General features: G+C 41.3%; 61 protein-coding genes, 6 tRNA genes, 1 riboswitch and 1 other annotated feature (1 of these 69 running past the window's edge). Of the genes, 46 read left to right on the top strand and 21 right to left on the bottom strand.

Annotation, left to right across the window (positions count from 1 at the left end; genetic code table 11):
• Nucleotide 1: 1 nt before the first annotated feature.
• From ACTJJQ_RS10445 to ACTJJQ_RS10470, 6 genes are all read left to right on the top strand, one after another.
• Nucleotides 2-77, top strand: a tRNA-His gene (locus ACTJJQ_RS10445).
• An 11-nt stretch (nt 78-88) separates the two neighbouring features.
• A tRNA-Gly gene (locus ACTJJQ_RS10450) sits at nt 89-162 on the top strand.
• Between the two features lie 16 nt (nt 163-178).
• Nucleotides 179-255, top strand: a tRNA-Ile gene (locus tag ACTJJQ_RS10455).
• Between the two features lie 6 nt (nt 256-261).
• Nucleotides 262-336, top strand: a tRNA-Asn gene (locus tag ACTJJQ_RS10460).
• A 3-nt stretch (nt 337-339) separates the two neighbouring features.
• A tRNA-Ser gene (locus tag ACTJJQ_RS10465) sits at nt 340-430 on the top strand.
• Nucleotides 431-437: 7 nt separating this feature from the next.
• Nucleotides 438-509 (top strand) — tRNA-Glu (locus tag ACTJJQ_RS10470).
• 76 nt (nt 510-585) lie between these two features.
• On the opposite strand, the gene ACTJJQ_RS10475 is transcribed toward ACTJJQ_RS10470, so the two are convergent.
• The 3 genes from ACTJJQ_RS10475 to ACTJJQ_RS10485 form a co-directional block, all read right to left on the bottom strand.
• On the bottom strand, nt 586-1062 hold the full coding sequence (locus ACTJJQ_RS10475; RefSeq protein WP_041093344.1) for a TspO/MBR family protein: 477 nt from the start codon (nt 1060-1062) through the stop codon (nt 586-588).
• Between the two features lie 87 nt (nt 1063-1149).
• A complete protein-coding gene (locus ACTJJQ_RS10480) occupies nt 1150-1884 on the bottom strand; it encodes a TraR/DksA C4-type zinc finger protein (protein ID WP_017367914.1) in 735 nt (244 codons plus the stop codon).
• 117 nt (nt 1885-2001) lie between these two features.
• Nucleotides 2002-2940, bottom strand: a complete 939-nt coding sequence (locus ACTJJQ_RS10485) for a 1,4-dihydroxy-2-naphthoate polyprenyltransferase (protein ID WP_242730966.1) — start codon at nt 2938-2940, stop codon at nt 2002-2004.
• A 383-nt stretch (nt 2941-3323) separates the two neighbouring features.
• Between ACTJJQ_RS10485 and ACTJJQ_RS10490 the strand changes: the two genes are divergently transcribed.
• From ACTJJQ_RS10490 to menC, 6 genes are all read left to right on the top strand, one after another.
• The gene (locus ACTJJQ_RS10490) at nt 3324-4742 is read left to right on the top strand and encodes an isochorismate synthase (RefSeq protein WP_017358381.1); all 1419 of its coding nucleotides are present in this window, start codon (nt 3324-3326) and stop codon (nt 4740-4742) included.
• On the top strand, nt 4735-6477 hold the full coding sequence (gene menD, locus ACTJJQ_RS10495; RefSeq protein ID WP_440600188.1) for a 2-succinyl-5-enolpyruvyl-6-hydroxy-3-cyclohexene-1-carboxylic-acid synthase: 1743 nt from the start codon (nt 4735-4737) through the stop codon (nt 6475-6477). The genes ACTJJQ_RS10490 and menD overlap by 8 nt, the downstream gene beginning before the upstream one ends.
• Nucleotides 6462-7292 (top strand): 2-succinyl-6-hydroxy-2,4-cyclohexadiene-1-carboxylate synthase, encoded by an 831-nt coding sequence (gene menH, locus ACTJJQ_RS10500; RefSeq protein WP_047945221.1) that lies wholly within the window; start codon nt 6462-6464, stop codon nt 7290-7292. The genes menD and menH overlap by 16 nt, the downstream gene beginning before the upstream one ends.
• Before the next feature lie 14 nt (nt 7293-7306).
• Nucleotides 7307-8125, top strand: coding sequence for a 1,4-dihydroxy-2-naphthoyl-CoA synthase (menB, locus tag ACTJJQ_RS10505; RefSeq protein ID WP_039168312.1), 819 nt, complete (start codon nt 7307-7309; stop codon nt 8123-8125).
• Between the two features lie 70 nt (nt 8126-8195).
• A complete protein-coding gene (locus tag ACTJJQ_RS10510; protein WP_440600189.1) occupies nt 8196-9656 on the top strand; it encodes an o-succinylbenzoate--CoA ligase in 1461 nt (486 codons plus the stop codon).
• A complete protein-coding gene (gene menC, locus ACTJJQ_RS10515) occupies nt 9643-10767 on the top strand; it encodes an o-succinylbenzoate synthase (protein WP_349924998.1) in 1125 nt (374 codons plus the stop codon). The genes ACTJJQ_RS10510 and menC overlap by 14 nt, the downstream gene beginning before the upstream one ends.
• A gap of 105 nt (nt 10768-10872) precedes the next feature.
• Here menC and ACTJJQ_RS10520 read toward each other — a convergent pair whose 3' ends face one another.
• The 4 genes from ACTJJQ_RS10520 to ACTJJQ_RS10535 all read right to left on the bottom strand — a co-directional run bounded on the left by ACTJJQ_RS10520 (nt 10873) and on the right by ACTJJQ_RS10535 (nt 13717).
• Nucleotides 10873-11064, bottom strand: coding sequence for a hypothetical protein (locus ACTJJQ_RS10520; RefSeq protein ID WP_017358376.1), 192 nt, complete (start codon nt 11062-11064; stop codon nt 10873-10875).
• Between the two features lie 25 nt (nt 11065-11089).
• Entirely contained in the window at nt 11090-11248 is a 159-nt protein-coding gene (locus ACTJJQ_RS10525; protein WP_008360682.1) for a DUF1540 domain-containing protein, read from the bottom strand.
• Between the two features lie 68 nt (nt 11249-11316).
• Nucleotides 11317-12363 carry a cytochrome d ubiquinol oxidase subunit II gene (locus tag ACTJJQ_RS10530; RefSeq protein ID WP_169476099.1) on the bottom strand — a complete coding sequence of 349 codons (1047 nt, stop codon included), beginning with the start codon at nt 12361-12363 and terminating at the stop codon, nt 11317-11319.
• Between the two features lie 22 nt (nt 12364-12385).
• Complete coding sequence (locus ACTJJQ_RS10535; protein ID WP_017358375.1) at nt 12386-13717, bottom strand: cytochrome ubiquinol oxidase subunit I; 1332 nt, start codon at nt 13715-13717, stop codon at nt 12386-12388.
• Nucleotides 13718-13892: 175 nt separating this feature from the next.
• On the opposite strand from ACTJJQ_RS10535, the gene ACTJJQ_RS10540 reads away from it, so the two are divergent.
• On the top strand, nt 13893-14135 hold the full coding sequence (locus tag ACTJJQ_RS10540; protein ID WP_017358374.1) for a type B 50S ribosomal protein L31: 243 nt from the start codon (nt 13893-13895) through the stop codon (nt 14133-14135).
• A 77-nt stretch (nt 14136-14212) separates the two neighbouring features.
• Here ACTJJQ_RS10540 and ACTJJQ_RS10545 read toward each other — a convergent pair whose 3' ends face one another.
• Nucleotides 14213-15205, bottom strand: a complete 993-nt coding sequence (locus ACTJJQ_RS10545; RefSeq protein ID WP_025207846.1) for a metal ABC transporter solute-binding protein, Zn/Mn family — start codon at nt 15203-15205, stop codon at nt 14213-14215.
• A 213-nt stretch (nt 15206-15418) separates the two neighbouring features.
• On the opposite strand from ACTJJQ_RS10545, the gene ACTJJQ_RS10550 reads away from it, so the two are divergent.
• The gene (locus ACTJJQ_RS10550; protein ID WP_019743673.1) at nt 15419-15985 is read left to right on the top strand and encodes a beta-class carbonic anhydrase; all 567 of its coding nucleotides are present in this window, start codon (nt 15419-15421) and stop codon (nt 15983-15985) included.
• Between the two features lies 1 nt (nt 15986).
• On the opposite strand, the gene yidD is transcribed toward ACTJJQ_RS10550, so the two are convergent.
• Complete coding sequence (yidD, locus tag ACTJJQ_RS10555) at nt 15987-16211, bottom strand: membrane protein insertion efficiency factor YidD (RefSeq protein WP_008342933.1); 225 nt, start codon at nt 16209-16211, stop codon at nt 15987-15989.
• A gap of 128 nt (nt 16212-16339) precedes the next feature.
• Here yidD and ACTJJQ_RS10560 point away from each other — a divergent pair, with 128 nt between their 5' ends.
• Both ACTJJQ_RS10560 and ACTJJQ_RS10565 read left to right on the top strand, forming a co-directional pair.
• On the top strand, nt 16340-16813 hold the full coding sequence (locus ACTJJQ_RS10560; protein WP_008342935.1) for an S-ribosylhomocysteine lyase: 474 nt from the start codon (nt 16340-16342) through the stop codon (nt 16811-16813).
• A 125-nt stretch (nt 16814-16938) separates the two neighbouring features.
• Nucleotides 16939-17376 (top strand): FixH family protein, encoded by a 438-nt coding sequence (locus ACTJJQ_RS10565; RefSeq protein ID WP_008342936.1) that lies wholly within the window; start codon nt 16939-16941, stop codon nt 17374-17376.
• 8 nt (nt 17377-17384) lie between these two features.
• Here the strand turns inward: ACTJJQ_RS10565 and ytzI are convergent, their stop codons facing one another.
• The gene (gene ytzI / locus ACTJJQ_RS10570) at nt 17385-17531 is read right to left on the bottom strand and encodes a YtzI protein (RefSeq protein ID WP_017358370.1); all 147 of its coding nucleotides are present in this window, start codon (nt 17529-17531) and stop codon (nt 17385-17387) included.
• A 131-nt stretch (nt 17532-17662) separates the two neighbouring features.
• Between ytzI and ACTJJQ_RS10575 the strand changes: the two genes are divergently transcribed.
• From ACTJJQ_RS10575 to ACTJJQ_RS10590, 4 genes are all read left to right on the top strand, one after another.
• Entirely contained in the window at nt 17663-18100 is a 438-nt protein-coding gene (locus ACTJJQ_RS10575; protein WP_025207844.1) for a Dps family protein, read from the top strand.
• Nucleotides 18101-18224: 124 nt separating this feature from the next.
• A complete protein-coding gene (locus tag ACTJJQ_RS10580; protein WP_008342942.1) occupies nt 18225-18416 on the top strand; it encodes a hypothetical protein in 192 nt (63 codons plus the stop codon).
• A 157-nt stretch (nt 18417-18573) separates the two neighbouring features.
• Nucleotides 18574-18978 (top strand): phage holin family protein, encoded by a 405-nt coding sequence (locus ACTJJQ_RS10585; protein ID WP_058213939.1) that lies wholly within the window; start codon nt 18574-18576, stop codon nt 18976-18978.
• A gap of 43 nt (nt 18979-19021) precedes the next feature.
• Entirely contained in the window at nt 19022-19330 is a 309-nt protein-coding gene (locus ACTJJQ_RS10590; RefSeq protein ID WP_008342945.1) for a hypothetical protein, read from the top strand.
• 193 nt (nt 19331-19523) lie between these two features.
• Here the strand turns inward: ACTJJQ_RS10590 and ACTJJQ_RS10595 are convergent, their stop codons facing one another.
• Both ACTJJQ_RS10595 and ACTJJQ_RS10600 read right to left on the bottom strand, forming a co-directional pair.
• Nucleotides 19524-20306, bottom strand: coding sequence for an AIM24 family protein (locus tag ACTJJQ_RS10595; RefSeq protein ID WP_440600190.1), 783 nt, complete (start codon nt 20304-20306; stop codon nt 19524-19526).
• Between the two features lie 22 nt (nt 20307-20328).
• The gene (locus tag ACTJJQ_RS10600; protein WP_440600191.1) at nt 20329-20982 is read right to left on the bottom strand and encodes a TerD family protein; all 654 of its coding nucleotides are present in this window, start codon (nt 20980-20982) and stop codon (nt 20329-20331) included.
• Nucleotides 20983-21228: 246 nt separating this feature from the next.
• Between ACTJJQ_RS10600 and ytkD the strand changes: the two genes are divergently transcribed.
• Entirely contained in the window at nt 21229-21705 is a 477-nt protein-coding gene (ytkD, locus tag ACTJJQ_RS10605; RefSeq protein ID WP_008342951.1) for an RNA deprotection pyrophosphohydrolase, read from the top strand.
• A 30-nt stretch (nt 21706-21735) separates the two neighbouring features.
• On the opposite strand, the gene ACTJJQ_RS10610 is transcribed toward ytkD, so the two are convergent.
• The 3 genes from ACTJJQ_RS10610 to ACTJJQ_RS10620 are packed head-to-tail and all read right to left on the bottom strand — an operon-like array spanning nt 21736 to nt 24304.
• Complete coding sequence (locus tag ACTJJQ_RS10610; protein ID WP_370529235.1) at nt 21736-22482, bottom strand: ABC transporter permease; 747 nt, start codon at nt 22480-22482, stop codon at nt 21736-21738.
• Nucleotides 22483-22516: 34 nt separating this feature from the next.
• Nucleotides 22517-23287 carry an ABC transporter ATP-binding protein gene (locus tag ACTJJQ_RS10615; protein WP_048001453.1) on the bottom strand — a complete coding sequence of 257 codons (771 nt, stop codon included), beginning with the start codon at nt 23285-23287 and terminating at the stop codon, nt 22517-22519.
• Between the two features lie 15 nt (nt 23288-23302).
• Entirely contained in the window at nt 23303-24304 is a 1002-nt protein-coding gene (locus tag ACTJJQ_RS10620) for an ABC transporter substrate-binding protein (RefSeq protein WP_046527566.1), read from the bottom strand.
• A gap of 173 nt (nt 24305-24477) precedes the next feature.
• Here ACTJJQ_RS10620 and ACTJJQ_RS10625 point away from each other — a divergent pair, with 173 nt between their 5' ends.
• From ACTJJQ_RS10625 to ACTJJQ_RS10650, 6 genes are read left to right on the top strand one after another with little or no spacing between them, the layout of a single operon-like run.
• Nucleotides 24478-25206 carry a carotenoid biosynthesis protein gene (locus tag ACTJJQ_RS10625; RefSeq protein ID WP_017358367.1) on the top strand — a complete coding sequence of 243 codons (729 nt, stop codon included), beginning with the start codon at nt 24478-24480 and terminating at the stop codon, nt 25204-25206.
• Nucleotides 25175-25921 (top strand): lysophospholipid acyltransferase family protein, encoded by a 747-nt coding sequence (locus ACTJJQ_RS10630; protein ID WP_440600192.1) that lies wholly within the window; start codon nt 25175-25177, stop codon nt 25919-25921. Before ACTJJQ_RS10625 ends, ACTJJQ_RS10630 begins: the two co-directional genes overlap by 32 nt.
• The gene (locus ACTJJQ_RS10635) at nt 25906-27033 is read left to right on the top strand and encodes a glycosyltransferase (protein ID WP_440600193.1); all 1128 of its coding nucleotides are present in this window, start codon (nt 25906-25908) and stop codon (nt 27031-27033) included. The genes ACTJJQ_RS10630 and ACTJJQ_RS10635 overlap by 16 nt, the downstream gene beginning before the upstream one ends.
• Nucleotides 27030-28511, top strand: coding sequence for a phytoene desaturase family protein (locus tag ACTJJQ_RS10640; protein ID WP_440600194.1), 1482 nt, complete (start codon nt 27030-27032; stop codon nt 28509-28511). Before ACTJJQ_RS10635 ends, ACTJJQ_RS10640 begins: the two co-directional genes overlap by 4 nt.
• A gap of 26 nt (nt 28512-28537) precedes the next feature.
• Nucleotides 28538-29332: an alpha/beta hydrolase family protein gene (locus tag ACTJJQ_RS10645; protein WP_008342969.1), complete on the top strand. Its 795-nt coding sequence runs from the start codon at nt 28538-28540 to the stop codon at nt 29330-29332.
• Nucleotides 29333-29371: 39 nt separating this feature from the next.
• On the top strand, nt 29372-29614 hold the full coding sequence (locus ACTJJQ_RS10650; protein ID WP_440600195.1) for a DUF2584 domain-containing protein: 243 nt from the start codon (nt 29372-29374) through the stop codon (nt 29612-29614).
• A 40-nt stretch (nt 29615-29654) separates the two neighbouring features.
• On the opposite strand, the gene pckA is transcribed toward ACTJJQ_RS10650, so the two are convergent.
• Nucleotides 29655-31241 (bottom strand): phosphoenolpyruvate carboxykinase (ATP), encoded by a 1587-nt coding sequence (gene pckA / locus ACTJJQ_RS10655; protein WP_007501908.1) that lies wholly within the window; start codon nt 31239-31241, stop codon nt 29655-29657.
• Nucleotides 31242-31467: 226 nt separating this feature from the next.
• Nucleotides 31468-31602, top strand: a riboswitch (SAM riboswitch).
• A 195-nt stretch (nt 31603-31797) separates the two neighbouring features.
• Between pckA and metK the strand changes: the two genes are divergently transcribed.
• Both metK and asnB read left to right on the top strand, forming a co-directional pair.
• Entirely contained in the window at nt 31798-33000 is a 1203-nt protein-coding gene (gene metK / locus ACTJJQ_RS10660) for a methionine adenosyltransferase (RefSeq protein WP_440600196.1), read from the top strand.
• A gap of 148 nt (nt 33001-33148) precedes the next feature.
• Nucleotides 33149-35047, top strand: a complete 1899-nt coding sequence (gene asnB, locus ACTJJQ_RS10665) for an asparagine synthase (glutamine-hydrolyzing) (RefSeq protein WP_008342976.1) — start codon at nt 33149-33151, stop codon at nt 35045-35047.
• A gap of 141 nt (nt 35048-35188) precedes the next feature.
• On the opposite strand, the gene ACTJJQ_RS10670 is transcribed toward asnB, so the two are convergent.
• Nucleotides 35189-35704 (bottom strand): gamma carbonic anhydrase, encoded by a 516-nt coding sequence (locus ACTJJQ_RS10670; protein WP_008342977.1) that lies wholly within the window; start codon nt 35702-35704, stop codon nt 35189-35191.
• A gap of 45 nt (nt 35705-35749) precedes the next feature.
• On the opposite strand from ACTJJQ_RS10670, the gene ACTJJQ_RS10675 reads away from it, so the two are divergent.
• The 3 genes from ACTJJQ_RS10675 (at nt 35750) to ACTJJQ_RS10685 (ending at nt 38680) form a co-directional block, all read left to right on the top strand.
• Nucleotides 35750-36529: an alpha/beta hydrolase gene (locus ACTJJQ_RS10675; protein ID WP_019743683.1), complete on the top strand. Its 780-nt coding sequence runs from the start codon at nt 35750-35752 to the stop codon at nt 36527-36529.
• Between the two features lie 29 nt (nt 36530-36558).
• Nucleotides 36559-37638 (top strand): tetraprenyl-beta-curcumene synthase family protein, encoded by a 1080-nt coding sequence (locus tag ACTJJQ_RS10680; protein WP_017358359.1) that lies wholly within the window; start codon nt 36559-36561, stop codon nt 37636-37638.
• Nucleotides 37639-37903: 265 nt separating this feature from the next.
• Nucleotides 37904-38680, top strand: a complete 777-nt coding sequence (locus ACTJJQ_RS10685; protein ID WP_242730945.1) for a sporulation protein — start codon at nt 37904-37906, stop codon at nt 38678-38680.
• A 20-nt stretch (nt 38681-38700) separates the two neighbouring features.
• Here the strand turns inward: ACTJJQ_RS10685 and ACTJJQ_RS10690 are convergent, their stop codons facing one another.
• Both ACTJJQ_RS10690 and ACTJJQ_RS10695 read right to left on the bottom strand, forming a co-directional pair.
• Entirely contained in the window at nt 38701-39279 is a 579-nt protein-coding gene (locus ACTJJQ_RS10690) for a tRNA (mnm(5)s(2)U34)-methyltransferase (protein WP_366963376.1), read from the bottom strand.
• Complete coding sequence (locus ACTJJQ_RS10695; protein ID WP_007501900.1) at nt 39276-40241, bottom strand: TIGR01212 family radical SAM protein; 966 nt, start codon at nt 40239-40241, stop codon at nt 39276-39278. Before ACTJJQ_RS10695 ends, ACTJJQ_RS10690 begins: the two co-directional genes overlap by 4 nt.
• 152 nt (nt 40242-40393) lie before the next feature.
• Here ACTJJQ_RS10695 and ACTJJQ_RS10700 point away from each other — a divergent pair, with 152 nt between their 5' ends.
• The 8 genes from ACTJJQ_RS10700 (at nt 40394) to ACTJJQ_RS10735 (ending at nt 45866) form a co-directional block, all read left to right on the top strand.
• Nucleotides 40394-40669, top strand: coding sequence for a YtzC family protein (locus ACTJJQ_RS10700; protein ID WP_019743687.1), 276 nt, complete (start codon nt 40394-40396; stop codon nt 40667-40669).
• A gap of 137 nt (nt 40670-40806) precedes the next feature.
• A complete protein-coding gene (locus tag ACTJJQ_RS10705; RefSeq protein ID WP_035391059.1) occupies nt 40807-41148 on the top strand; it encodes a hypothetical protein in 342 nt (113 codons plus the stop codon).
• Between the two features lie 260 nt (nt 41149-41408).
• Nucleotides 41409-41588 (top strand): hypothetical protein, encoded by a 180-nt coding sequence (locus ACTJJQ_RS10710; RefSeq protein ID WP_008342991.1) that lies wholly within the window; start codon nt 41409-41411, stop codon nt 41586-41588.
• 17 nt (nt 41589-41605) lie between these two features.
• The gene (locus ACTJJQ_RS10715) at nt 41606-41998 is read left to right on the top strand and encodes a GntR family transcriptional regulator (protein WP_017358353.1); all 393 of its coding nucleotides are present in this window, start codon (nt 41606-41608) and stop codon (nt 41996-41998) included.
• Complete coding sequence (locus tag ACTJJQ_RS10720) at nt 41991-42869, top strand: ATP-binding cassette domain-containing protein (protein ID WP_035391061.1); 879 nt, start codon at nt 41991-41993, stop codon at nt 42867-42869. Before ACTJJQ_RS10715 ends, ACTJJQ_RS10720 begins: the two co-directional genes overlap by 8 nt.
• Nucleotides 42863-43846, top strand: a complete 984-nt coding sequence (locus ACTJJQ_RS10725; RefSeq protein ID WP_242730938.1) for an ABC transporter ATP-binding protein — start codon at nt 42863-42865, stop codon at nt 43844-43846. Before ACTJJQ_RS10720 ends, ACTJJQ_RS10725 begins: the two co-directional genes overlap by 7 nt.
• A 21-nt stretch (nt 43847-43867) precedes the next feature.
• The gene (locus ACTJJQ_RS10730; RefSeq protein ID WP_017367892.1) at nt 43868-44566 is read left to right on the top strand and encodes an ABC transporter ATP-binding protein; all 699 of its coding nucleotides are present in this window, start codon (nt 43868-43870) and stop codon (nt 44564-44566) included.
• On the top strand, nt 44556-45866 hold the full coding sequence (locus ACTJJQ_RS10735; protein ID WP_017358351.1) for an ABC transporter permease: 1311 nt from the start codon (nt 44556-44558) through the stop codon (nt 45864-45866). The genes ACTJJQ_RS10730 and ACTJJQ_RS10735 overlap by 11 nt, the downstream gene beginning before the upstream one ends.
• Nucleotides 45867-45926: 60 nt before the next feature.
• Here the strand turns inward: ACTJJQ_RS10735 and ACTJJQ_RS10740 are convergent, their stop codons facing one another.
• Nucleotides 45927-46625, bottom strand: a complete 699-nt coding sequence (locus ACTJJQ_RS10740; RefSeq protein ID WP_048001445.1) for a sunset domain-containing protein — start codon at nt 46623-46625, stop codon at nt 45927-45929.
• 84 nt (nt 46626-46709) lie between these two features.
• Entirely contained in the window at nt 46710-47513 is an 804-nt protein-coding gene (locus ACTJJQ_RS10745; protein ID WP_007501884.1) for a PAS domain-containing protein, read from the bottom strand.
• A gap of 425 nt (nt 47514-47938) precedes the next feature.
• On the opposite strand from ACTJJQ_RS10745, the gene ACTJJQ_RS10750 reads away from it, so the two are divergent.
• The 6 genes from ACTJJQ_RS10750 to ACTJJQ_RS10775 form a co-directional block, all read left to right on the top strand.
• The gene (locus ACTJJQ_RS10750) at nt 47939-48268 is read left to right on the top strand and encodes a DUF4257 domain-containing protein (RefSeq protein WP_008343006.1); all 330 of its coding nucleotides are present in this window, start codon (nt 47939-47941) and stop codon (nt 48266-48268) included.
• A gap of 102 nt (nt 48269-48370) precedes the next feature.
• Nucleotides 48371-48592, top strand: a binding site (T-box leader).
• Nucleotides 48593-48689: 97 nt separating this feature from the next.
• Nucleotides 48690-51104 carry a leucine--tRNA ligase gene (gene leuS / locus ACTJJQ_RS10755; RefSeq protein WP_048001444.1) on the top strand — a complete coding sequence of 805 codons (2415 nt, stop codon included), beginning with the start codon at nt 48690-48692 and terminating at the stop codon, nt 51102-51104.
• Between the two features lie 130 nt (nt 51105-51234).
• Nucleotides 51235-52137: a dienelactone hydrolase family protein gene (locus ACTJJQ_RS10760; protein WP_017367887.1), complete on the top strand. Its 903-nt coding sequence runs from the start codon at nt 51235-51237 to the stop codon at nt 52135-52137.
• Between the two features lie 52 nt (nt 52138-52189).
• Nucleotides 52190-52942: an NAD-dependent epimerase/dehydratase family protein gene (locus ACTJJQ_RS10765; protein ID WP_272511814.1), complete on the top strand. Its 753-nt coding sequence runs from the start codon at nt 52190-52192 to the stop codon at nt 52940-52942.
• A gap of 218 nt (nt 52943-53160) precedes the next feature.
• Nucleotides 53161-54021 (top strand): carbohydrate ABC transporter permease, encoded by an 861-nt coding sequence (locus ACTJJQ_RS10770; RefSeq protein ID WP_098680761.1) that lies wholly within the window; start codon nt 53161-53163, stop codon nt 54019-54021.
• A 25-nt stretch (nt 54022-54046) separates the two neighbouring features.
• Nucleotides 54047-55319: the 5' portion of an extracellular solute-binding protein gene (locus ACTJJQ_RS10775; protein ID WP_008343015.1), read on the top strand. 227 nt of this gene lie beyond the right edge of the window; the window shows 1273 of its 1500 coding nt (coding positions 1-1273); it begins with the start codon at nt 54047-54049; the stop codon falls past the right edge of the window.

Below are 55319 nucleotides of genomic sequence, written 5' to 3' on the forward strand. Positions count from 1 at the left end.
GGCGGTTGTGGCGAAGTGGTTAACGCACCAGATTGTGGCTCTGGCACTCGTGGGTTCGATTCCCATCAATCGCCCCATACATATTTTTGCGGGTGTAGTTTAGTGGTAAAACCTCAGCCTTCCAAGCTGATGTCGTGGGTTCGATTCCCATCACCCGCTCCATTTGCATATCGTTCATGGGCCTGTAGCTCAGCTGGTTAGAGCGCACGCCTGATAAGCGTGAGGTCGGTGGTTCGAGTCCACTCAGGCCCACCATGACTTTCCGCAGTAGCTCAGTGGTAGAGCTATCGGCTGTTAACCGATCGGTCGTAGGTTCGAATCCTACCTGCGGAGCCAAATGGAGAAGTACTCAAGTGGCTGAAGAGGCGCCCCTGCTAAGGGTGTAGGTCGCGCAAGCGGCGCGAGGGTTCAAATCCCTCCTTCTCCGCCATTTTTCTGGCCCGTTGGTCAAGCGGTTAAGACACCGCCCTTTCACGGCGGTAACACGGGTTCGAATCCCGTACGGGTCATTTTTTAAAGAGGTCTAATAAAGATCTCTTTTTTATTTTCTGCAAAATGAAAGACCGCCATCATAGCGGTCTTTTTTTACATATTCATGGAATAGATCGTATAAGACAAGTATGTCGCAAAGAATCCCCATAAAACATAAGGAATCAATAAAATTGGGACAACATTGCTTAGTTTACGTGAGACGATGACAAGCGCAAGTGCTGTTAGTGCTACAAGCAGGCAGTCGATCGTAGCTGCAAATAAATCTTTTTGTGTAAATTGAAAAAAGCTAAAGGCTTGATTGAATACATAATTTAGAAGAAAAAGAATCCAAAATGGTAATGTGATTTTTTGAAAACCATACTTTGCATAAATGATGGCGGCAGATAACGAAATGAGGGCGAATAAGACAGCCCAGACCGCACCGATGACACCACCACTAGGTGTCCATTCAGGTTTATTTAGTGCGTCATACCATACTCTGTCGATAGGGAACAGGAACCCTGCAATAGAAAATAATGCGTATGTAATAAAGAAGACGATAACCGCCCAAATGATACTTTTTTTAGCCATTCAGAAATCTCCTCCCAATCAATTCACTCTTCAACTTATTTCCCAATTATTACATGATATAAACATCAAGCCCCCAATATGTGGGGACTAATGATTTTTTTTAGTATAAGGTTCTTCTTCGTACGGCTTCAAGTCACCAAACACCGTCATGACACCTTCTTCATCTAATGCTTCTTCATAAGCTTCGTGTGCTTTATTTGGATAGACCTTGCTTGCTTTACCTTCAATATCAGCAGCTGCAAATCCTTCGTAGTCTTCCACATAATCTTCATCTTCTGATTGTGTATACACATCATCGTAAGTCAATGGAGGAAATTCCATATCGGATGGGGTATCAGAGTTTCCATAGCGTTCTACATCTTGGTAGGCATCTTCGCCATCATATGCAGCACTTTCTTCATTTTCAAATTGCCCTGAGGGCGGACTTAATAAGTCCTCTTCAATGGGACGGTTTTGTGAAACAGTCTGTTCTTTGGAATGCTCTGTGCATGTGACAGCGGTGGGAAGGGCTTCTAAGCGCTCTTTAGGAATAGGGGCTTTACACACTTTACACAAACCATAAGAGCCGTCTGCCATTGCTTGGAGTGCTTCATTGATATCGGACAGGTGCTCATGTTCCAAACTGTTTAAGGCAATGTCTTTTCCGCGTTCGAATAGTTCTGTTCCTTGGTCGCCAGGGTGGTTATCATAGGCTGACAGTTCGCCCACTGAATCATAAGGAAATGATACTTTCTGTTCATCGTCATGGCTTTTGGCTTCAATTTCTTGTTTTTCATCGAGAAGTCGCTGCTTCAACTGATGTAATTCGTTTTTAGACAACAAAGCGATCACCCTTTCATATCAAACATATTGTTAGTATGAGCAAATTTTTATGTAAGACTTGTGCCAATTTGAAGCAATTCTTCAATAAAAAACGCCTGCGGCTGCAGGCGTTTCGTGTTATGCGAGATAGTATTGTAAGATCAATGCGATCGTTAACAGGAAACCAAAAAACGTATTGGTTTGTGCTGTCGACTTCATGGCATTCATTAATTCAATTGGTTTTTCTTTTTGCTTAAATTCTTTAATGGCTGTATAAGCTTTTGGCACACTGAGTAAGACAAGAAGACTCCAAAGACCCACGATATCCATAAAGATATAAATAAAAATGAGTACATATGAGATCACAAACATGGAAAGTAGGATGTTGACTGCCGCTTTACGTCCAGCTAGGATAGCAAGTGTCTTTCGTCCATTCTCTTTATCACCGTCTAAATCACGGATATTGTTCGACAGTAAGATGGCACCAACTAAAATAGAGATGGGTAATGAAATGAGCACAGCTTTTGATGTCAATGTTCCTGTTTGGATATAGAAACTAATTAAAATGATGCCTAGTCCCATAAAAGCACCTGATACAAGTTCTCCAAATGGTGTATAAGCAATTGGTACAGGGCCACCGGTATAAAAATAGCCTGCTGCCATACAAATTAGTCCTATGAGTGCAATCCACCAGCTAGACATCATGCAAATATAGATCCCAAGTAATAAAGAAAGCGCGAATAAGGCATAAGCGAGGCCTAAAACTGTTTTTGGTTTTACACCGTTTCTCACGATCGCTCCGCCGATACCGACAGATTTCTCATTGTCCAATCCGCGAACATAATCAAAGTACTCATTAAACATGTTTGTTGCAATTTGGATAAACATCGATGCAAATAGCATAGCTAAAAATAGCCCAACATGTATTTGACCACTCGGAAGTGCTAGGACAGTTCCTAAAGTAACGGGAATAAATGCCGCTGTTAATGTATGCGGTCGTAGTAAATTCCACCAAATCCGCCAGTTCTTATCAGGCTTAATTGGTGAAAGCTGATCTGATATCGATTGATGCTGCATAAAATATACTCCTTTAAATAAAAAAATACGTACACGTCCAAATTCCAGTTTAGCAAAGTTCAAAAAGGTGTCAATATATTGATGCGATGAAACAAGAAAAAGATGTTTGCTAATCGTTCCCATATAGAGAGAAAGCTTGATCTTCGAACAGGTCTTACCATTTTTTAAGAGATGTTCTCATTTCAATAAGCGGGAGCGAAAAAATCTTGAAAGCGTGATATAATAAGGATTCGAGGTTTTAAAAGCTGTTTTCTTTACTAAGTTCATCTGTTAAGGTTTATAATAGAAAAGCAGGTCATTCGACATACTCGAATGTTCATGTATTTTTTTACATGATGGTTTTATTTTTATATGTTATTTCATGGATTTTGGAGGAATGTATCATGGTGACAACAGTGCAAAGTACTTTCCGGCAGGAAGCGCTTGCGACATTAGAAGAAGCGAATAACGTCAACCATGCTGTTTTGATAAGCTACTCCAGAAGAGTTGACGATCTGGATCCTCTTGCCTTTTTCCAAAGCGGCGAAGCGGATTTTTTAGGAGAGCGGTTTTTTTGGTCTGATCCAGAAAGCCAAATGATATTTTCTGGACTTGGCAGAGCGGCCGTGATTAAATCATCAGAGCAAGGCAAAGAACGATTCAATATCGTCCATCAAGAATGGGAGCAGCTGAAACAGCATATGTTCCATTTTCATGATGAGAAGGAGTTAAAGCAAGCGGCAGTTGGTCCGCTTTTATTTGGAGGATTTTCATTTGATCCATACGAAGAAAAGGCGCGTCACTGGGAAGCATTTGGCGAGGCTCATTTTTTTGTGCCATCGATGATGCTGACTGTTTCAAAAGAAGGCACGTTTCTAACGATCAATGAATGGAACGAGGTGGACGGGAATGTTCATCAGCTCATTCAAGAGTTAGAACAGAAAGCTTCTAATTTTGATGCATTGCCTGTCAGAAATCATGGACAAGCTGAGCTTGTTCATATGGAAGAGTTAGATGTCCAGGAATGGATGAAAGCAATCCATGAAGCGACAGAACACATTCGTGTGAACGAATATGAAAAGGTTGTTTTAGCAAGAGAAGTCTTGCTTCACTATAAAAATCAAATAGAACTCGCTCCACTATTAGCAGAATTACTAAAACATCAAACAACGAGTTATGTATTTGCTATAGAGCAGGGAAGACAAGCATTTGTCGGGGCGACGCCTGAACGTTTAGTGAAAAAAAGCGGTGGTGAAGTGTTTTCATCGTGTTTGGCAGGTTCCATTGTACGTGGTCAAGATGAAGTAGAAGATCAGGCACTAGGTGAGGAACTGCTTCATGATGAGAAAAATTTGATTGAACATCAAATTGTCGTGAATATGATTGAGCAGGCATTTGAAGCAAACTGCCATCATGTGCATAAGCCAAATCAACCAAGTCTTTATAAAACGAAAAACATTCAGCATTTATTTACACCCATTGTGGGAGAAATTAAAAGCAGCTGTTCACTCTTTTCATTAATTGAACAGCTTCATCCAACACCAGCGCTTGGAGGATATCCTAAGGAAAAAGCGGTAGAGGTGATTCGTGAAATCGAACCGTTGAAACGTGGTTGGTATGCGGCGCCAGTGGGATGGATTGATTCTAAGGACAATGGAGAATTTGCTGTCGCCATTCGATCAGGTCTTATTGAGGAAGACCAAGTTCGTTTGTTTGCTGGATGTGGAATTGTAGAGGATTCCCTTGCAAAACAAGAGTATGAAGAAACGCAAGTGAAATTAAGACCAATGCTGTCTGCTCTTGGAGGTCGTCCTATTGAATAATCAAATCATGACAAGATATATTGGCAGATTAATGGATGAATTTGTGCAAAGTGGTGTGAATGAGGCAGTTGTTTGTCCTGGATCCCGTTCAACACCGCTTGCGATGCTCGCTCTTGCTCATCAAGAAATCAATGTCCATGTGTTAGTGGATGAACGGTCTGCTGCTTTTTATGCACTGGGTCTTGCGAAAGCGAGCCAAACACCAGTGCTACTCATTTGTACATCAGGTACGGCAGCAGCTAACTTTTACCCAGCTGTTGTCGAGGCACATTATTCCCGAGTACCATTGATTGTTTTAACTGCTGATCGGCCGCACGAATTGAGGGAGGTTGGGGCACCTCAAGCGATTGATCAGCAATTCTTATTCGGCAAGTTTGTTAAATGGTTCACAGACTTAGCCTTGCCAGAAGAAAGCCAAACGATGCTGCGGTATGTCCAAACTACTGCTGCTAGGGCAAGTCATGTGTCTATGCAGGAGCCAAAGGGACCAGTTCAGGTGAATGTGCCGCTGAGAGAACCATTGCTTCCTGACTTGTCTATTGATCCTTTTGATAGAGAAGAAGGAGCTGCGAATAAAGTTTTAGCAGCAGGTCAAGCTCGTCCGGATGATCGGGTTATGTCAGAATTAGTGTCTATCATGAACAAAGCGGCAAAAGGAATCATTGTTGCTGGTGAACTTCACTCGCCGGAAGAGCAGGCGTCAGTGTTACGTCTTGCAAAAGCTTTGCATCTGCCAATTTTAGCTGACCCGCTTTCTCTTTTGCGAAATGGACATGAAAGTGAAGAATACATCATAGATGCATACGATTCTTTGTTAAAAGATGAGGCATTGCAGCAGCATCTCTTGCCTGAAATGGTCATTCGTTTTGGACCGATGCCTGTGTCTAAGCCTTTATTTAAGTGGCTAGAAAAGCATGCGGAAGTGAAGCAGATTGTCGTCGATGCTGCGGGTGGTTATCGAGATCCTGGTTTAAGCGCATCATACATGATTGAAAGTCATGCAGCCTCTTTTGTAGAAGAAGTCTTGATGAGAGCGGAAAAGCGTCAGGATACATCTTATTTACGACGCTGGCAGAGTGTCAATTCTTCTTTTAGAATGCATGTAAATCAATACAATGATGAGGACCTGACATTTGAGGGAAATGTGTATCGTCAGCTGCAGCACCTTTTGCCAAAAGAGAGTGTGCTCTTTATCGGAAATAGTATGCCTATTCGAGATGTCGATACCTTTTTTGAAACGCAGTCAAAACCGTTTCGGATGATGGGGAATCGCGGAACAAATGGTATTGATGGTGTTGTGTCCACAGCTCTTGGAACATATGCAGCCTTGAAACAACCCATCACTTTAGTCATCGGCGATTTATCTTTTTACCATGATATGAACGGTCTTCTTGCAGCTAAGCTAATGGACATTCCGCTCACGGTTGTATTGTTAAACAATGATGGTGGAGGAATCTTTTCTTTCCTTCCGCAGGCATCCGATGAACCGTATTATGAAAAGCTCTTTGGTACGCCGACTGGGTTGAATTTTGAGTATGCATCAAAGCTATATGGGGGAACCTATTCGAAGCCAACAACGAAAGAAGAGTTAAAAGATGTGTACTTGGCGCATATCCAAGAACCAGGGCTTCATTTAATTGAGATTGAAACTGACCGGCATTCTCGCGTGGGCAAACATCGCCAAATGATGGACGAGATATTGAGGGAAGTGAAAAAAGAATGCCTTCACTCATAATACGAATGCACGATGGTGTGGCGTATGAGGTGATAGACCATAACCCATCTGCTGAAAATGCCACGTTATGTTTACATGGCTTTACAGGGAGTGCAGCTTCTTGGGCTTTTTTGAATACTTATACAGAAAAACATACGAGATTGATTCAGGTCAGCTTGCTTGGACATGGTCGCACAGACTCACCAAAGAGTATAAGAAGATATGCAATGTCCCAACAGCTGGCAGATCTTGCTGAGATTTTAGATCAATTAAAGCTTCACAAAGTGAACATTCTCGGATATTCTATGGGAGGGCGTATTGCTTTATCATTTGCCTCCCGTTATCCAGAACGTGTAAACAAACTGATTCTTGAGAGTACATCTCCAGGGCTGAACTCTTTTAAAGAGCGGATGGAGAGGCTGAATCATGATCATCAGCTAGCTCAAAAGATCAGACATGAAGGATTAGCGCAGTTTGTGGATTTTTGGGAGAACATTCCACTGTTTGCTTCGCAGAAATCCTTGCCAGCGGACAGGCTAACGCAACTGAGAGAGGGAAGGCTAAAAGCCGATCCTAACGGGCTGGCTCGCAGCTTAGAAGGTATAGGAACCGGTTCACAGCCGTCTATGTGGCAAGCATTAAAGCAGATAAAACAGCCTGTTTTACTCATTTGCGGAACACTTGATAAAAAGTTTTGTCACATCGCCAAACGTATGCAGCAGGCGCTTGAATACAGTCAATTCACAGTAGCAGAGCATGCCGGGCATACAGTTCATGTGGAACAACCACATTTTTTTGGTAAAATAGTAAGTGAGTTTATTTTATCGCAAGATTAGAGGAGGAAATATTGATGGCTATTGAATGGCAAACTGAGCGTCAGTATGACGAAATTTTATATGAAACATATAATGGGATTGCAAAAATCACCATTAACCGTCCGCACGTACATAATGCTTTTACACCAAAGACCGTAAGTGAATTAATTGATGCATTCTCACGTGCTCGTGACAATTCAGAAGTTGGTGTCATTGTCCTTGCAGGTGCTGGAGGTAAAGCATTCTGTTCTGGTGGAGACCAAAAAGTACGCGGGCATGGCGGCTATGTAGGAGACGATCAAATTCCACGTCTAAACGTCCTAGACTTACAGCGTTTAATTCGTGTCATTCCAAAACCAGTTATTGCGATGGTTGCGGGCTATGCGATTGGCGGCGGGCATGTGCTTCATGTCGTGTGTGACCTCACGATTGCAGCAGACAATGCGATTTTTGGACAAACTGGACCAAAAGTGGGCAGCTTTGATGCTGGTTATGGATCTGGCTATCTTGCACGTATTGTGGGCCATAAGAAAGCAAGAGAAATCTGGTACTTATGCCGTCAATACAATGCACAAGAAGCGCTTGATATGGGACTTGTCAACACAGTTGTACCATTAGAGCAGCTGGAAGAAGAAACAGTGAAGTGGTGTGAGGACATGCTAGAAAAGAGCCCGACTGCTTTACGATTCTTGAAAGCTGCATTTAATGCTGACACAGATGGATTAGCTGGTATTCAGCAATTTGCAGGAGATGCGACCCTTCTTTATTACACAACAGATGAAGCAAAAGAAGGACGCGATTCCTTTAAGGAAAAACGGAAGCCAGACTTCGGTCAGTTCCCTCGTTTCCCTTGATTCAATGATATGGATGAAAACAGCTTAGTGCATCAGACTGAGCTGTTTTCTTTTATGAAAAGGAGGTGTCATGATGAAGCAACCGAATTGGCTGCTGCACCGTGCGTATTTAACGCCAGACCGGGTCGCACTCATTTATCAAGACAAAGAGTGGACATTTCGTGATTTAGCGAATGATGTAGACAAACTTGCGAATCGACTGACACGTGCATCTTTTAAAAAAGGGGATACGGTTGCGATTTTAATGAACAACCATCCTCACATGGTCATGCTTGTTCACGCTTGTTTTTTATTAGGCTTCAAGATTGTGTTATTGAACAATAAGTTAACAAAAGCAGAGAGACGTTTTCAGCTGGAAGATGCGAAAGTCATGGCTTTATTAACAGAGCCTGCATATGCAAATGAGCATCATGGTGATTTACCTGTTTATACAATAGAGACTTTACCTGATGCAGATCATGATATGGAAAAGAAGGTCGTACATGATATTGATTTAAATGAGACGGCGACGATTATGTATACATCTGGAACGACAGGACGCCCTAAAGGGGTGGAGCAAACGTTTGGCAATCATTTTCATAGTGCTGTTTCCTCGGCATTGAATTTAGGGATCAGGGAGGACGACCGCTGGCTCATTGCCTTGCCTCTTTTTCATATAAGCGGTTTATCCGCTATATTTAAATCTGTCATATACGGTATGACTGTCGTGCTTCATCAAAAGTTTGATGTCGATGAAGTCAAGAATGCTATTGAACAGCATCGAGTGACGATGTTGTCAGTTGTTCAAACCATGCTGTCCCATTTATTAAGTGGACTTGAAGAGTGTCCGTCATCTTTGCGTTGCCTGCTGTTAGGCGGAGGCCCTGCGCCTTATGCGATGCTTCAAGAGAGTAAGGAGAAAGGATTTCCTGTGTTTCAATCGTATGGTATGACAGAGACCTGCTCGCAAATTGTGACACTTGCGCCAGAATTTAGTGTGGAAAAGCTTGGATCAGCGGGAAAACCCCTTTTTGGGTGTGAATTAAAGATTCAAGATGAGGACCGTCCGTGTCGTCCTTTTGAGCATGGTGAAATCATGGTAAAAGGTGCAAATGTCATGAAAGGCTACCTTCATCGTCAAGAGGCAACAGCTGCTGCATTTGAGCATGGCTGGCTGAAAACGGGTGATATTGGCTATGTAGATGAGGACGGATTCTTATTTGTGCTTGATCGGCGGTCAGACTTAATTATTTCTGGCGGAGAAAATATTTATCCAGCAGAAATTGAAGCAGTTCTTTTAACACATCCAAATGTAAAGGAAGCCGGAGTGACGGGTATGTATGATAAAAAATGGGGAGAGGTACCTGCTGCCTTCCTTGTGACAGATGAGCAGATTCCGGAGAATGAGCTCTATGCTTTATGTCAGTCGCAATTAGCCAAGTATAAATGGCCCGCCGCTTTTCACTTTGTGGATGAGCTGCCAAGGAATGCGTCGAATAAATTGCAGAGGCACAGACTCAAATCAAAGGGGTTTTTAGATGATTCAAATTGAACGTGTGATCTTATATCATGTCACGATGAAACTCAAACAGCCGTTTACAACGAGCCTTGGGACCATTTCAGAGCGTGAGTTTATTATTGTCGAGGTCAAAGATCAAACAGGATTAACTGGATGGGGAGAGGTATCTGCCTTCTCTTCTCCGTGGTATACAGAAGAAACCATCGAGACCTGCTATCACATGCTGAGGGCTTTCTTTATCCCGAACGTGCTGACCCGATCTTTTACACATCCTTCGGACATACCAGACAGCTTGTACCATTTTAAAGGCAATAGAATGGCCAAAGCGGGAATTGAGGCAGCTGTGTGGGATATTTATGCGAAGCGAGAAAATAAGTCCTTACGTGACGTCTTAGGCGGTACTAGAGATAGAATTCCATCTGGTGTCGTTGCGGGGTTAGGACCAATAGATAATATGATTCAGCAAATCGAGCAGTTTGTTGATCAAGGCTATCAGCGTGTGAAAGTGAAGATTAAGCCTGGACAAGATATTGGACTTCTACAAAAGATAAGAGAGTCTTTCCCTCACCTTCCGTTAATGGCGGATGCAAACTCTGCGTATGAATTAAAGGATATTAGCAAACTGAAGCAGCTCGACGATATTCGTTTATTAATGATTGAACAGCCTTTAGCTGCAGATGACATTGTCGATCATCGGCATTTGCAAAAGCATTTAAAAACACCAATCTGTTTGGATGAAAGTATTTGTTCTTTAGATGATGCGAGAAAAGCTGTAGAACTTGGAAGCTGTCAGATTATTAATGTGAAGCCTTCACGAGTTGGAGGGCTGACTGAAGCTCTTAAGATTCATGCGTTCTGCAAGGAGCAGCAGATTCCGTTATGGTGCGGGGGAATGATTGAAACAGGCATTTCTCGCGCGCAAAACGTGGCACTTGCATCACTTCCGCAATTTACGATTCCTGGGGATATTTCAGCATCGTCGAAATATTGGGAGCAGGATATCATTTTTCCTGAAATCAAAGTTGAAAATGGGTTTATTGAGGTGCCTCGTTCTCCAGGTATGGGCGTAGAAGTTGATTATCAAGCGCTTCGTTCTTTCTCAGATAAAATTGATGTGTTTACAAAACATGATTTTGTGAAATGAAAACGAATGAATCGCCATTTGCACCATCAATAGAACCACTGTATAGTTGAGGAAAGTTTTTCCTTCCTGTCTGAACAAAAAGAAAGAGCGGTCATCCGCTCTTTCTTACTCTTCTACAAGCCCGCTGTCGTAAGCAAGCTGTCCAATATACTGATGCATGTCATTGGGCATGTCGGAAACATGTCCGTATTCATAATCCCAAAGATTTAAAAAGGAGTGAGCTGCTTGATAAAATGCAGCCTCGTCCGCGTCCTGAATTTCTTCAAGAAACGTTTGAGCAAGCCGATCGTTTTTCAAAGCGAAGCGCCTCCTTTAATGAGACTTAAAGGTCTTGAGGTTTAAACGTTTTACAGTCAGTTTCTTCACTTTTCTCAGCCGTATTTCCTGTATGGCTGACGACATAAATTGCATCTGCACCACAACGATTTCCAGCATTCCAGTAGGAACAGTTGTTTACTTCACAAAGGATTTTTTGACTCATACAGATGACCTCCTTTTGAGTATGTCTTTCATCTATAATGTAACCGAAGTAAGGGGCGTTCATTCATGTTAATCTTCCTGACGAATATAACGCTTATCTTTCATAAACAATTTCCAGAAGAAGTAGAACCCAGGGAATAGGATGATAAACCCTACAATATACGTAATAAATAATGCCCTAAATGTGACGGGATCTGTAAACCCAGACATGATGGTAATATCAGGATAGGCCATATAGGGCAAATGCGCATGTCCATACACATAGCTTGCTAAGAAATATTGAATTGTAATGGCGATAACAGCTAAACGTGGTCTCCCTTTCCGATGTTTAAAGCGACTGTTTGGTAAAAATAGAGCCAAACCTGCAAGCAAAAACATGAGTAGAGAAACAAGAAGGATCGGGATGTTCTGCATCATTTTTGTGAACAGCCAATTGGCCTCACTTCTCAGTGTGAGCATGATAAAGAAAGCCATCATGAGAGAAAGTGGACCCGTAATCAGTGCTCCTCTTCTATAAATGTTATAAGCCTCATCTTCGTTTGCAACATTAGAAAAATCAGCTAAAAGCAAAGATGAGAGAAAAAGGGTACTGAAAATCGCAAAACCTACGAAAGAATAGACGTTTGCACTTGTAAAGACCAATCCTAAATCTAATGAGTAGACATTATTCTCCTGAAAGATGAATCCACCATGTGTAATGGGGAGAACCATGATGAGAATGGACGGAATAATAAAGCCGCTAATTCCTGAAATATATGTAACGGCTTTTCTATATTTTTTAGGCAGTGAATGAGAGAAGACGAGAAATCCGCTTCGCAGTGCAAGAAGCAACAAAATAATGCTTCCGGGTATTAATAGAACAGTGCCTAGCACAAATGTTGCACCTGGAAACAGGCTAAACAAGGCAACGACGATGGCTACAATGAACACGTTAGTTACTTCCCAAGTTGGAGAAAGATACTTATTTGCGATATTTGCGGCCTTTGTCTGCTCTTTGTTCATGTAAATCATTGACCAAAATCCTGCACCGAAATCCATTGATGCCATCACTGCATAGATAAACACGAATCCCCATAAGATGGTGATTGCAATGAGTGCATCAGTTGTTACATCCATTTGCATCAAGATCGCTCCCTTTTTAAGATTCTGTTAACCGTAAGTCTTCTTCAATTGAATGTTTTCTAAAGTAGTACGTCAGTACAATCACAGTTGCGATGCCTAAAATGAGATAGACAATGGCAAAAAGGATGAAAAGTGTACCGATAGATCCTGATGATGTGACGACTTCAGAGGTTTTGAGCATTCGATAAATCACCCATGGCTGACGGCCTGTACAGGCAAAGATCCAGCCAAATTCAATCGCCAAGAGACTAAGGGGCCCGCCAAATAAATAAAGGACAAGCAGCCATTTTGGATAATGATCGCGTTTTAAAATTTTGCGGTAAAACAGTGCTAACACAGCAAAGAAAATGAGCAATGAGCCGATAATGACCATTCCATTAAATAATGTGTGAATAAATAAAGGCGGCCACTCGTCCCTAGGAAAATCATTTAACCCTTTAACCACAGTATCAAAGCTATTTCCTGCAAGAAAACTAAGCGCCCAAGGGATTTCGATAGCTCCTTTGATTTCTTGCGTATTGGCATCAGTAAAACCGCCAATGGCAAGAGGCGCATGCGATTGCGTTTCAAATAAACCTTCAGCACCCGCTAATTTTTCAGGCTGATATTCATACAGAAGCTGAGCTGATTCGTGACCGTTTAAGGCTGTGAGAAAAGAGAAAAGTCCGCCTACAATCAGTCCAAGAAAAAGGGCTTTTCGATGAAAGGTATAGAGCTTTTCGTTTTTTCTTGTTTTCAACATTTTAAATGCAGCGACAGAAGCAATGACAAAAGCGCCTGTTGTAAAAGCAGACAGTACTACATGTGTAGCAGTGACAACAAAACTTGGATTGAAAAAGGCCTTCCAAGGTTCGATATTCGTTATTTCTCCATTGACCATTTGAAAGCCAGCGGGTGTTCCTTCAAAAGCATGTACGTTTGTAATGAGAATCGCTGAAGCTGCTGCACCAATGACAACGAAAATAACGGTAATGATGCGCATGGCTGGTGATAAACGATCTGCTGCGTACACATAAATAGACATAAATAATGCTTCAATAAAGAAAGCATAAATTTCTATTTGAAATGGCAGTGACATGACCTTTCCGATGACCTCCATAAAACCAGGCCATAGAAGGGCAAGCTGCGTACCAGCAATGGTACCGGTTGGAATGGCGACCCCTAACAGAACAGCCTGCGCTTTTGTCCATCGTTTGGCCATGATGGCATAATGCGGGTCCTTCGTTTTTTGAAAGATGAGTTCAGCTAACAAAATCATTAGCGGGATGCCTACGCCAAGCGAGGCATAAATAATATGGAAGCCCATTGTTGTGCCGAACAGACTTCTAGCTAAAACGAGATCAGTCAATTTTTTCTCCGCCTTTCTTATCGCATCTCTTTTTATGGTGTTTATTATTCTCCACCATTTTTAGATTATTCTTCCTGACTAAGAAAGCTTGTTTTTTGACAAGTTGTAAAAGAGGGAGTAGAATATAATTATAAAACGTAATCGTTACGTTTTAATGATGAAGGGAGTTTTGACATTGAAAAGAGATATTCATCCAACCTCACATGAAGTTGTATTTATGGACGTAAACAGCGGTTACCGCTTCTTAAGTAGATCAACAAAGACATCACATGAGACCGTAGAGTGGGAAGATGGGAAGACTTATCCTGTCATTAAAGTAGAGACAAGCTCTGATACGCATCCATTTTATACAGGACGCCAGAAATTCGGAGAAAAAGGCGGCAGAGCGGAGCAGTTTAAGAAAAAATATCAAATGTAACCAAAGAAACACACCTGATCATGGTGTGTTTTTTTGTGCAGTAAAAAACCCCGGCTGATCGCACGGGGTTCATGAATTCATTCAACATTTAAAGCTGTTTTTAATGTGTTTAAATTTTGTTTCATTAAGCTGACATAGCTTTCGCCATTTTTAGCATCATCTTCTGTAATGGATTCTAGATTTTTCAGTGTAAGGCTTTTTGCCCCAATTTCACTGCGAATCGTATCTGATACTTTACTGCTGACGTTATTTTCAAAAATGACATACTTGATGTGATGCTTTTCTGCCTGTTGTACGATATTTTCAAGCTGTTTTTGGGAAGGCTCTTCAGAAGCAGAGAGTCCTAGTACACTGATTTGCTCAATGCCATAGCGCTTTTCCCAGTAGCCGTATGCTGCGTGAGAAACAAGAATTTCTTTATGTTTTGCTTTAGATAACGTTGTTTTGAATTCCTGATCTAACGATTGTAATTCTTTTTTTAGTGATTCATAGTTTTTTGTGTATTCGTCTTTATGATCTGGATCTAGTGAAACAAGTGTGTCTTTAATGTTTTTTGCCATTTGCTGTGCATAAACAGGGTCTAGCCATGCATGGGGATCTTTATCTCCGTGGTCGTGTCCATCATGGTCATGATCTTCACCTTCATGATCGTGATCATGGTCCTCACCTTCTTCATGAGCATGTTCTTCTTGTGTTGATAATAGCTTGATGCCTTCGGCTGCTTTCACTGTTTTCACGCCTTGGTCTTTTAACGTAGAAGCCGTTTTATCAGCAAATGCTTCAGCACCTGTTCCGCTGTAAATAAAAGCATCTCCTTCAGCCATTTCAACCATCGTTTTTGAACTTGGTTCAAAGCTGTGTGCATCTGCATTGGCAGGGTACACACTTTGAGCATTTACGTGAGAGCCGCCAATTTTTTCAGTGAAATCTTGAATAGGGAAGATCGTCGTGTAAATGGTTAATTTCCCGTCTGCTTTTCCTTTTGAAGCATTTGTCCCCGCACTGCTTGAGCAAGCGGCAAGACCGACCGCTAATAAAGCAGCTGTTAAAATAAAAAAGATTTTTTTCATCTAAGAATGTCTCCTCTCAACCTATTAGATAGAAATGATTACGATTTAATGTCCTGAGTTATTGTATCGTAATAATTACGATTTGAAAAGAGGAAAATAAAAAATTTTCATCAGAAGATGTTTCCTCTAAAAAAATAGACGTCAAAACGTGACGAAATTTAAAACATTGTGCTATATTTATTTTTAAAAAAAGAAAAAGGAATGGACAAACTTATGAAACTTTTAGACGAAATCATCGAGTACAATCAACAATTTTGCGAAGAGAAGCGATATGAAGAGTTTACAACAACGAAGTTTCCACAGAAAAAAGCTGTCATTCTATCATGTATGGATACAAGACTTGTTGAACTGCTTCCGCGCGCCATGAACATGAAAAATGGCGATATTAAAATTGTCAAAAGTGCTGGCGCTCTTGTTTCTCACCCATTTGGAAGTATTATGCGAAGCATTTTAGTGGCTGTTTATGAATTGAATGCTGACGAAGTTTATGTGATCGGGCACCACGATTGCGGGATGAGTAAAATAGACAGCCAAACCCTATTAAATAAAGCCGTTGAGCGCGGTATTCCCGAAAAACGAATTGAAGTACTGGAATACTCAGGAATCGATTTTCAACAGTGGCTCAAAAGCTTTAGCTCAGTTGAAGATAGCGTGAAGGACAGTGTGTCTGTCGTTAAAAATCATCCGCTTCTTCCATCTGATGTGCCTGTGCATGGTCTAGTGATTGATCCTGGGACAGGTAAGCTTGACTTAGTTGTCAACGGTTATGAAGAAAAGTAAGTTATTTTTCCTTTTTAGGTGGGACTGGATCCATGCCTCCAGGATGCAGCGGGTGACATTTTAAAATTCGCTTGATTGTGAGCCAGCCGCCTTTTAAAGCGCCATGCGTTTTGATCGCCTCTAGCCCATAGTTTGAACAGGTGGGATAAAACCTGCAGCTCGGCGGTGTCAGAGGGGAAATGCATTTTTGATAAAAGCGAATGATGCCGATAAAAATTTGTTTCATAGAGGTTCCTCCTTGTCTGTCTTTTCACAGTATAAGAAAAAAGGACAAGGAAGGGAAGTTTTATAAACTAAACTGGTCGGAGCAATATGTTATAATATAGGAAATTGCAATTATAGGAGTGGTGATTAATGCCTTCAGTTGAAAGCTTTGAACTTGACCATAATGCTGTAAAAGCACCTTACGTTCGTCATTGCGGCGTTCATAAAGTGGGATCAGATGGGGAAGTGAACAAATTTGATATCCGTTTTTGTCAGCCGAACAAGCAGGCAATGAAACCTGATACGATTCATACATTAGAGCATTTACTTGCGTTTAATATTAGAACACACTCAGAGAAATACGATCATTTTGATATCATTGATATTTCTCCAATGGGTTGCCAGACTGGCTACTATTTAGTTGTCAGCGGTGCACCGACACCAAGAGAGATCGTTGAACTGCTTGATGCAACATTCAAAGATGCAGTGGAGGTAACAGAAATTCCTGCTGCAAATGAAGAGCAGTGCGGTCAAGCGAAGCTTCATGATCTTGAAGGAGCAAAACGTTTAATGCGTTTCTGGCTGTCTCAGGACCAAGAAGAGCTATTAAAAGTATTTGGATAATTAGCAAGATGATGATGAACCGGACATATTGAATGTCCGGTTTTTTACATGAAATGAAACGGGAGCTGTTAAAATAGGGGATATTTGTTAAAATGGACATGTCAGTAAAAAAGGGGGATACACGAATGCGGAAAATGGTAGGAATCATTTTGATGCTCGCATTACTTAGTGCATGTGGAAACTCGGCAGCGAGCAATGACAAGGGAGAAGTGCCTGAGTTATTAGAAGTCAAACTAACAGGGCCGGAGCAAGTGGAGAAAAATGAAAACGTTATCGTAAAAGCAGCTGTCACATATGGTGATACGCCTGTTGATGATGCAGATGATGTTGAATTTGAAGTGTGGAAAGATGGCGACAAGGATAACAGCAAGATGATTCAGCCAAAGAAAAAGGAGAAAGGTGTATATGAATTGCATACAGCTTTCAAACAAGATGGCCTTTATATCATACAAGTCCATGTGACAGCTAAACAGCAGCATAATATGCCGAAGACAAACATCCATGTAGGTGATGTGAAAAAAGAGAGTTCATCTACTGAAGAAGAAGATACCTCACATCATTGAAAGCGGTTTTATTTTGGGTTAGGACGTTGGTTTGGTTCAGCATCCTGTGGTGAATCGACTTTATGCTTGTAATCATAAGCCTTTGATGTCGTCCACAGTGATAAAAAGACAACGATTGAGATAATGATAAAGCTGATAATCCCAAGTAACAGCATCTAACTCCCTCCTTATTTCCATATTAACATATATTTCATGCGGTCAAAATAGAAGAAAATGATGGCAGGTTTCAGTATAATAAAAAAAGGGTAATCCCATACTAAACGCAACTACATAAGGAGGAATCAACATGTCTGAAAAATTATTAAACGTCGTCAATAAACAAGTAGCAGATTGGACTGTGCTTTACGTAAAATTACATAACTATCACTGGTATGTAAAGGGAAAAGACTTCTTTACACTCCATGAAAAATTCGAGGAATTATATACAGAAACAGCCACTTATATCGATGATTTGGCTGAGCGTATGCTCGCATTAAATGGACAACCTGTTGCGACAATGAAAGAGTGCTTAGAAATTTCTAGCATTCAAGAAGCGGAAGGCAATGAATCAGCCGAGCAAATGGTGAAAAATCTGTATGATGATTTCTCTAATATTGCAGAAGAACTTAAGCAAGGCATGGAGCTGGCTGCAGAAGTTGGCGATGAAACAACAGGTGATATGCTGCTTGCGATTCATCAATCCATTGAAAAACACAACTGGATGCTCAAAGCATACTTAGGATAAGCGAATGTGAAAGGAATGTCGATCATCAAACAGATCGGCATTCTTTTTTTGTGGATTTGTGACAGGCAGCCCATTGAATTGATGGGGCTTTTAGCCGAAGAGAAAAGGGAAGGGAGGGGAGAAGATGTCCTCAATTGCAGGAATGATGAGCCAGCAAGTGGCGAGTATTCAAAAAACACTTAATATCAGTTTATTGAATTCACAGCTTGCCACGAACACAGCCCAAGCCATGGTGATGCTCGATCAAGTGCAGCAGCAGCCTCAAGCTGTTCAGCCCAAAGATTCAGACGCTACGTTTATTGATGTCAGAGTTTAACCAAGAAAGCCGCCGTCACAGGCGGCTCTTTTTATGCGCTTCACGAGTTTTTTGAGCAGCTGACCATGCCTTTATTTTTTGTCGTCCAAGCTATTCATCAAATGCGGCATATACTATTGAGGTAAGAAGTTCCACTATGAAAGGATGTTGATGCCAAGTGAGCAAGGATTTAGGCATCTTTTCGTTGTTTACAGTCAGTTTGTCGGCAATGGGCTTTCTGTTTGGTGGAGCAGGATATTTACTCATGATATTAGTGACACTAATGGCTATTGAATTAATTTGTTCAAGCCTAAGAGAATCTGTGACTGGACAACTTACGATGAAGCGTTTTTTGACCCGGCTTGTTCGAAAGGTTGTGACGATTTCTTTAATATCCATGGCACACTTCTTCGATGTCATGCTGAAGACTGGGGGGACAATTAAGGATTTAGCGCTCATCTTTTATATTATTTATGAATCGTACCAGATTGTCTCAACAGCCAAAGCCCTCGGAATTCCCATTCCACAGTTGTTTATTGATGTGTTAGACATGATTAAAAATAAATTGCGCAAAAAGCCGTAATTTCTTCATATCTGGTCATACTAAAGGAAAAAGGATGAATCAGATGGCGAGACACACATACTATGTATCCGTTCAAGACGGATCGATCTCACAGCACAGAGATGCGGCTGCTTGGCAATTTCAGATAGAAGCAGATGATGACCAAATCTTGCAGTTAAGAGAGTATTTTGATGAACAGTATATGACAGATTGGAAAGGTTTCTTTCGGGCGCATGTTCCATTTCTTGAATATCATTATGATAGTCCAAACGACGAAATGGATAGGAAAAGAAAAGAAATTTACTCGATGATTCATGATCTCGGTAACGAAGAGACAAAGAACTTTATTGAGACCAATGGACTGATGAATTGAAAAAGCATGTAGACAAACCCTCGAATTCTTTGTCAGGTGCTCATGAATGTCAAATTCGCTCCGCGCCAGTACTCGTTTTTCCCAGACTGCAAAGGTTTTCTATCACGCTGAAAAGAAGACAAAAGGCTAAAAGAAAGTTCATTTTAGCCTTTTGTCAACGATCTGAAAGTATGTAGAGACATTCTACATGCTTTTATTTTCGAGGCTGTAAGATACCGCCGATTAGATCACTGATTCCGCCTCTATTTTCCTGCTGTGAGTTGGTGATTTCGTGTGAGGTACTCTGACTCTGGGGTTTGTACCGGTTATCATCTATCCCGACCCGCATTCCAGATGTTCGTTCAGATGGCTGGATAATCACAATTTGGTCCTGTTCATGAAATTCAAACAAGTAGGATTCGCCTGATGTTTGTCCAATGAACGTTTTCCAGTTCACATCTAATTTGACTTTCGGTGCTTTGCCCGTCCAAGCGACAATGGCGTCAGGATCTACACGGCAAGGTGCTTTTAAAATCAGCGGGTTTCCATTTGTTTTGATGGCAACCTGCGCCCCGTGACCTTGATACGAGAGCTTTGAAGTAAATAGCCCTTTCTGTGATAAAATCCCAACGCCTACCGGTGTCACGCCATAGTGACATTCTTCAGTAAAGGCAAGTAAATCTTCACTTTCCACGCTAACATGTTGCCAAGGACCGTTCGGCTCAAGATTGATGACGGTCACATGCTCGCTAGAAGCAGCCAAGTAGCAAGTGCCTTGTCCACTCACTTCCATCATCTCAAGGTTTTCACCGGTTAATTTTCTGCTAATATGATTAAATACTTGGCTGACCATATTCCCTTTATTCGTCCCAAGTAATCGTTTACGGTATTGAAATGTACCTTGATCGGCAATCATAGCGCCTTTTTTGGCAAAAAAGATCCCGTTGCCTTCTGCTTGTAAGGTCAGTTCTTCGATTGTGTTGAAATGAAATCCCATTTGTGCCAGCTCCTTTCCTTTGTCAAGATGTGAATCCGTAGATGCGGCATAGGTCGTTTAAATCAAGGGTCGTACCTTGTCCGGTTGCGGTGATTTTCCATTCGTTCTCAACTCTCGTTAGTTCAGCACAAATGATCGATGTAAAAAATGAATAATCTTCTGTTAACTGAAAGGTACAAATCTCCTGTTGTGTGATTTGATCGGAAAGGCGCAAGTAGGCATTGTTCACCTGTCCAAAATGATGTGCCCGCTCGTGTGCATCATGTATCGTGGCTGTTACGACGATTTTCTGAATATCGGGTGAGACTCTGCTCAGCTGCATAATGATGATCTCATTATCCCGATGGCCTCCGCCGACCTGATGATCACCTAGATGGCGAACAGCTCCATCTAAGCTTTGCTGCTGATGATAATAGATCAGGTGTTTTGGAGACAGAAGCTTGTCCTCTTCATTTAAGAGAAACACTTGCGTATCTAAATCAATTGGCTGACCAGATAAGTCCCAGCCAAGTCCGATATGAATTTGATCTACATTTGGATTGTCTTTTGTTAAATCTAACTTTTGTCCTTTCATGAGGTGTTTCTTCACTGCCTCAAGAGAAGCGTCTTCTTTCTCATGTTGCCTCATTGGCCATGCCTTGTTATTTTCTTGTTTTGATCCATTTGTGATGCTCATGCTGGTTTCCTCCTCGTCTGTGTAGGACAAACACTTATTGATTTACGTCATCATGGGCAAAAGGTTTCATGATTAAAATGGGATGAGGATGGAGATGATAAAAAGGTTTTAGCAAGAATACTTATTTTACATACAGACGAGATAGAAGTACTCGTTTGTTTCACTTTTCATAAAAATTCTTCAGAGAAATGTGATCTGTGGTATGATGTTTTACAAGAAGCAAGGACAGGATATGAGGGATTTCACATGCATGTATTTAAAGACTATTATCATAATACGGTCAAGCTCTCTTTTGAAGAGCAGCCTTTTTCAAGTCATCCTAAGCATGTTTGGGCTATTTGCCGCTATCAAGGAAAATGGCTACTTACTGAACATGAGGATCGAGGCTACGAGTTTCCAGGAGGGAAAGTAGAGCCAAATGAAGAAGCAGATCAAGCCGCTATACGAGAGATTCACGAAGAGACGGGTGCTGTTGTTCGTGAATTAACGTATATTGGTCAATATCAGGTGCTTGGCAGAGAGAAAGTCATTGTCAAAAATATTTATTTCGCTGATATTGAAAGGCTCGTCAAGCAGGACACGTATTTTGAAACGAAAGGACCCGTTCTTTTCGCAGACTTACCAAGATCCATCGCAAAAAATAAAAATTTCAGTTTTATTATGAAAGATGATGTCTTGAGACAAAGTCTTGCTTATTTAGAAAAGAACGGTTTGATTCGTTAAAAAAAGCGTAGGGAAATGACCCTGCGCTTTTTATTTTTGCAGAAAACGGCGTTCCAGCCATTCAACAAGCTGATACATGATGGTGGCGAAGACGGCGATAATGAAAAGACTTAAGAACACGAGTGTAAAGTTGAAGACTTGAAAGCCATAGATGATCATATAGCCGAGTCCTTTTGAGGAAACAAGGAATTCCCCCACAATGACCCCAACCCAAGAAAGACCAACATTGACCTTAATGGCAGAGATCATCGTTGGAATACTTGCTGGCAAAATGACCTCACGGAAGACCGTTCTTTTTTTCGCGCCAAAGGTTTTCATGACCTTTAAATAATTCTCATCGACTTCTTGAAAGGCTGTATAAATGACGATGGTGGTAATGATCACACTGATAATGGCACCCATCGCGACAATGCTGATCATGCCTGGTCCAAGGGCAACAATTAAAATGGGGGCGAGAGCAACTTTCGGCATCGCATTTAAAATAACCAAATAAGGATCAAGAACATTTGCAAGACGGGTGGACCACCATAAGGCGGCGGCTAATAAAATGCCGCAAAAAGTACCAAGTAGAAAGCCGAGCACTGTTTCAAATAGCGTAATGCTCATATGATTGATTAATGAACCATCTGATAATTTTTGTACAAACAATTGGCAGACGGCAGATGGTGAACTGAAAATGAGCGGGTCAATCAGTCTGAAATGGCTCGCAAGCTCCCAAAGCGAAAAGAAACTGGCGAAAATGATCAACTGGTAGACTCGCGTCATGCGTTTTTCCATTCGAACTTTTTTTCGATAGGCTTCATGTAAAAGGTCACTGTGTTTCAACTGTCTTCAGCTCCTTCCAAATCGTTTGAAAGAGCTCTTGGAAACTTGCTGTCTGTCTCGCTTCAAAAGGAGAGAGCGTCCTCAGATCATCTGGAACCGTAAACATTCGCTGGATAGAGCCGGGATGCTTTGAGAATAAGAAAATGCGATCACTCATCGCAATGGCTTCGCCGATGTCATGCGTGACAAGAACAGCCGTTTTTTGGTAGTTTTTTAATGTGTGAAAGACGAGGTCTTCTAATGTCAGTTTCGTCTGGTAATCTAGTGCTGAAAATGGCTCATCTAGCAGAAGCAGTCCGGGATCAACTGCAAGCGTTCGGGCGAGAGCCGCACGCTGCCTCATCCCGCCTGACAGCTCCTTCGGGTATTTATCTTCGACATCATTGAGTCCAAGCTTTGGCAGTAAGCTAAGGGCAGCTGAGGTGGCTTCATGTGAATCTTGTTTTGCAATTTTTAACCCGAGAATGACATTTTCCTTGATCGTTTTCCATGGGAACAAATAATCTTGCTGGAGCATATAACCGATTTGATGCTCCTGTTGATTCGGTTCTTTTCCTTCGATTAAAATTCGACCTTCAGAGGGTGGCGTAATGCCTGCGATGATGGAAAGCAAGGTTGTTTTCCCGCATCCGCTAGGACCAATAAATGAGATGAATTCACCTTGAGTGATCTCCATATTGATGTGCTGTATGGCCGTTGTTTTTTCTTTTAAAGAGAAGTACGTGTGGGTCACATGGTCAATTTGAAGGAAAGACATGTGCTACCTCCTGTTCTATTTGTGATCTGTGACCTTCCTTGCAATGGATGAATCGACAAGTTGTTTGTACGGGATAAATTCCGGTAGTTCACCACTTGCCTTCATGATTTCCTGTAATTTGTTCCATTCCTCTTCATTTAGAAGGGGATCTGTTGCATAGGAGTTCTGCTGTTTGTAGCGTTTGATAGCTGTTGATAAGACATCAAGGTCTGTATCAGGAAATTGAGATTGGATTGTCTCGGCAATCTCCTCTGGGCTCTTTGCTTTGACCCATTTTTGCGCTTTGTAAATGGCACGAGTAAAGGCTTCAGCTGTCTCTTTGTTTTCCTCTAAGTAACTCTTCTTTGCCATAAAGGTGGTATAAGGCACCTTGCCGGAAGCCTCACCAAAGGAGGCGGTAATGTACCCTTTGCCTTCTTTTTCAATTAAGGAAGCTGTCGGTTCGAATAACTGCACAAAATCTCCAGTTCCAGAGGAAAAAGCACCTGAAATGTTGGCAAAATCAATATTTTGAATCATGCGAAGATCCTGTTTCAAATCAATGCCTTCTTTTTTCAGGACATATTCACCGACCATTTGCGGCATGCCGCCTTTTCGTTGACCGAGAAAGTCCTTTCCTTTCAATTGATCCCAAGAGAATTGATTGATTTTTTCCCTTGAAACAAGAAATGTACCGTCTGTTTGTGTCAGCTGTGCAAAGTTCATGACAGAGTCTTTCGTGTCTTGTGCTTCCACATAAATAGAAGATTCAGATCCGGTCAGAGCGATATCAGCGCCGCCGGATAAGAGAGCTGTCATTGTTTTATCGCCGCCCCAAGTGGTTTTTAATTCAACCTCTAAGCCTTCATCTTTGAAAAATCCTTCGGATAGGGCGACATAAAGCGGTGCATAAAAGACCGAATGGGTCACCTCGGCTACTTGTACGGTCTGCTCTTGGTCTTTTTTACAGGCGACAAATGGAATAAAGAGCAGGACAACGAATATGAATGCCAGTCTGACTTTAATGGAACGATTCAAGAGTAATTCGCCTCCTTTGTTCTAGGTCACTAATTAAAGTATGTCAAAAGGGATTTTTGGTGAGTGCCTAGATGAAATAAGAAGCGCATTGTTTATTTATAGAACGTGTCTTTTTTTCTATACTAGAAGCATGAATGCTTTCTTGTATTTGGAAGAAATAAAGGAGCGGTTTCGTGTATAGATTGAGTTGGGTATTTGTTGGTTGGTATGTAGTAGGTCTTATTTTAATGGTCTTTTTTGAAGTGCCGGCATGGCTTCAGTTTGCGAATGGTATCTTTCTTGTGCTTTACGCCTGCTGCGTCATTGAGATTGGACGAAATATCTACGGGGCATGGAGCTTTGTGATCGTAAGAGCAGCCATTGTGGGTGTGTTGACGTTTACGGTTGAATGGGTGGGAATCACAACTGATTTTCCTTTTGGGGCCTATGATTATTATCCGACGCTAGGATTTCTTGTGGCGGGAGTGCCTTTGACGATCGCTTTTGCATGGGTTGGTGTGTTTTTAAATAGTCTTTTTTTATCAAGACAACAATCGAAGTGGAAACGAGCCGTCGAAACAGGTATATGGATTGTGCTGCTTGATCTCATATTAGATCCGGTAGCGGCTGAACGAAAGTTTTGGGTGTGGTATGACGGTGGAGGTTTCTTTGGTATCCCTTTTGAGAATTTTGTCAGCTGGGGTATCATTGGAGCAGGACTTTCATTTCTGTTCCCGCTCGTCTCCATTGATCAGCAGGCATTGCGCTGGAATGGACGTATTTATCAGGCCATGGTGTTCTTCTTTGGTCTTTTAGCATTAAAGGGCGGGCTGGATGTCATTTTTTATTTAGCACTGATCATTGTCATCTTGTGTGAAGGAAGGGTTCGATTTGAAAGAAAGCGACAAAAACCGATCGTTTAGACGACTCTTTTATTTTTATCTTAAACGATATTTACTGAACAAACATTTTCGCTGTGTCATGATGAAAGGTACGGTTGACCCAAAGGAGAAACATTCTGTTCTTTATCTTGCCAATCACAGTTCATGGTGGGATGGACTGATCATTTTTCTTTTAATAGAACAAATGTCTGAGCTGGATCATGCCATGATGATGGAAGAGAAGCAGTTGAAGCAATATGCTTTTTTTCAAAAACTTGGTGCATTTCCAGTTCATAAAGAGAAGCTGAAAAGTGTCAAGCAGGCATTAATGACCGCAAAGGAGAAGATGGAGGCTGGCGGGGCTGTGTGGCTCTTCCCACAGGGGAAAATTATGCACCAAGACACACGGCCGCTTGAACTGGAAGGCGGAGCTTCTTTTTTAGTCAGGCAATTTGAGCAGGTCGTCATCAAACCTGTGACGCTACATTATACATTTAATCAATTTCAAAAACCGACGGTATCGGTTGAGTTTGGAGAAGATGTCCTAGTAGCTGGCGGATCACTTCGCAGTAAGGAAGTAACAAGTTTACTCGGAGACCTGCTTGAAACACAGTTAAACGCACATCAAGCACAGGTTATTGCTGATCCAGATTTTTCAACAAACGAACAATTTAGGCAGGTGACAAGGACAAGCCGGTCAACTAGTGATGCGTTTGATTCCTTTAAAAAGTGGGTGAAAACATGGCGGTCTTCTTAATTGTCATCAGTGTTTTGCTGCTCTGCCAATTGATGTTTACGATTTGGAATATGAAGCAATTTCCTGTACTCAAGCCGGCATCTCTTTCACCTGATAAACCCATTTCATTATCGATCCTCATTCCAGCGAGAAATGAAGAAAAACGGCTGGAAGCCTGCCTTCAGTCGATTGTTGATCAGCATCTCCATCCGAAAGAGTTGATCGTACTGGATGATCACTCGACAGATCAGACGAGAATGATTGCAGAGGGCTTCGCAGAGACATATCCATGGATTCGCGTGCAGTCAGGTCAAGTATTGAAGCGCGGCTGGCTTGGAAAATCATATGCTTGTTCCCAGCTTGCTGAGGCAGCATCTTCTGATTGGCTGTTATTTTTAGATGCAGATGTCCGCTTAAAACAAGGAGCTATTGAAGCGGTGTACAAGCAGTTATGCATACAAAAAACGGGCATGCTTTCAGGTTTCCCAGAGCAAAAAACGGGAACGCCTTTTGAGCATCTTGTTGTTCCTATGATGATGTTTACGATTGGCTGTCATCTGCCAGTGAAGTGGGTCAAAACATCTCAACATCCTGCTTTTGCCGCAGCACATGGCGGCTTTATTGCCATTGAAAAGAACTGTTATCACGAAATAGGTGGTCATGAAGCGATCAAGGATTCTCTTGTGGATGATATGGCTTTGGCTAAACGAGTGAAAGCGAAGGGCTTTCCGTTCACACTGGCAAGTATTCATTCTTTTGTCTACATGAGAATGTATGAGAGTGGACAGGAAGTATGGGAAGGATATCGGAAAAATTTGTTCCCGGGAGTGAATCGAAACATTGCTTTGTTAAGCAGTGTCTTTTGTTTATACTCCGTCCTTTATGTAGTTCCTGTTCTTTGCTTTATGATCGCACTGATTCATTTTGATGTGGTCAATCTCTGTTTAGCCCTTCTTTGCTACGGGCTGGGTGTATCCATTAAAGCGGTCATTGATATCGAAAATGGAAGAACGTCTACGATGGCCTTTTTATTGCCTGTCAGTATCATGAGCCTGATTGCCATTGGTTTTGCTTCTATGAAAATTGGGCTGAAAAAAGAAGGCTATGAATGGAAAGGAAGAAGGTACGAATGAAAAAAGTGATCATTATTGGCGGCGGACTTGGCGGGTTATCGGCTGCGATTCGCTTACAGTCACGCGGTTTCCAGGTCACCATTTTAGAAAAAGAAGCTTCTTTAGGCGGGAAATTACAACGCCATCAAGCGTCTGGCTACTCTTTTGATTTAGGACCGAGTACCATTACAATGAAGGCGTATTTTGAGGAAGTATTTACCTCCTGTCATAGACGAATGGAGGATTATGTGACGTTTTATCCGATTTTTCCCCTTACTAAAAACGTTTTTTCAGATGGACATACGGTCGAGTTTACGCCAGATATTGAGCAAATGGAATCACAAATTGCAGTTTTTAGTCCAGAGGATGCAAAGCAATACCGGGCATTTTTACAGGAATCGAAGAAGCTTTTTCAAATGGCAGAGGATCAGTTTTTAAATCGTTTATTATTGACCTGGAAGGATAAAGCGGATGTCAAGCTAATGAAAGCCCTTCTTGCTGTCAAACCTTTTACATCTGTTCAGCGCTTGCTGCGTCAATATTTTCGTCATCCTCATACATTGGCGATGTTTGGCCGGTATGCGACTTACATTGGCTCTTCTCCATACGAGGCACCTGCTATTTTTAATATGATGGCTTATTTAGAAGGAGAAAAAGGCATTTATGGTATTAAGGGCGGTACGTATCGTTTAGTTGAGGCATTTGAGACACTGGCAAAGGAATTGGGTGTCCAAATTCATCTCAATGAACCAGTCAAAAAGATTCATGTAAAGAATAAGCGGATTCAAGGAGTTGAAACGGATCAGCAGTTATATGAGGCAGATCAAGTCATTGCGGGGGCAGATGCACTGACTGTTTATCGCCAATTAATTGATGAAGAAGACCGCCCGAGTTTTGGAAATCAAAAACTGGCAAACATTGAGCCATCGTTATCAGGTTTTGTTCTTTTGTTGGGCGTCCCTAAAGTCTATGAACAACTGTCTCATCACAACGTGTTTTTTCCAGAGAATTATGAACAAGAATTCAAGGATATTTTTCAGAAAAAACAGCTTCCTCATGATCCGACGCTTTACATCTGTTATTCAGGTCATTCAGAGCCAGCTTTAAGCGGAGGGCCAGGAAGAAGTAACTTGTTTGTATTGGCCAATGCGCCATATGTGACAAAAGAGCAAAATTGGGACATGCTAAAGGAGACATATGGCCAGCATATGAAAACAAAACTAAAGGAAAAGGGTCTCTTTGATCTTGACCAGCTTGTAGAATTTGAAGCGGTACAAACCCCGCTTGATTTACAGCAAAAAACGGGAGCGTATCATGGGGCCATTTATGGCATGTCGTCAAACTCGTTCAAGCAGGCATTTTTTCGCATCAATAATCAATCAAAGGATATTGAAGGACTTTGGTTTGTTGGGGGCACAAGTCATCCAGGCGGCGGCACTCCGATGGTGACAAAATCAGGACAGCTCGTCGCAGAGGCCATTATCAAGCATTTGACGTAACACCGAATGAAAAGGAGAGAATTCAAGTGATTGTGGAAAAGAGAAGGTTCCCGTCGCCACATCCGCATATTCACTTATATACAGTGACATATGAGGCCGATGGACTTCGAATGAAGGGGCTGCTCGCTGAACCGGCCGGAGAAGGTCTCTATGACGGTTTTTTATATTTACGCGGCGGCATTAAAAATGTGGGAATGGTTAGACCTGGCCGAATTGTGCAATTTGCTGCGCAAGGGTTTGTCGTCTTTGCGCCCTTCTACCGAGGGAATCAAGGAGGGGAAGGGAACGAGGATTTTGCCGGAGAAGATCGGAAAGATGCATTTGCTGCATTTCAGCTGTTGAAACATCATCAAAAGGTGAAGCAGGAGCGCATTCATATCTTTGGTTTTTCCCGTGGCGGAATTATGGGCATATGGACCGCTGTTGAAATGAAGCATGAGGCCGCTTCCTTTGTGACATGGGGAGGCGTAAGTGATATGAAGCTCACCTATGAAGAACGTGTGGATATGAGAAGAATGATGAAGCGTGTGATAGGAGGTCCTCCGCATAAGGTACCAGAGGCATATGAGGCTAGAACGCCTTTGAATGATGTGCACCAAATTGAAGCACCTGTCCTAATCATTCATGGGGAGCTGGATGAGAATGTATCCATTGAGCATGCGTATTTATTAGAAGATGCCCTGCGTCAGCATGGTAAGTCTGTGGAAACATGGTATTTTCACGGATATCATCATTATTTCCCGCCACAGCATAACCGGGAGATTGTCAGACGGCTGACGACATGGATGCACAGCCGAAAAGGCGGAAATGTGGTAAAATAAACGGTAGAAAGAAATATAGAAAGTAGGGGGATTTTCATTATGGGAATGCCTGTTGAATTTAATACAATGATTGTCACAAAAGGAATAGAGACAAGAATTGAAGAAAATGTGTTTGAGCTCATGAAGGAAGGGTACCGTATTTATCCATTAAATATTCCGCTTGAGGTGCGTAAAACGAAAGACGGAGAAAAAACAGGGACAGCACATGTTGAAAAGCTGGAGCTCACAGACAATGTCACGAAGGTGACGTACCGTCTTGTGTCATTACATTCAACGAACTAAAAAAGCTGAGGGATTCATTCCCTCAGCTTTTTCCTTTTGATTAGACGAGTGGTCCGCCTTTTGCTTCAATATCACTTGCTGCATGGCTGAATTTTTTAAAGTTCTTTTTAAATTCATTTGCAAGGAAGTTTGCTTTTTCTTTGTAAGCCTCTTGATCGTCCCATGTTTTAGCAGGCTGAAGCACTTCATCTGGCACTCCTGGAATATGAAGCGGGATGTGTAATCCGAAGATGTCGTCAGTGATCATTTCAGCGTTGTCAAGATCTCCTTCGATCGCTGCCTGCACCATTGCTCTTGTATGAGCAAGATTCATTCGTTTGCCCGTACCGTAGCCGCCGCCAGTCCAGCCTGTATTCACAAGGAATACTTTTGCGCCGTGCTCATCGATTTTTTTACCAAGCATTTCAGCATAGACATGAGCAGGAAGTGGCAAGAATGGTGAACCAAAGCAAGTAGAGAACGTTGTTTCTGGTGACGTCACGCCACGCTCAGTTCCCGCTAATTTACTTGTGTAACCACTCAAGAAGTGGTACATCGCCTGTTCTTTCGTTAAACGGCTGATTGGAGGTAAAACACCGAATGCATCAGCTGTTAAAAAGACGATGGCAGATGGGTGACCTGCAATACTTGGTTTCACGATGTTATCAATCATTTCGATTGGGTAAGCTGCACGTGTATTTTCAGTAAAGAATGTGTCATCATAATCTGCTTCACGTGTTTCTTCATCAAGTACTACATTTTCAAGCACTGATCCGAAGCTGATGGCTTTGTAAATTTGTGGTTCTTTTTCTTCACTTAAGTTTACGCATTTTGCATAGCATCCGCCTTCAATATTGAAGACACCTGTGTTAGACCAGCCGTGCTCATCGTCTCCAATCAGCTTGCGGCTTGCACTTGCAGAAAGCGTCGTTTTTCCAGTACCTGAAAGGCCGAAAAATAAAGCGACATCGCCTTCTTGACCGACGTTAGCAGAGCAGTGCATTGATAAAATATCTTGTTCAGGAAGTAGGTAGTTCATAACAGAGAAAATGGATTTTTTCATCTCTCCTGCATATTCTGTTCCACCGATCAGAATCGTACGTTTTTCAAAAGAAACGATAATAAACGTTTCAGAGTTTGTGCCATCTGTTTCAGGATCTGCTTTAAAGTGAGGTGCAGATAAGATGGTGAAAGGTTTTTCGTTTGATGATGGTGTTGATCCATCAGGTCTGATGAATAGCTGCTTTGCAAAGAGATTGTGCCAAGCGAATTCATTTACAACTGTAATTGGCATACGGTATTTTTCGTCAGCACCGGCAAAACCATCAAAGACAAATAGTTCATCACGTTCTTTTAAGTATGACACAACCTTTGTATATAAACGATCAAATGCCTCTTTCGAGATCGGCTGATTGACTTGACCCCAATCAATTTTATGTTCAGAGTTTTCTTCTTTTACGATGAATTTATCTTTAGGCGAACGTCCAGTGTAGGCACCCGTTGTGGCGCGTACAGCACCAGTTGAAGTTAAAACGCCTTCATTACGTGCCAGAATCTTTTCAACAAGTTTCGGAACAGATAAATTTTGGTGCGTATTTTCTAATGAGAGCAATGACTGCAAATCTTCTTTTAAATCCACTGAGTTCATAAAAAAACCCTTCCTTTACCGTTGAATTTGTTTGTTTTGATTAGTATAACACATTGATAATAATAGTCTATACTATTTAAACATTTTTGTGTGTGTTTTTTCATTTCTGCTATGAAAATATGCTTTTTGGTGATGCTAATGATGAGGTGAAAAAAAGGGGAGATAATTCCTATGAACCATTGACATGACGCAAGGGTTTAAGATAAGATATCTTATTGAACGGATACTCTTATCCCGAGTTGGTGGAGGGACAGGCCCGATGAAGCCCAGCAACCGGTTTCTTATGAAAAAGGCATGAACATGCTGAGAAACCAAGGTGCTAACCTGATGCAAGGTACAAGAACACCTTGAGCGATAAGAGTGAAAGGCATGCGATCTCAGACCCTTTCCTCGCAATGAAGGAAATGGTTTTTTTATTTTTGGGATATCATATGAACAAATTGCCAATAACATCTCTAATATAAACATGTTGAAATATAAGAGGGAACGAGTTCCGTATCATATTGGAGGCCTCATCTTGGGATGATGTGGTCTTGTACAGGAGGAAATAGCCATTATGAGTCAAAATCGTCGTTTATTTACTTCAGAATCAGTGACCGAAGGACATCCAGATAAAATCTGTGATCAAATTTCAGACAGCATTTTGGATGAAATTTTAAAGAAAGATCCAAATGCACGTGTTGCCTGTGAAACTTCTGTAACAACCGGTCTCGTATTAGTAAGCGGTGAGATTACAACGTCTACTTATGTCGACATTCCAAAGACGGTGCGTGACACGATTAAGGAAATTGGCTACACACGTGCGAAATATGGTTTTGATGCGGAAACATGTGCGGTTCTTACATCAATTGATGAACAGTCTGCTGATATTGCGCAAGGTGTAGACAAAGCGCTTGAAGCACGTGAAGGAACAATGACTGAAGAAGAAATTGATGCGATCGGTGCAGGTGACCAAGGTTTGATGTTTGGTTTTGCAAACAACGAAACTGAAGAGCTTATGCCACTGCCGATTTCTCTTGCACATAAATTATCTCGCCGTTTAACAGAAGTACGCAAGAATGAAACACTTGCATACCTTCGTCCAGACGGAAAAACTCAAGTAACAGTTGAATATGATGAACAAAACAAACCAGTTCGTATTGATACGGTGGTTATTTCTACACAGCATGCACCAGAAGTGACGCTTGAACAAATTCAAAGCGACTTAAAAGAGCATGTCATCCGCCCTGTCGTTCCAAGTGAACTGATCGATGAAGAAACAAAATACTTCATCAACCCAACAGGCCGCTTTGTTATCGGTGGACCTCAAGGGGATGCTGGTTTAACTGGACGTAAAATCATCGTTGATACTTATGGCGGGTATGCTCGTCACGGTGGCGGTGCTTTCTCTGGTAAGGATGCAACGAAGGTTGACCGTTCTGCAGCATATGCGGCTCGCTATGTAGCGAAAAACATCGTAGCAGCTGGTCTTGCAGATTCATGTGAAGTGCAGCTTGCTTATGCAATTGGTGTTGCACAGCCTGTCTCCATTTCAATTGATACATTTGGAACAGGCAAAGCCTCTGAAGAGAAATTAATTGAAGTGGTACGTGCAAACTTTGATCTTCGTCCAGCTGGCATTATTAAAATGCTTGACTTACGTCGTCCGATCTATAAACAAACCGCTGCATACGGTCACTTTGGCCGTCATGACTTGGATCTTCCATGGGAAAAAACGGATAAAGCCGACAAGCTTCGCAAGGAAGCATTAGGAGAATAACAACATACAAAACCGCTTATTTTAAGCGGTTTTCCTTTTGATTAAAAAAAATTCTACAAAAAGCGTAAAAATGTGAAACAAAATTGGACAAAATACTGTCTAATTATAGGTCTACTTTTAAGAAATAACATAACGTGGAGGCAATAATATGTGTGGGTTTGTTGGTGTATTTAATCACCGTCCATTGTCCGAAACTACTGAGCAGGAAGAGTTAATTAAGCAAATGAATCGTCTCATCGTTCATCGAGGTCCGGATGATGAGGGGTACTTTCATGATGAGCATGTAGGATTTGGATTTAGACGTTTAAGCATTATAGATGTTGAACACGGAAAGCAGCCGCTTTCTTATGAAGATGAAAAATATTGGATTATTTTCAACGGAGAAATTTATAACTATGTGGAGCTGAAAGAAGAGCTTGTGAAAAAAGGCTATACGTTCAGCACAGATTCTGATACGGAAGTCCTTCTTGCCACATATCGCCACTATAAAGAAGAAGCGGCATCGAAGCTTCGCGGGATGTTTGCCTTTTTAATTTGGGATAAAGAAGCGCAGTTATTATATGGCGCAAGAGATCCTTTCGGCATTAAACCGCTCTATTTTACACAAATGGATGACCAAGTGTACTTTGCTTCTGAACGCAAAAGCTTAATGGCTGTGAATGAGAACATTTTATTTGATGAGACTGCTTTGCAGCAGTACATGTCTTTTCAGTTCGTTCCTGAGCCAAATACACTTGATCAAAAAGTGCACAAAGTCGAGCCAGGTCATCAGTTTACACTGCGTCCAGGCCAAGACATTGCATTTAAGACTTACTGGAAAGTTCAATTCAAACCTGAACAAACACAAGAGCAGAAATTAGTAGAAGAAGTACGTGATGCTATCTATGATTCTGTAAAAGTCCACATGAGAAGTGATGTGCCTGTTGGTTCATTCCTATCAGGTGGGATCGATTCTTCTTTCATCGTGTCGGTCGCAAAGGAATTTCACCCTGAACTGAAGACATTCTCTGTTGGTTTCCAGCAGGATGGATTCAGTGAGGTAGATGTAGCAAAAGAAACAGCTGATAAGCTGGGATTGCAAAACTTTAGTGCTGTGATTTCTCCTGAGGAATATATGAATGAGCTTCCAAAGATCGTCTGGCATTTAGATGATCCTTTGGCTGATCCAGCGGCGATTCCATTGTATTTCGTGGCAAAAGAAGCGAAAAAACAAGTCACAGTTGTTCTTTCAGGTGAGGGAGCAGACGAGCTGTTCGGTGGATATAATATTTACCGTGAGCCGCTATCTCTAAAGCCTTTTGAATCTGTACCATCCATGCTGAAAAAGCTTCTTCTTCGTCTGGCTCGTTTAATGCCAGAAGGAATGAAAGGGAAAAGCTTTATCGTTCGCGGCTGTACGCCATTAGAGGAACGTTATATCGGCAATGCGAAAATCTTTGAAGAGCCAGTGAAGAAAAATCTCTTAAAGCAGTATGATCCGAACATCACGTATCGTGACGTGACGAAAACATACTTCGAGGAAAGTGCAGGCTACAGCGATATTAACAAAATGCAATATGTTGATATCCATACGTGGATGCGCGGGGATATCCTGCTGAAAGCAGATAAGATGACAATGGCGAATTCTCTTGAGCTTCGTGTTCCATTCCTTGATAAGGTCGTATTTGAAGCAGCTTCTAAAATTCCAGAAGAGCTGAAAACGAAAGACGGCACAACGAAATATTTATTGCGTAAAGCAGCAGAAGGCATTGTACCAGACCATGTGTTAAACCGTAAAAAACTAGGTTTCCCTGTACCTATTCGTCATTGGCTGAAAAATGAGATGAACGCTTGGGCGAAAGATATCATTAAAAACAGTCAAACAGATGAATACATTAACAAGGCATATGTTCTTGATTTATTAAATGATCATTGTGCTGGAAAAGCAGATCATAGCCGTAAGATTTGGACTGTCCTGATCTTTATGATCTGGCATAGCATCTATGTAGAGCGCAGCATTGATCCAGAGCAGTTGAATCACCAGCCGAAAGAAGTTATTTTTAGCTAATGAAAAAGGTTTTCAGCTTTGTGCTGAAAACCTTTTTTGTCATGATAGAAAGTAGTGGAAAAGGGTAAAATAACAAGCGGTACACAGTTATTGCTTAATATCCTGAAAAAAACATGATAAAGTGAAGATACATGTATGATGTTAACGCGATAAAAGGGAACGATAGTATTGTCCTTTTTCTACATATTCTCTGCGGATACGATCCATGTCTTGGATATCTTCATCTGTTAACTGGCGAACGACTTTGGCTGGACGGCCAAAAGCGAGTGAACCTTTTGGGATGACTTTTCCTTGCGGGACAAGGCTACCTGCACCAATAAAGGCTCCTTCGCCAATTTCCGCACCATCGAGAATGATGGATCCCATGCCAATGAGGGCATTTTTTCGAATGATAGAACTATGTAATGTGACTTGGTGTCCAATGGTAGCACCATCTTCAATAAGAAGTGTTTTTCCAGGACTTTGATGCAGACAGGATAAGTCTTGAATGTTGACGTTTTTTCCAATTCTCACAGGAGCTACATCGCCTCTAATGACCGTTTGGAACCAAACGCTTGAATATTCTCCAATTGTGACATCACCTGTAATGGTGGCGTTTTCTGCAACAAAGACCGATTCATGAATCTCAGGTGTAAACTGATGATATGGATAAATCACTTTTTCGACTTCCTTTCTTAATACAACATTTGTGAGGTGTTTACTTTGTGGACTTGGCATGCTGAAAGACCGGTTGGTACAATTGTCATTGTACATGGTGCTAGTGAATATCATGGCCGATATAAATGGCTGATCGAAATGTGGCGAAATGCAGGCTATCACGTCGTCATGGGTGACCTGCCTGGGCAAGGGACATCGACACGTGCGAGAGGCCACATTCGTTCTTTTCAAGAATACATTGATACAGTCGATGAATGGATTGAACATGCGAAGTCGTTCAGACTTCCGACATTTTTACTTGGACATAGTATGGGGGGACTGATTTCGATTGAATGGTTCAAGCAGTATACCCATACGAAGATTGATGGCCTTATTTTATCATCACCTTGTTTAGGTCTGCAATTTAAACCGAAGAAGCTGATGGATTTTGCGTCAAAAGGGCTAAATGTGCTGGCGCCGTCTTTTAAAGTCGAATCTGGGCTGTCGATCGAACTTGCCACACGGAATCAAGATGTGATTGAGGCGGATTCGAATGATTCTCTTTATGTGACGAAGGTGTCGGTTCGCTGGTATCGAGAACTGGTCAAAAATATCGATGCGGCGATGCAGCCAACGAATGTCTTTCGGTCGATTCCGCTCCTGCTCATGCAGGCAGGCGATGACAAGATAGTAGATAAAACAAGAGTGATGAAATGGTTCAATGGCATTGAATCAACCAATAAATCATACCGTGAATGGGAAGGGCTTTATCATGAAATTTTTAATGAGCCCGAGCGAGAAGATGTGTTTAAGGCGGCAAGAGCCTTTACTGATCAATATATTTGATTGTGAGCTTAAGTTGGGGGTGGATTGATTTGTCAGTACCAGAACGTCCTTTTGCACTGATGACGAAGGTGTATAAAGATATTTTTCCGCTAGTTCATCAGGAGCTAAAAAAGTGGCGGGCTCATGCAGAAATGATTGAAAATGAAGAACTGAGAACGCAGGCACTAGCGAGCATATCTAGTAAAACCTTTCACTGTGAAGGCGGGGGAATTTTATCTCTGCTTGCAGGTGAAGCGAAGGAAACGTGTATTGAATTCATTGTGGCGTACCAAACGATTAGCGATTACTTAGATAATTTGTGTGACCGCAGTACATCACTTGATCCAAAGGATTTTCATATGCTGCATCAGGCAATGAGAGATGCACTCGATATTCATGCGGAGCTTAAGCCGTATTATCAATTCCGTGATGATCAAGAGGATCATGGGTACTTGCATGCGCTAGTCAGGACGTGCCAAGATGTGCTGTCACGTCTAGCGCATTATCCGATCATTCAGCCCTATTTACATACGCTGTGTGATTATTATAGTGATTTACAAGTACATAAGCATGTGGTTCCTCATGAGCGTGAACCTCGATTAGAGTCATGGTTCCGCCAGTATGAAAAGGATTTACCGAAGATGGAGTGGTATGAGTTTTCCGCATGTGCAGGATCAACGCTGGGCATTTTCTGTCTTGTGGCTTATGCACTGCAGCCTGATTTTACAGAGAAGCAGGCGAAGCAAATTTACGAAAGCTATTTCCCTTATATTCAAGGTCTGCACATCTTACTGGACTATTTAATCGACCAAGAAGAGGACAGGCTGGAAGGCGATTTGAATTTTTGCTCGTACTACAACTCTCATCACGAGATGATGGATAGACTACAGCATTTTATTGAAAAAGCGGATGAACAGCTGAAAGGCATTCCACACGAGAACTTTCACAAACTAATCAATAGAGGGTTACTTGCGGTCTATTTGTCTGATGAAAAAGTGACAGCCCAAAAAGAGATGAACAAGCTGGCAAAGCGGTTGATCAAATCAAGCGGGAAAACATCGTTCTTTTTCTATATCAATGGCAGAGCCTATCGCACCTATCAGAAAATGCCTTGGATGAAATCTTCATAAAGGATAAAGTAAGCTCATCAGCTTGTAGAAAACACAATGGTTTTCTACAAGCTTTTTTGTTTTGAACGGTTTTGCTTGGGCGATGTACACTTTTTAAGGCGAACCATGATCAGACGTATCCTCTTTTTTCATTACAATCCTCTTATTTGCTGCCGATAATATTCTTAGTGTACGAAAAATAGGAGAAAAGTATGGATCGAATGAATCGTATCTACTCCTTATGACGTATATTTGTTGAAAAACTTAAAAAAGGGGAAGGTCGAATATGTCATTTTTTAAAAAGTTTGCAGCAAGTGTAGGAATCGGTGCAGCAAAAGTGGATACAATTTTGGAGAAAGATGCGTATGAACCGGGAGAAGAAGTAAAGGGAACAGTCCATGTGAAGGGCGGAAAAGTGCCTCAAGATATTCGCTATATTGATTTAAAGTTGAAAACATGGTACACCATTGTAAAAGATGATGAAGAGCAGCGAAAACACACAACCATCCATTCTGTCCGAGTGACTGAATCATTCACGATTCAGCCTGGGGAAGCCCAGCAGTTTACATTCTCATTTCACCTTCCTCTTGATACACCAATGACTGTAGGTAAAGTAGAGGTGGCTGTTGTGACAGACCTTGATATTCAAGGTGGTATTGATAAATTTGATCATGACCGCATTTTCGTAAGCGCGCACCCTTGGGTGAATCGTGTGCTTGAGGCTGTCGGAAACTTAGGCTTTCACCTTCATGAAGCAGACTGTGAAGAAGCACCTTATTTCAGGCGCCGCCTTCCCTTTGTTCAAGAGTTTGAGTTCATACCGACTTCCGACTATTATCGTCAAATGCTTGATGAGTTAGAGGTGATTTTCTTCATTGATGAAGAGGGGCTAGATCTCATTTTTGAAGTTGACCGCAGAGCAAGAGGGCTGCGTGGCTGGCTGGAAGAAATGTATAATGACGGAGAACAGCTTGTACGTGTCCGCTTTACTCAATCAGAGCTTGCAGATGTAGAAGAGCTGGAAGTAGTGCTTGAAGAAATCATTGACCAATACGCTTATTAAATAAAAAAAACTCAAATCCATTAAGAGGATTTGAGTTTTTTTTCGATGGCTACCACGAAGGGCGGATCGTTTTGAATATTCATGTATTGATAAGAGATCACCTGTACTTCTTCGTGATGGAGTGTTTTGCAATAATCAAGAAGGATGTCCTTCTCTTTTTTTCCTTCGGGATGACCGTGGTAAATCACAAGAACGATCAGACCTCCAGGCTTAAGCCAATCCATGAGCTGGTTGATCGCTTCAATGGTCGTATGGGCCTGAGTTGTGACGGTTTTATCGCCTCCTGGTAAGTACCCAAGATTGAACACTGCACCAGATATGTGACCATAAGCTTCGGCTGGCAGATGCTCAGCAAGTTGTTCATGTCCGTCATGGATTAGGTGAACGTAAGGGTAGTGCTCACCAAGTCTTTTGCTTGTTTGCTCGATGGCTTCCTTCTGTACATCGAATGCGAAAACTTGTCCATCCTTCCCGACAAGGTCAGCTAAATAGTGTGTATCATGGCCATTTCCCATCGTTGCATCAATGACAATATCTCCTTTTTGACAAGCACGCTCTAACAGTTCTTTACTAAAAGGGAGCATCCGTTTTAAAATCATTTTGCCGCTTCTTCCAATCTGATGAAGCGTTTGCCCTGGTAGCTGTTACGCCTTTCAAGCTCAGCATTAATGGCATTGAGCACTTCCCATTTATTCACACTCCACATTGGACCTACCATTAATTCAATGGGACCATCGCCTGTAATACGATGAATAATCATTTCTGGGGGCAGGATCTCCAGCTGATCACAGACAAGCTGGACATATTCCTCTTGGCTGAGAAACTCTAGTTTGCCTTTCTCATATTGCTTTACCATCGGTGTTCCTTTTAACAGGTGAAGTAGATGAATTTTAATTCCTTGCACATCTAAATCAGCGACAGCTTTTGCTGTTTCCATCATCATATCTCGGTTTTCAAGAGGAAGACCGTTGATGATATGTGAACAGACCCGAATGCCATGTTTTCGCAGTTTTTCTACACCTTCTACGTAGCATTCATAATCATGAGCACGGTTGATGAGCATCGCTGTCCGCTCATGTACAGTTTGTAGACCAAGTTCAACCCATAAATACGTCCGCTCATTTAACTCAGCTAAATATTCCACGACGTCATCTGGCAGACAATCAGGTCTTGTGGCAATCGATAAACCAACCACTCCATCCAGGTTCATAACGGTTTCGTATTTTTCTTTTAAAACAGGCAGCGGCGCATGTGTGTTTGTGTAAGCTTGGAAATACGCCATGTATTTTCCGTCTTTCCATTTTGTATGCATCCGGTCCTTGATTTCATTAAATTGAGTAATGAGATCATCCGCCCGGTTCCCTGCAAAATCACCAGATCCTGCTGCGCTGCAAAATGTGCAGCCTCCATGTGCGACAGTACCATCACGGTTTGGACAATCAAAGCCGCCGTCTAGTGCGACTTTAAATACTTTATGACCAAAGTGCTCACGCAAATGATAATTCCATGTGTGATAACGTTTTTCGCTGTTTGAATATAAAAAAGGGTTATGCTGATCCAAGTCAGTAACCTCCTTGCATAATAATAGGCATCCTTAAAGTTTAACAAAAATCACGAAAGAGGACAATTGAATCTGTCCAACATTTTCTTTAGTGAAAAAGCTTTACGTGGGCAAAATAGGCGAGAGAAATATTTAAATGGAGGGATGGCTAGATGGCAACTAGAAAATCAATCGATGAATTTGTCCAAAAAAGCACTGAGACTCTTGAATTTGCAAGCGAACAGTTTGATTTGAGCTCTCGCCAAGAACATTATAACGAGGAAGAATTTTCAAAAGCGCAGCTCATGCTAGAGGATGCGGTGAATGAATTAGAAAAGTTAAAAGATGTCGCCAATGATCAGCAAAGAGAACGTTTAGACAGAACGCGTGTACAAATTCAAAGTCTGCAAAACCAAATGATTTTAGGTATTTCATACGAGAACGAATGATGAACAGATCCTTCTTTTAAGGGTCTGTTTTTATTTTTTGGCTGTTTTCGCAAAGTTGTTTTTGGATAAATAGGTTTTTATTCTGTTAAAGTATGTTATATATAGAAATTGAAAATATCTTCAAGGGGGTAGAAGAAATGTTGGAGACTCTTCCTGATTGGTTTTGGGCATTATATTACTTGTTTTTCTTAGCAACATTAGGAACCGCAATATTCAGTGTTGTGAAAAATAAACATAGGGGATTGTCCATTCTAACCATTGGAATTACTGTTACAATTCCGATTATTAGCCTGATAAATAGCATTGGTAGAGTAGAAGGAATGAATGAATTTGAACACTTATTTAGTCAATTGCGACAGGGTGCAGTTTGGTCTATCTTTACAGTTATAGGCTATATATTTTTATTAGTATGGTGGGTGCTAATCCTGTTCAAAAGCAAGTCCAAAAAGCAAGTCCAAAAACAAAGTAATAGTATCTAATTAAAACATTGTAGAGACCTCAATATTCGGGGTCTTTTATTATGCACTTTTTCAGGCGATTATGAAAGTGATGAACACCCTAAACCAGAAGCAAACCTGGCTTCCGAAAGCTTTTAAGTAGCTTCGTCATTTTATCTGGTTCGTCTGCCAATTTTTTTCTAAAGTCTCTTGACTTTTCAATCAAGTGTCTATATTGTATTAAGTGTACTATATCAACTAATACACTACAGACACTTAAACGTGAAGAAAGGTGTTTAACCATGAAAAAAGAAAAAAAACCAATCAATTTAAAGTGGATGGTGCTGGCTGTTGCGTTAGCATGTACATTTTTTTTCGTTCTCGTTTTCATTGGTTTTGAAGTTCAAAAAGATTTTATTCCAAATTCGGTCCCTTTAATGCAAGGACATGATCAAGCGATAGGACTGCAAAAGCATGAATGAGAAAAGAGGGAGCCATCATGATTCAAATAGATCCAAGAAGCGCTGCACCAATATATGAACAAATCATTGAGCAGTTAAAAATTTTGTGCTTAAAAGGCGTGATGAAACCAGGTGACAAACTGCCCTCTGTGAGAGAGCTTGCCACCATTATTATTGCGAATCCAAACACCGTCAGCAAAGCGTATAAAGAGCTTGAACGAGAAGGAATTATTGAAACATTAAGAGGCCGTGGAACGTATGTGACAGAAGGTGCACAGTTAAAGCTGAATGAAGGGAAGGTGTTAGAGATGAAGGAGCAATTAAGGCAGCTTATTATTGAAGCTCATTATGCCGGTATTGATATTCATCAACTCAAAGAGTGGTTGGAGGAGATCGGCTCAAGTCTAAAAGGAGGAAACCAAGTTGATTGAGGTCAGAAATGTATCAAAGAAATTAAATGGACGCGAAGTACTCAGCGACGTTTCCTTCAAGATAGGCGAAGGAGAGATCTTTGGTCTGCTTGGCCGGAATGGCTCTGGTAAAACAACACTGCTTCGCTTGATTCAGCAAATCCTTCTTCCAGATGAAGGAGAGATTTATTTTAAAGATGTACTCGTAAAAGACCACCCGTTAGTGAAGCAAAATATTGTGTATATGCCAGTCGTAAATCCCTACTTTGACCGGTACAATTATGGACAGCTTGTGAAGCTGTTAAAACAACTGTATCCAAAGTTTGACGTGACATATGCCAATGAGCTTGTGAACCGGTATGAGATTCCGGAAAAAGTGAAATACCGTGAATTGTCGACAGGTTTAAAGAAACAGCTGTCCCTCATTTTAAGTTTTGCCATCAAACCAGCAGTCATTTTGTTAGATGAGCCGACAGACGGGATTGATGCAGTCACAAGAAATGACGTTCTTCAGCTGATGATTGACGAGGTGGCAGAACGACAAACAACGATTTTAATTACATCTCACCGTTTAGAGGATATTGAGCGTATGTGTAACCGAATCGGGTTTTTGGAAGGAAATCAGCTCACAAGTGTTATGGATTTAGATGAATTAAAGAATGACTACGTTAAAATCCAGATGGCATTTGAAGAGGATATGAACTTAAGTATTAGAAAAAAAGGCGTTGCCATTTTAGATCAAGCGGGTGTGTTCTATACAGCACTTGTACTCAAAACAGATGAAGAAGCAAAAGAGTATTTGAAATCGCTTGAACCAAAAGTGTGGCATGAACTGCCTGTAAATTTAGAAGAAGTATTCATTGCGAAGTTTGGAGGGAAACGCAGATGGTAAAGCGGCAATTGTTATATAAGGAATGGAAGCAGTCTGAGCTGACATTCATTTTAGTGATGCTTGTTGCGATCTTTGCGACGCCATTATCCCTCTTAATGGAGTACTCAACCTTTCAAGATTGTTTGAATAACCGAGACTGTCTAATGGATACAACAACATTCACTTATATTTTTAAGACGGACGCATTTCTCTCACTTTCATGGGTCATGGGCGTATTTTTTGCTGTGATTCAGCTAGGATTTGAAAGAAATAAAGGGCAGATGGACTTTACCGTATCCTTGCCGTTTAGTAGAAGTTCCATCTTTCACACAAAGTTTTTCTTAGGTGCTGGAATTATTGCAAGTGTTCATGCTGTTTCATACCTTCTCATTTATTTATTAAAATTAGGTCTTGGGCCAATAGAGACACCTGGATTTAACAGTCTTTATGTTTCTGCACTGTTGTCAGCCTTGATGATCTATAGTTTGTTTTTTGCAGCAGGTGCTTTAACAGGGAGTGCTATTTCTCAAGCAATCGTTGGATTTAGTACAGCTATTTTACCTTACTTAGTGATTGGTTTACCAATCCTTCATTTAGATTTTATCTTTAAAACAAGCGGGATGTGGCTGGATAAAATCTTTAATTTTTTGATCACGCCCATTTCCCCCATTACTTATATTACAGCTAACAGTTTTTATCAGGAATATCCGCTTTGGTTCAATGGTGAAGAATACATCATTCCAATTGTCATGATGTTGCTATTTTACCTTATTGGCTTGTTTAGCTTTATTAAACATCCAATTGAACGAAATGGCCGATTCTTCCTTTATTCAATAATGGATCGCCCAATTCAAATTATGGTGATCGTGTTCGGAGTCTTAGGGTTTGGCTGGGTTGGTTTTTCCTCAGATTCATTAATTGGATATTTTGTTGGTATGTGCATCGGTGGAGCTGTAGGTGCACTGACGAGTTATTTCTTAATCTATCGAAAAAGATAAACAGAGAGCAGGGGAGTAGAGATGATTCAAATTCAATCGTTAGATCATGTGTTTAAAATTGGGAAAAAGGGCAGGGAGAACGAGATTCCTGTGCTCAAAGACATTGACTTGTCTATTAAAAGAGGCGAAATTGCATGTATCGTCGGACGAAGCGGTTCGGGGAAATCAACTTTACTGAATTTAATATCGGGATATATTACGCCAACAAGCGGACAAATTATCGTTGATGGCACCAATGTGACCGGCTTTAATGAGAAAGAATGGGCAGACTTTCGGTTAGATCATTTTGGCTTTATCTTTCAAAGCTTTCAATTGATCGGGAGTTTAACAACATATGAGAACGTTGAACTTCCGCTCACTTTAAAAGGTGTGAAGCCGTCTGAGCGAAAAGTGAAAGTAAAGGAAATGCTGAAACGAGTTGGACTGGAACATCACGCAGGACATTATCCTAATGAACTGTCAGGTGGACAGCAGCAGCGTGTGAGTATTGCAAGAGCCTTGATCCTTAATCCGTCTATTATTTTAGCGGATGAGCCAACAGGCAGTCTGGATTCAGAAACTGAAGGCGAAATTCTAGCCTTTATCCAACAGCTTAATCGTGAAAAAGGAATTACATTTGTCATCATTACACATGACGATGAAGTCGCTTCAATCGCAGACACAACGTTCCAGCTTCATGATGGTGTATTAAAGAAAGGGGATCAGTCCATTGAAATTTAGAGATCAGGTCAAATTCATCAGAAGAAATATGAAGAAAAATAGATTGCGTGTGTTTATGACCATACTTGCAACGACAATGGCATGCTCTTTCTTAATCGTTCTAGCGTCAGTTGGTTTTGGTCTGCAAAAATCGGCTCAAGATGAAATCATGAAACAACAAATTATCACAGAAATTAAAGTGTTAGGCAAAGAAAAAGGTGACGTCAAGGTTGACGATTTAAAGAAATATGATCATGCGAAATCTGTCGTTGCGAGAACGTCAATCATTCCATCGGTTCACGTCGAGCTCGATAATCGCTCAAGTGATACGCAGGCTGTACTGACAGATATGAAAGAAGAAAAAGAGGCAGGCCTTGAACTAGACCGTGGAAAAGTCCCAACATCGGCGAATGAAATTGTAGTTGGGTATCAAATGGCAGAACAACTTTGGACGGAAAAAGAACGAAAAGACTATGAAAAAGAAATGAATCAGACATCAAATGGTGAAGAGACACCGGAAGAGCCAAAAGGCTATACGAAGGAAATTTTAAACAAAGTCATTCAAATCAAGGTACCAAAACTGAATGAAGAAAATGAAGTGGTGAAAGAAAAGACGTTCGATTTCCGTGTCGTCGGTGTATTGAAGAAACCGAATTTGGAGTGGCAGCAGGATCATAAAATTCTTATTCCGAATGCTTATGAAAAAGAATTTAGTCAAGTGCTCGATCTGTCTCCTGATGCAGGAAATGTCGAAAAAATGACGTCTGTCTATGCTGATAAGTTCGACAATGTCGGTGCGCTCACAGATAAGCTGACAGATGACGGCTATCAAGTCATCTCTGTGACGAATCAGCTTGAAGGAATGGATATGTTCTTTACAGTCTTTAAAATTGGACTCATCTTTGTTGGATGTATTGCGGTCATTATTTCGGCGATTGGCATTTTCAATACGATGACAATGGCCGTTACAGAGCGGACACAAGAGATTGGGATCATGAAAGCCATCGGTGCGAATCCTTCCATTATTAAGCGAATGTTCCTCATGGAAAGTGCTTATATTGGGGTGATTGGATCGATCATCGGGATTATCATCTCGTACATCGTTAGTTTTGCAGTGAATTTAATCATTCCAGCGATTTTGTCTTCCATGTCTGAGGGAGCATCAAGCGATCAATTCTCGATCACCTTCTCCTATATACCGCTAAGCCTTGTGGTCACAGCAACAGTGATTAGTGCAGGAGTTGCCATTATTTCTGGACTCAATCCAGCACGTAAGGCGACAAAAACGAATGTATTAACAGCATTAAGAAGAGAAATTTAAAGAAGAACCTCCTGTACCTATATTGGGCTGACAGGAGGTTTTTTTATCGTCAAAAGATGTCTATTGCTTTGGTGCCCGGTACCCTGCACGCTCAGCTTCTTCTACGGAGCAGAACATTTTGGTCACGTTTTTTGTCCGTGAGTAGTATCTGCTACTTGGTGTGTGATATATGCCGTTGACACTTCCTTTAATATTACAGGCGGCAGATTCTTTTTTTGTTTCTTTTTGTGACTCATGACCGCCAGTATTGGCCCCATCATCTTTAGGAGCAGATCGCTGGGCCGATGACGTGGTGTCTTTGTTTACTTTCTGGTGTTCTTTTTTGAGTGTTTCGTTTGTAGAGGTTAGCTTGTCTATTTTCTCTTCAAGCTCATGGATGGTTTTTTCTTGCTGTTTGACTGTCTTCTTTTCGGAGGTGATGTTTTCTAATTTCTTGGATAGCTTTTCTTTTTCTTTGGTCACGTCTTCTAAAGAGGCCGTCAGCGTTTCTTTGTCTTCCTTTAGACGAGAAATGTCAGATGCTAATTGTTTTTGCTCTTTCAGCAGCTGTTCAGAAGATGGATCTGCTTGTGCCTTCGGAGCACCTGTGCCGGCAAACGGTAATGACATAATAGAAAAAACAAGACCAATGGTCAAAAAAGGATAGAAGAGTTTTTTTGAAAAGATTTGTTGATTTTGGTGTTTAAGTAATAAGAAATTGACGGCATATCCTATGGCGAAACAAATACATAAAAGACCTATGATGAGTAACATCATCATCTGGCAGCCCCCCTATATCGCTATTTATACCTATCATACCTCATTTTTCCATTTTGGGGAGCGGTTCAATTAAAAAAACCCTGTTTAAACAGGGTTTTCAGCTAATGGCAATCCTTTGATTGCTTCTTTTACTGTTAAATAAGTGATCGTATTCTGGAAGTCTGTATCTAAGTCTTTCATTTTCATCGCAAGCTGTGGTTTGATCCCAGTGATGATGAGTTCAGTTCCAGTTAAGTTCAGCAGGTGATGCAGTTTGAAAATTCGCGCTGCAACGGAATCATCGACATCAATTAAACCAGAAAGATCGACAATTAAATAATCATCCTTTGAATCTTCTAATATACAAGTTAACTTCGCGACGATGGCATCAAAGCGTTCTTCTGATAATTTTCCGATGAGTGGAAGAGCGGAAACACCATTTTTGATTGGGACAATTGGCGTCGACAGAGAGGTGACTTCCTGTAAGGAATCTTCTAGGAGTTGTTCATATTCTTTCTGCTTTGTAATATCCTTTTGAAAGCCAATGAAAAATGTTTTGTCATCTTGTTCAATGTATAGAGGATCTATATTGAGTTCATTCCAAAAAAAAGTACCGTCTTTTTTATAATTTTTGAGCTGTGTGGTAATAGGTGTTTTGTTTTGAATTCCGTGACGTATTAAGGCAAGTTGCTCTTGATTTGTGTCTTTTCCTTGGAGGAATCGACAATTACGTCCAAGAATCTCATCTGGTTTATATCCAGTCATTTGTGTAAAGCCATGATTCACATAAACGATAGGGTTATCCTCTAAAGAAGGGTCTGTAATGACAACACCAATCCGCGCATGATCCAGCGCTTTTTTTATGAGTTCAAGCTGTTTTTGCAAGCCGAAGATGTTCGAGCTGACCATATTACCCTCCTTTGCTGCTACTATTAGACATTTAAGATGGTTTTTTTGAAACCAAATGAATTCTTTTTAAACGTAACATAACATATGTTCTGTTTCAATGATTGCAATCGCTTTGTTAAATTTGTCATCATAGTTTGTCCTCCATTAGAATAGAGTAAGTAAGGAGACTTTTCATTAGAAAAAGAAGGGATCATTTGAGGATAATTCATAAAATGACAAAAATAGTTAATATGGATTAGGTAAAAATGATTCCAATGCATCAAGATTGTTTTTGGGTCATTCACATATAATGGAAGAAACAAGCTTTTTTTCTTCGTTAGAGAGAATAGACCTTTTACATGGATTATGACGGAACAGCAGAATGGCATTACAGGGGGCTGGACAGCCTGAAGTCGCTTTACTATTCTAAGGGCTTTAGGAAGGTGATGAAAATGCTGCAACAAGTCATTATTGCTTGCGCCATTGGAGGGGTCATGGGCATTCTCGGTCACGTAAAGAAAAAAGGCAGGCTAGAGAAGCCCAGAATGACAAAGAAGTTTATTTATCTAGGGTTTATTGAAGATTGGCTCGTTGGGATGATTGCTGCTACACTGCTTGTCTTATCCTCAAATCCCGAATCTAGTCTGCACTTGATCATCTTATCCATTATTTCAGGTTACGGAGGAGAAGCAGTTCTGCGAAGCTTCGATTTTGTGAGAGAAGAACGTTCACAGGATGCAGGCTCCAACCGTCATAACCGATCTCCACACGAATAATATCCTCACTTTACCCTAGTCTAGGGTACATTCCCATTGTATACAAACCTGCTTGCACTTATGATCATAATTCTATAAAATACTACTTAGATGACGGTTACGATAAGAACAGTGAAGAGGAGTAGTAGGAAAGCAGTATTTGTCTTTAGAGAATTGACGGCTGGTGAAAGTCAATCAAATCTGCTTCTGAACTCGCCTCAGAGTTGCAGTTGCGTTAAAGCTTCTGTCGCATGTCTGCGTTAAAGATATTAAGTGAGCGTATGAACAGTTCATGACGCTAACAAGGGTGGTACCGCGGGAACCAAAAAATCTCTCGTCCCTTTCTAGGGATGAGGGTTTTTTGTTGATTTTAGAAAAATCTGAATTCTTGCAGTGGTCATCTGTGCAGATAAAGCCGTACACATTAAAGGAGGTTTTCACATTGAGTTTTCAGCATCGGGAAATTGAAAAGAAGTGGCAGGATTATTGGCTGACACATAAAACATTCGCCACATCTGACTCGGAAGATAAGCCAAAGTTTTATGCGCTAGATATGTTTCCTTATCCATCAGGAGCAGGGCTTCATGTAGGGCATCCTGAAGGATACACAGCAACGGATATTTTATCACGTATGAAACGTATGCAGGGATACGATGTTCTTCATCCAATGGGATGGGACGCATTTGGTCTTCCAGCGGAACAATATGCGCTGGATACAGGAAATGATCCAGCTGCATTTACAGAAGAGAACATTAATAATTTCCGCCGCCAAATTCAATCATTGGGCTTCTCGTATGATTGGGATCGAGAAATTAACACGACAGATCCGAATTATTATAAATGGACGCAGTGGATTTTCTTGAAATTGTACGAAAAAGGATTGGCGTATATTGATGAAGTACCTGTAAACTGGTGCCCAGCACTTGGTACAGTCCTTGCAAATGAAGAAGTCATTGATGGGAAAAGTGAGCGCGGAGGGCATCCTGTTGAAAGACGTCCAATGAAGCAATGGATGCTAAAAATTACAGCATATGCGGACAGGCTATTAGAAGATTTAGAAGACATTGATTGGCCTGAAAGCATCAAAGACATGCAGCGCAACTGGATTGGACGTTCTGAAGGTGCACATGTTCACTTCGAAGTAGAAGGACATGACGAACAGTTTACTGTGTTTACAACACGTCCTGATACACTATTTGGTGCAACATATGCCGTTCTTGCACCAGAGCATACACTAGTTGAAAAAATTACAACAGCTGCTCAAAAAGAAGCAGTTGAAGCATATATCAAAGAAATTCAATCTAAGAGTGACTTAGAGCGAACAGATCTTGCTAAAACGAAAACGGGCATTTTCACAGGTGCTTATGCCATCAATCCATTGAATGGGGAAAAGATGCCGATCTGGATTGCAGATTATGTGTTAGCCACATATGGCACTGGAGCGATTATGGCAGTTCCTGCTCATGATGAGCGTGATTATGAATTCGCCAAAACATTCGATCTTCCCATCAAAGAGGTTGTCGAAGGTGGAGACATTGACAAAGAAGCCTACACAGGTGATGGAAAGCACATCAACTCTGATTTCTTAAACGGCTTAGGGAAAGAAGAAGCAATTGAAAAAGCGATTGCATGGCTGGAAGAACATCAAAAAGGTGAAAAGAAAGTCACTTATCGTTTAAGAGACTGGCTGTTCAGCCGTCAGCGTTACTGGGGAGAGCCAATTCCAATTATTCATTGGGAGGACGGAACATCTTCAGCTGTTTCAGAGGAAGAGCTTCCACTGATTTTGCCTAAGACGACTGAGATTAAGCCAAGCGGAACAGGTGAATCACCTTTAGCCAATATTAAAGACTGGGTTGAGGTTGTAGATCCTGTAACAGGTAAGAAAGGCCGCCGTGAAACGAATACGATGCCACAATGGGCAGGTAGCTGCTGGTACTTCTTACGTTATATTGATCCACATAACACAGAAGAACTTGCATCGCCTGAAAAGCTGAAGAAATGGCTTCCGGTTGATGTGTATATTGGTGGAGCAGAACATGCTGTGCTTCATCTGCTATATGCACGATTCTGGCATAAATTCTTGTATGATATTGGTGTTGTTCCAACAAAAGAACCGTTCATGAAATTGTTCAACCAAGGAATGATTCTTGGTGAAAATAATGAAAAAATGAGTAAATCAAAAGGGAATGTTGTCAACCCAGATGATATCGTAGAATCTCATGGTGCAGATACATTAAGACTGTATGAAATGTTCATGGGGCCTTTAGATGCGTCAATTGCTTGGTCTGAAACAGGTCTTGATGGTGCTCGTCGTTTCCTAGATCGTGTATGGCGTCTGTTTACAAATGAAGATGGCTCCATCAGTGATAAAGTGACAGAGCAATCTGGCGGGCCATTAGAGCGAAGCTACCATGAAACCGTCATGAAGGTAACAGATCATTATGAAGGCTTACGTTTCAATACTGGGATTTCACAATTAATGGTGTTCATCAACGATGCATACAAGGCTGACACACTGCCGAAAGAATATGCAGAAGGCTTTGTGAAACTTCTTTCTCCAATTGCACCGCATGTAGCGGAAGAGCTTTGGAATAAACTTGGTCATGAAGGGTCTATTTCTTATGAAGCATGGCCGCAATATGATGAGTCAAAACTTGTCGATGATGAAGTGGAAATTGTCGTACAGCTAAATGGAAAAGTGAAAGCAAAATTAACGGTTCCTGCTGATGCAACAAAAGAGCAGCTAGAAGAGCTTGCGAAAAATGATGCACGGATAAAAGAACAGCTTGAAGGGAAAACAATCCGTAAAGTGATTGCGGTTCCTGGAAAACTTGTCAATATTGTCGCGAACTAATGAACGCACCCATCGGTATCAGCCGATGGGTGTTGTTTATTTCCCGGGACATAATTTTGTCGAAAACAAGGTAATTCCTCCATCAATCTCGTATTTAACAAGTTGATCAAGAAAATGAGGAGTGACGTCAATGGAAAAGGAAAGCAAACGTGAACAACTGCTCAGTTTATTAGGGGAAATGCCGGAGCGCCATCGTGTGGAGGCGTATACGTTAAAGATTGAGGAACGTGAATCGTACTTAGTAGAAACACTCATTCTCTCTATTCATGGGGTGGAGGAAGTTCCGGCTTATTTTGTGAAGCCGAAAGATACAGTGAAAAAAAGGCCTGTTGTCTTGTTCCAGCATTCTCATGGTGGGAATTATGTGGATGGGAAAGAAGAGTTATTGAAGGGGGCTCATTATTTGCAAGCGCCTTCATACGCAAAAGAATTCACTTCAAAAGGTTATAGTGTGTTGGCGATTGACCACGCGGGATTTGGTGAAAGAAGGGGCAGAACAGAAAGTGAAATTTTCAAAGAAATGCTGTTAACAGGAAAAGTGATGTGGGGCATGATGCTGTATGAGAGCATGTGTGCAATTGATTATTTGTTGTCCCGCTCTGATGTGCTCCCAGAGCGTTTAGCTGTTTTTGGGATGTCAATGGGCGGTCTTCTTTCATGGTGGACGGCAGCACTTGATGAGAGGGTCAGTGTGTGTGTGGATCTTTGCGCACAGGTTGATCATCACACATTGATTGAAACGAATCATTTAGATAGACACGGTTTTTACTATTATGTACCGAGCTTAGCTAAGCACTTTACAGCAGCTGACATCCAAGAAATGATTTTCCCAAGACCGCATTTAAGCTTAGTTGGAAAACATGATCAGCTTACACCTGCTGAAGGTGTTGGACGAATTCAACAGACATTAAGTCAAGCCTATCAAGCTGCTTCCTTAAAGGAACGTTATCAGCTTGTAGGTTTACATGCAGGTCATTTTGAAACGGCTGCTATGCGCCACGAGGCTACACGTTTTTTGAAAAAGTGGCTGTAATCAATAGACGGCATGGACATACTACTCCGATAGAAGATGAAGGAGGAAACAGATGAAAAAAATCACCATGATTGGCGGATGTGGTGTCATCGGACGTTTATTAACTAAAGAGCTCTCTTCGGAGTATGACGTGACCATCATTGATCAAACAAGGTGTGTAGAAGAAGTCATCATGGCAGATGCGGCAATTGAAGAGAATTTGTTTCAAGTCATCCCAAGAGATACAGATGTGATCATTCATCTTTTAAACGTGGACATGACGCATGATGTGATGAATGAAAAGGAGTTTGCAAAAATGAATGATGTGTTTTGGAAAAGCACGTATGATATGTTTCGTTCAGCGGCCCGGTTAAGCATTCCAAAAGTCATTTTTGCAAGCAGTAATCATGTGACAGATCGATATGAAAAAGATGGTCACTCCTTACTAGGGCGAGAAATTACGACTGATGATGTACCAGCAACGAAAAATGTGTATGGCATTTTAAAATTTGCTTCCGAACAGCTTGGGCGTTTGTTTCACGATCAAACAGGTATGTCTGTCATCAATTTGAGAATTGGAACCGTCGTGACAGATGAGATGGAAGGATTGCACACCAAAAAAAGAACGAAACGAACGCTTCTTTCACATGAAGACCTTTTCGGCATGATCAAGGCTGCCATCGAAACGGACGTTCCATTCGGGACTTATTATGCCGTATCAGAAAACGAAGGAAAACCTTGGTCTACTGAGAAAACGAAGCAGGAGTTAGGCTACAGGCCAGATGTCAATACGGCAGAAATTCTGAAAGAAAACGATCAGGCATAGGGCATAATCATGACATTAGCTCATGATCTTTTTCTTTTCATTGATGAGGCTAAAAGCACGAATGGCATGATCATCTCTGTGGTCTGTCATGATGATTATAGACGCTTTCTTCCCCCGTTTGTTACATTTTAATCACGATATCGTCAAAGGCTGCAGCTTATGTTCAGACGAAATGATAACGCTTACAAAGAAAGGGCGTGATGAACATAGATCGTTCTATTAAAGGCCGATTGTTCAATGTATTTAATTACTCTTTTCTACTCATGTTCGCATTAATATGTGTGCTCCCGTTCATCCATGTCATTGCCGCCTCTTTTGCGACAGTAGAAGAGGTCATCTCAAAGAAGTTTATTTTGTTTCCAACGACGTTTTCTCTAGAGGCCTATCGCTATATCTTTTCTACAGATATTGTGTATCGCAGCCTGATTGTATCCATTCTTGTGACACTCGTTGGAACAGCGGTCAGCATGTTTTTATCCTCACTTATGGCGTATGGGCTGTCTCGTCAGGAGCTAAAGGGCAGGAGAACCCTCATGTTTCTCGTTGTCTTCACGATGCTGTTTAGCGGAGGGATGATTCCGACGTTTATTGTCGTGAAAACACTAGGGCTGCTTGATACTTACTGGTCACTCATTCTGCCAGTGGCCATCAATGCATTCAATTTGATCATTTTGAAAAACTTCTTTCAAAACATTCCGGCAAGCCTTGAAGAATCAGCGAAGATGGACGGCTGTAACGACTTAGGGATCTTCTTTAAAATCGTGCTGCCACTTTCTTTGCCAGCTATTGCGACGATTTCACTTTTTTATGCCGTGACGTATTGGAATACGTACATGACAGCCATTTTATATTTAAACGATTCAGTGAAATGGCCGATTCAGGTCCTGTTAAGACAAATCGTCATTGTATCAAGCGGTATGCAGGGAGATATGTCAGATATGGGCTCATCAACACCGCCGCCAGACCAAACCATTAAAATGGCGGTCATCGTCGTGGCGACCATTCCCGTTCTGCTTGTCTATCCATTTATTCAAAAGCATTTCAACAAAGGGGCATTACTAGGTTCTGTAAAGGGTTAAAAAGATGGAATAACGGAGGGATCTTATGGGGAGAAAGAAATTATGGCTGATTGCCTTTGTTTTGTTATTTGCCGCAAGCGGTATTCTGTCAGCTTGTTCAAGTAAAGGAGCAAGCTCATCAGATGAAAAGGTTGATTTAGACAAAAAGGTGAAACTGACATGGATGGCGATTTTGTATCATCAGCAGCCGCCAAAAGATTCAGTGTTAGAAGAGATTGAGAAGCTCACAAATACAGAGCTTGATATTACGTGGGTGCCTGATGCGGTGAAAGAAGACCGTTTAAATTCAGCACTTGCCGCAGGAAACCTCCCGCAAATTGTGACGATTCAAGACATTAAGAATTCATCTGCTATCAATGCGTTTAGATCAGGCATGTTCTGGGAAATCGGTCCATACTTAAAGGATTATCCAAATTTAAGTAAGATGAACGAACTGATTAATAAAAATGCCTCTATCGATGGGAAGCTTTATGGCATTTATAGAGAGAGACCACTTTCAAGACAAGGGATTGTCATTCGAAAGGATTGGCTTGAAAATTTAAATTTGGATACACCAAAAACGCTGGATGACCTTTATGAAGTAGCCAAGGCATTTACTGAAAAAGATCCGAACAAAAATGGCAAGGACGATACAATTGGTTTTACAGACCGTAACGATTTGATTTACGGTGCATTTAAAACGCTTGGTTCTTATGAAGGAATGCCAACAGATTGGAAAGAAGAAAACGGCAAATTTACGCCAGACTTTATGACGGATGAGTATATGAATACAATGAAATATATGAAAAAGCTGCGTGACAACGGCTATATAAACAAAGACTTCCCAGTCACAAGCAAAACGCAACAGCAAGAATTGTTCTCACAAGGAAAAGCGGGTATCTATGTTGGAAATATGGTAGATGCAGTGAACTTAAGAGATGATGCAACAGATAAAAACATGGAAGTGGATATTATCAACCGAATCAAAGGCCCAGATGGCAAAGAACGTGTATGGGCATCAGGCGGCCATAATGGCATCTTCGCCTTCCCGAAAACAAGCGTCAAATCAGAAGCAGAGTTAAAGAGAATTTTGGCTTTCTTTGACCGAATTGCAGAAGAAGACGTGTATGGTCTCATGACATACGGGATTGATGGAAAGCATTATAACAAACAAGATGGAAATACATTTGTGAGGGAAGAAAGCCAAGTGAAAAGCTGGCAGACAGATGTACAGCCGCTTGTCAGCCTCGTAGGGATTGATAAACGTTACTTGAAAAATAAAGGCGATGCAGTTCGTACAAAATATGAAGAGCTAGAAG

It is taken from the genome of Bacillus sp. 22483 (assembly GCF_052044605.1).
Taxonomy (GTDB): domain Bacteria; phylum Bacillota; class Bacilli; order Bacillales; family Bacillaceae; genus Bacillus; species Bacillus altitudinis.

Excerpts from the sequence above, each read along its gene's own strand:
- ACTJJQ_RS10475 (WP_041093344.1), bottom strand. The coding sequence starts at position 1,062 with ATGGCTAAAAAAAGTATCATTTGGGCGGTTATCGTCTTCTTTATTACA.
- ACTJJQ_RS10485 (WP_242730966.1), bottom strand. The coding sequence starts at position 2,940 with ATGCAGCATCAATCGATATCAGATCAGCTTTCACCAATTAAGCCTGAT.
- ACTJJQ_RS10490 (WP_017358381.1), top strand. The coding sequence starts at position 3,324 with ATGGTGACAACAGTGCAAAGTACTTTCCGGCAGGAAGCGCTTGCGACA.
- menH (WP_047945221.1), top strand. The coding sequence starts at position 6,462 with ATGCCTTCACTCATAATACGAATGCACGATGGTGTGGCGTATGAGGTG.
- menB (WP_039168312.1), top strand. The coding sequence starts at position 7,307 with ATGGCTATTGAATGGCAAACTGAGCGTCAGTATGACGAAATTTTATAT.
- ACTJJQ_RS10510 (WP_440600189.1), top strand. The coding sequence starts at position 8,196 with ATGATGAAGCAACCGAATTGGCTGCTGCACCGTGCGTATTTAACGCCA.
- menC (WP_349924998.1), top strand. The coding sequence starts at position 9,643 with ATGATTCAAATTGAACGTGTGATCTTATATCATGTCACGATGAAACTC.
- ACTJJQ_RS10525 (WP_008360682.1), bottom strand. The coding sequence starts at position 11,248 with ATGAGTCAAAAAATCCTTTGTGAAGTAAACAACTGTTCCTACTGGAAT.
- ACTJJQ_RS10530 (WP_169476099.1), bottom strand. The coding sequence starts at position 12,363 with ATGGATGTAACAACTGATGCACTCATTGCAATCACCATCTTATGGGGA.
- ACTJJQ_RS10545 (WP_025207846.1), bottom strand. The coding sequence starts at position 15,205 with ATGAAAAAAATCTTTTTTATTTTAACAGCTGCTTTATTAGCGGTCGGT.
- ACTJJQ_RS10550 (WP_019743673.1), top strand. The coding sequence starts at position 15,419 with ATGAAACTTTTAGACGAAATCATCGAGTACAATCAACAATTTTGCGAA.
- yidD (WP_008342933.1), bottom strand. The coding sequence starts at position 16,211 with ATGAAACAAATTTTTATCGGCATCATTCGCTTTTATCAAAAATGCATT.
- ACTJJQ_RS10560 (WP_008342935.1), top strand. The coding sequence starts at position 16,340 with ATGCCTTCAGTTGAAAGCTTTGAACTTGACCATAATGCTGTAAAAGCA.
- ACTJJQ_RS10565 (WP_008342936.1), top strand. The coding sequence starts at position 16,939 with ATGCGGAAAATGGTAGGAATCATTTTGATGCTCGCATTACTTAGTGCA.
- ytzI (WP_017358370.1), bottom strand. The coding sequence starts at position 17,531 with ATGCTGTTACTTGGGATTATCAGCTTTATCATTATCTCAATCGTTGTC.
- ACTJJQ_RS10575 (WP_025207844.1), top strand. The coding sequence starts at position 17,663 with ATGTCTGAAAAATTATTAAACGTCGTCAATAAACAAGTAGCAGATTGG.
- ACTJJQ_RS10580 (WP_008342942.1), top strand. The coding sequence starts at position 18,225 with ATGTCCTCAATTGCAGGAATGATGAGCCAGCAAGTGGCGAGTATTCAA.
- ACTJJQ_RS10590 (WP_008342945.1), top strand. The coding sequence starts at position 19,022 with ATGGCGAGACACACATACTATGTATCCGTTCAAGACGGATCGATCTCA.
- ACTJJQ_RS10595 (WP_440600190.1), bottom strand. The coding sequence starts at position 20,306 with ATGGGATTTCATTTCAACACAATCGAAGAACTGACCTTACAAGCAGAA.
- ACTJJQ_RS10600 (WP_440600191.1), bottom strand. The coding sequence starts at position 20,982 with ATGAGCATCACAAATGGATCAAAACAAGAAAATAACAAGGCATGGCCA.
- ytkD (WP_008342951.1), top strand. The coding sequence starts at position 21,229 with ATGCATGTATTTAAAGACTATTATCATAATACGGTCAAGCTCTCTTTT.
- ACTJJQ_RS10610 (WP_370529235.1), bottom strand. The coding sequence starts at position 22,482 with ATGGAAAAACGCATGACGCGAGTCTACCAGTTGATCATTTTCGCCAGT.
- ACTJJQ_RS10615 (WP_048001453.1), bottom strand. The coding sequence starts at position 23,287 with ATGTCTTTCCTTCAAATTGACCATGTGACCCACACGTACTTCTCTTTA.
- ACTJJQ_RS10635 (WP_440600193.1), top strand. The coding sequence starts at position 25,906 with ATGGCGGTCTTCTTAATTGTCATCAGTGTTTTGCTGCTCTGCCAATTG.
- ACTJJQ_RS10640 (WP_440600194.1), top strand. The coding sequence starts at position 27,030 with ATGAAAAAAGTGATCATTATTGGCGGCGGACTTGGCGGGTTATCGGCT.
- ACTJJQ_RS10650 (WP_440600195.1), top strand. The coding sequence starts at position 29,372 with ATGGGAATGCCTGTTGAATTTAATACAATGATTGTCACAAAAGGAATA.
- pckA (WP_007501908.1), bottom strand. The coding sequence starts at position 31,241 with ATGAACTCAGTGGATTTAAAAGAAGATTTGCAGTCATTGCTCTCATTA.
- metK (WP_440600196.1), top strand. The coding sequence starts at position 31,798 with ATGAGTCAAAATCGTCGTTTATTTACTTCAGAATCAGTGACCGAAGGA.
- asnB (WP_008342976.1), top strand. The coding sequence starts at position 33,149 with ATGTGTGGGTTTGTTGGTGTATTTAATCACCGTCCATTGTCCGAAACT.
- ACTJJQ_RS10685 (WP_242730945.1), top strand. The coding sequence starts at position 37,904 with ATGTCATTTTTTAAAAAGTTTGCAGCAAGTGTAGGAATCGGTGCAGCA.
- ACTJJQ_RS10690 (WP_366963376.1), bottom strand. The coding sequence starts at position 39,279 with ATGATTTTAAAACGGATGCTCCCTTTTAGTAAAGAACTGTTAGAGCGT.
- ACTJJQ_RS10700 (WP_019743687.1), top strand. The coding sequence starts at position 40,394 with ATGGCAACTAGAAAATCAATCGATGAATTTGTCCAAAAAAGCACTGAG.
- ACTJJQ_RS10705 (WP_035391059.1), top strand. The coding sequence starts at position 40,807 with ATGTTGGAGACTCTTCCTGATTGGTTTTGGGCATTATATTACTTGTTT.
- ACTJJQ_RS10710 (WP_008342991.1), top strand. The coding sequence starts at position 41,409 with ATGAAAAAAGAAAAAAAACCAATCAATTTAAAGTGGATGGTGCTGGCT.
- ACTJJQ_RS10715 (WP_017358353.1), top strand. The coding sequence starts at position 41,606 with ATGATTCAAATAGATCCAAGAAGCGCTGCACCAATATATGAACAAATC.
- ACTJJQ_RS10725 (WP_242730938.1), top strand. The coding sequence starts at position 42,863 with ATGGTAAAGCGGCAATTGTTATATAAGGAATGGAAGCAGTCTGAGCTG.
- ACTJJQ_RS10730 (WP_017367892.1), top strand. The coding sequence starts at position 43,868 with ATGATTCAAATTCAATCGTTAGATCATGTGTTTAAAATTGGGAAAAAG.
- ACTJJQ_RS10740 (WP_048001445.1), bottom strand. The coding sequence starts at position 46,625 with ATGATGATGTTACTCATCATAGGTCTTTTATGTATTTGTTTCGCCATA.
- ACTJJQ_RS10745 (WP_007501884.1), bottom strand. The coding sequence starts at position 47,513 with ATGGTCAGCTCGAACATCTTCGGCTTGCAAAAACAGCTTGAACTCATA.
- ACTJJQ_RS10750 (WP_008343006.1), top strand. The coding sequence starts at position 47,939 with ATGAAAATGCTGCAACAAGTCATTATTGCTTGCGCCATTGGAGGGGTC.
- ACTJJQ_RS10760 (WP_017367887.1), top strand. The coding sequence starts at position 51,235 with ATGGAAAAGGAAAGCAAACGTGAACAACTGCTCAGTTTATTAGGGGAA.
- ACTJJQ_RS10765 (WP_272511814.1), top strand. The coding sequence starts at position 52,190 with ATGAAAAAAATCACCATGATTGGCGGATGTGGTGTCATCGGACGTTTA.